Source organism: Ekhidna sp. (assembly GCF_965221965.1).
GTDB lineage: Bacteria > Bacteroidota > Bacteroidia > Cytophagales > Cyclobacteriaceae > Ekhidna.
This window is the reverse complement of record NZ_OZ244926.1, coordinates 2,479,720-2,537,390: the sequence shown is the minus strand read 5'-3', so window position 1 is coordinate 2,537,390 and position 57,671 is coordinate 2,479,720. Positions and strand designations below refer to the sequence as shown.

The following is a 57,671-nucleotide window of genomic DNA, read 5'->3' as shown; positions in this document are numbered from 1 at the left end:
CTTTGCTCAATGATTTTTATGTGATTAGGCTTTCCATATGCTAATAAGGAATAGACCTTTTCAATTCCATCAGTTTTTGCAAGAACTGAATAGACATCTGGTTGATTGCCCGTGAGTTCTCCTGAATTTCCAACATAGCAAACCAGCTTGTTTTTAATTTCTGATTTTTCATCCTCACTATCAATTGGATCCAAAAATGACCTGCAATAGAGAAATTCTTCGAATTTGGCTTTTAATTGAAATTTGGATTTCAGTTGTTGAAAAAAAGAAACGTCCCAAAAGAGAAATGAGTCTATGTGTTTCATTGCTCTCATTAATTGGAATTTTCTGAAAGGTTGGGCTAATTTTTTTAGGATTGACCTATCAGGAACCAAACGTTTGGTCTTCGGCTCATAGAGATTGGTTTCAAAATAATTGTAATACTCATATCCCCAAAACACCCAACTCAAATGTTTATCGGAAAGCCTCGGAATTATTCTTAAATAGTGTGGATAGAGAGAATGGAAGACAATTCTATCCATTTCTTTTAGGTCATCCTTTAACTGTGAAATTGAAGAAACCAGCCTGATATCAAAATCTTCAAATGATTTGAGTTTATCTGGCAGCTCTTTGAAATAAATAAAAATGATGTTTGATTTCTGATGGCCAAACTTCCTGAGTCCATGCATGAAATTAGCCGGAAAGGTTGTATTGTCAGGAAATAGGTGAGCAATTTTCATAATAGCAAATCTATTAACCTAACGAAGCAATAGTAGCTGGTTTAAGTACTATTTTTGGTGTTCAACAAAACCTTGAATGATTCCAGTTAACCAACCATTTCTTCCCCCTAAATCTGCTTATATCGAAATGATCGACGAGGTATGGGATCGGTCATGGCTTACCAATAATGGACCAAACCTTCGATTGTTAGAAGAAAACATTCAAAAATTTCTAGGCTTAAATAATAAGCCGGTGGTAGTTAATAATGGAACCATTGCTTTGCAAATCGCGATAAAATCACTTGAGCTTAAAGGAGAGATTATCACAACGCCGTTTTCTTACGTGGCAACAGCCAGCAGTATCGTTTGGGAGAATTGTAAACCTGTATTTGCTGATATTGATCCAGAGACATTCAATATTGCCCCATCGTCCATAGAAAAACTAATATCGAAAAACACTACTGCTATTTTGGGAACGCACGTTTTTGGGAATCCGTGTAACATTTCTGAAATAGATGGTCTCGCAAAGAAAAATCAATTAAAGGTGATTTATGATGCGGCGCATGCCTTTGCCGTTGACTACAATAATCAATCCGTCTTTGAGTACGGAGATATTTCAACGACCAGTTTACATGCAACGAAGTTGTATCACTCAGTAGAAGGGGGATTCATTGCTTCACCACACTCTGAACTGACAAGGACTTTTGAATTGATGCGAAATTTTGGCCATGACGGACCTTATAAATTTTCTTCATTAGGAATTAATGGTAAAAACTCTGAGCTGCATGCAGCAATGGGACTGATAAACCTCCAATTTCTCGATAAGATTTTAGCAAAGCGGAAAGAGCTTGTAGAAACCTATGAGAATGGACTTGCTGACCTGCCAATTAGTTTTCAACGTTGGAATGATAAAGCAACCCGTAATTATTCATATATGCCAATACTTTTTGAAAGTGAGGATCAGCTGGTTGCAACCGAGAAACACCTTGAATCAAAAGAAATATTTACACGTCGATATTTCTATCCAACGCTGGATCACTTACCATATCTAAAAGAGGATGATCAACTTGTCACAGCCAAAAGCGTAGCTTCTTGTATTATGTGTTTACCTCTCTATTATGATCTGGAAATTTCCAATGCTGAAAAAGTGATAGAGGTAATCAGGGATTCTTTTTAACGTACTCGGTGATTGACTTCCATATTTCTGGCTCAATGGTAATTTGATCACTTATTTGAAGTGAATGGTTCAATTCAGGTGTTTCGCTAGTTATATTGAGTTCCTTTAGTCTAATTAGAAGTTTGTGAGGGTTTTTGATGAAATCTTCATAGCTAATTTGAATGGTTTTATCACTTGGGATCTTAGCAAAACCTTCTTCAATTGCCAGGTTATTGCTTTTAACTTGTTCCACAACTTGCTCCCAGGATGGTGCATGCTTTAATTGATCATAATTGGGAGTTTTGAAAGAATACCATTTAGAATAATCTCCAAAAAAAGATTTTCTGGCTTTTAGTAGTGATTGAGCATTATAACTGGTGTCTCTTTTTAAATGGATAAAGTAAAAGTTATTCGAGGCACTTTGAAGTAAAGGAATATCCCAATTTAAATTCAAGGCTTTCATGACCAAAGGTTTATTGGTTGCGCTTTGAAATGCCCCAATTTCTTTGACAAAGGCCTTAAGATTTGAAGATGATTTAGATTCGTCAGTTAGGCTATTATCACTATTGAATTGAAAGAATCGATTCCAGAAGTACCAGAATTCGTGTGGTTGGGACGGCCCTTTTGTTTTACCGAGCTCGGACTCTAATTGGTTTTGGTCTTTCCAGGGAAAGATTTCTCCTTTACTATCACACTCATAAAGCATTTGATAAATACGGGTTCCTATGTAAGGAGCATAATAAAACCTGGAAATGGTATTGTTTGGATATCCGAAAAGGTTTGTTTGAGATAAATATTGCAATAATAGTGTCGTCCCGCTTCGAGCACATCCCATAATAAAAACTACGGGTTTATCTGGCCCTTTATTGGCAGATACAATCTTATCGTTGACCGGCTTTAATAATCCCTCTAGCTCAGCTAGGATTTTCTCCAATGATTCATTTTTTTGATGATCCTTAACCCGGTCTTTATTTTTCATTGTATCGAAATAAATTCTATCATCCGATTCATTTCTTCTTCGTCATACCTGTGATCAACAGGAAGCGGTATTAACTCAGCGGATAATACGCTTTCAAATTTATATTTCGCACCTCGTTTTAAACATTCCTTCCAAAAGACAGGTACGTATATTCCATGATTCCAAAACTTAGCGTGTGGAATAGGATTTTTTGGCCAGAACGGATAACAGAGAGGTACATCATGCTTAATGTTAATGGATAAATCTAGTTGATTCCATTTGCTCAACGCATTTACCAAGTAGTTAAAATTCTCAATTCGTCGTTGACGAATTGATTTTAAATTTAGGTGCTGCAATACCTCAGAAGAATAGTTTGACATTTTTTTGTCGCTAATAGCCTGTTCTTTTTCACTTTCCTTATAAAGCTTGTAGCCCAGGTCAATGGCTCCATTCTTTCTCAATTTAAGGTGCTCTATTTTAGGAAGATTATAGCTATGAGTGCGTTTTGGGGTAGACCCATCAGGTGTATAAAGGATACTTCCATCCGGCACACCAAAATACTTGCGAAGGCTATTAAATGCCCATGTATTCCAATTTGATGAATAAAAAGCCTGTGAGTTGTCAATGATAAGGTTTGTTCCGAGCTGTGTGCTAATTTCTTTTAGATATGTTCCCTTTAGACCAAAATAATTAATACCTAAAAGCACTTCGCTGGACTTTAAATCTGGAAGTGCAACAAATTCCATTTGGTTGTTTATTTCTACGAATGAATAGGGGATTTGCAATTTGAGAATTGGTTCAAGCACTGCATCGCACGTGTAAGCCGGAAGGAATATTTTAGTTGGTTGACAGATTTGAAGGATTTCATAAAGTGCAGACCTTCCATTACTATATGTTTGATCCTCTAAAAATGGGAAACCGTTTTTATTGTCATTCAAATTTTCCTCTTCAAAGAATCCTCCAATCACATTCATACAAGTTGATAGTTTGTCACAGCATTTGATAATTGCTCTTTCGTGCAATTAAAGAGCAAATCAAGAATGGATAAATTAGGATGAAATTCTTGAGTATTCTGCATGTATTTCATCTGCCCTGGTTGGATGAAATGCAGTCTGATACCCTTATTTTCAAAACGTTCTTTTGAATAGAGCTCTTTACCACCCGGAAGATTTACGTAATCCGTTGCACCGAAATTCTCACATACATGCATCACCCTGTCAACTCCGCGAAGGTTTACATTCTTCGCTACCGAAGTGCTGTCAATCAACTCCCTTTCAATGCTTAAATGGCGAAGGCTCATTTTAATGCTATCCATTGCTAACTCATCTATGAACTCATAGTTGTTATTTAACACAAGACCCAAGGATTCGTAAATTGATTCGAAGTTGGGAGATTTAGCGTAGGACTGTGAAATTGATTTCATAAATCCCTTTTTCCATTTCGGATAAAGGTCCTGATGAATTTTAGTCTCATTAATAGGCTTATTGGAACTGGCTTGAAGTAAAGGAACAGTGAAATAACTGGGTTTCCCATTGATTAAAACCTGATTCCTGTTAATCCATCCCTGTTTAATGAAATTAACATCGTTTAAAGAGATGAATGTATCGCAAGCATGAATGAGTTGAAAGTATCCCAAATACGGGAAAATATAAGGCTGCATGATAGCTAATTTCATACCTCAATAACTTTTGCTTTGATTTTATCTATCGTTTCTTCCGCGTATGCCTCTTTTAGCTTCTCCAATAATTCAACTTCACTGCTGGTCTTATCAGGCAGTGATGTTTTATTAAACCTATAGTAAATAGGTATGATGGTTTTTCTAAGCCAATGTGGAACAAAAGATTGTAACTTAAGACCAATTAAGTGCAGCTTTCTATTTCTTAATCCAAACGTGGCATTCTTAATTGTGAAGTCAAAGTCAGCATAAAATTGATGGTCAATTCCAAGTAGCGTACAAAGTTTGGTGATAAACTGCTTTGGATGGTGCAGATCTTTGAAGTTGAACACAATTAGGTTGTCCCCAAATACTCCATGCCATTTGTTCATCAGGCTTACAATTTTACCTCGCTTAAAATATTCGCTACTGAAAGTCTCCCCATTCCATCCTAAATAATCAGAAAAGGAACCCTTGAAGAACTTGGTTTTGTATCTGTGAAATTTGTATTCCGAGTAAATTCGTTCAGTTGGATTTCGATAAATAAAAAGAATCCTTGGTAAAGGATCGATTTTAGAAAGACCTTCTAGTGCATTGGTAGAATAAATGTAATCAGGCGTTGATTCAAATACGACTCGTTCACCATTGAATGGATCAAACAGGGTTTTATACTTAGATAAATTATGATTGATGTAATTGGCCTTACGATTTTTATCCCCTACTTTATCCAAAAAGTAGGCCGTTTCCTTCATTTTTGAGGGTAGTGCCTCCGGGTGTTTAGCCAACCACTCATAAATGGAAGTGGTACCGCACTTGGGTGGACCAGCTATAATTAGATTCGGAAGGATAACTTTATTTTTTATAGACTATAAGTGATGCAAAAATACATTTTCCTGTTCCTGATTATCTGCTCTATGGATCTTTTTCCACAAGAAGTGGGATCAGGAAATAATCTTGAATTTACTGGAAACTCGAGTCGGGTAGTCTATGGTAATATTTATGATGCTCTGGATTTACCATTGACTATTGCTACATGGGTATATCTACCAGAAAGTTCAACCTCGAATCGACAAGTGTTCTTTGCAAGTTGTTGGCCTGATAATAAGGTGTACTCTGGAATTTGGACTTCTATAGGTCATAATGCTTTTGGAGTTAGTTATGGAGATGGGAATGGTTCTCTTAGACCTGAATACAGAAGAACTAAAGTTGCAGATTTCAGTGACGACATAAGTGGTAAATGGGTTCATGTTGCTTTCGTGGTTTTGGGTCCCCTAGATATGAAGTTATACTTGAATGGAGTTGAGATGGGAGGTGGTTATTCAGGTAGTGGTGACGCTGAAATGTATAATGCTTTTGATGGGAAGGCTCAGATTGGATTTATTTCCAACAATAATGGAAATAATTTCTTCCATGGAGAACTAGATGAGTTACAATTTTGGAATTACGATTTAAGTGAGGAGGAAATCAGGACAAACATGTGTAAAAAATTGGATGGTGATGAACCTAGTCTCATCGGCTATTGGAATTTTGATGAGGGAAGTGGAGCTAACACGGAGGAGCTCGTATCAGGTAATATGGGAACTATTGAAGGGGCAGCTAATTGGCAAACTTCAGGTGCTCCAATAGGAGATGAATCTTATTTCAAATATTTCTTACCAGGTAAAAAGAAAGATTTATATGAAAACAATGCAGAGGATTCTTTTTGGATTTCTGTTGAATCTGATGTTTGGGAGGGGTATCAGGTCTATAAAGTCAATGAAGAGCCTAATTCAACACAGGGTAGCTCTGTTAATTTCGATAACGGTTATTATGGTATTTTTCCTGTATTTAAAAATGGAGTAGAAAATACATATAAAGTTGATGTATTGAAAGGTGGATGTGATAATGAAGTGGAATTCAGAAATGGCAATGATGATCAGGTCTGGGAGCAAACCATCCAAGATTCAGATTCGAGTACTTTTTACGAGTCCACGGGCATCACAGAACTTAATTTTGAAATTAGTAACAATTTGGAGCCGATTAATAATACTTATACAATTTGTTCTAATGAATCCATTGATATAGATGTTGAAAGTGGATGTGCTTTAAGTTATCTGTAGTCAAACGGAAGTAGTAATCCTATGGCTACTTTTAGTCAACCAGGTAGTTATTGGGTTGAGCGAGAAACAAATTCAGGTGTAACCAGAGAAAATTTTACAATTACTGAATTTGATTATGAGTTAAATTTATTCTCGTCAGAAGAACTGGTGTTATGTCAAACTGATTTTCCATATGAATTAACGACACAGTTAGAAGGAGATTTTCTTTGGAATACTGGTGAAAATGGTAACGCTATCCAAATAGTTCAAGAAGGGTATTACTGGGTTGAGAGTATTACAGATTGCGGTGTGATTAGAGATTCGCTTTATATTGAAACAGTTAAACTAAATGATGTTTTCATTCCTAATGTCATTACTCCTAATAATGATGGAAAAAATGATTGTTTCATTGTTGATAATCAGTTGATTGGCAGTGAGCTGGTAATTATTAACAGGGCTGGAGTGAGAGTCTTTTTTAGTGAAAACTATGCAAATAATTGGTGTCCAAATCTACCAATAGGTGCCTATTATTATCAGATAAAAGACTATTGTACAGCTAACTCTTATGTTGGCTGGTTATCTATTCTTAACTGAAAGTACACCCCTCCCAAAAACACCAGCAAAACCAAAATAGAACTCACCATCATCACTGTATTCCCCGTAAAATAGGTCTGAGGCTTAAACTCAAATACAATTTCATGGCTTCCGCTTGGAATCGATAAAGCACGAAGTACGTAATTAGCTCGTAAAATTTCTGTCTCGTTTCCATCGATGGTTGCTTTCCAGCCTTCAGGATAATATATCTCAGAGAAGACTCCCAATGCCGAACCACCTTCAATGTTTGCTGTATAGCTCACTTTATTTGGTGTTTTTTCTGTCAATGTGATGGTACCAGAGCCAGAAACCTGTGGCACATCAAATTTTGTCTGATCGATCAATGCCTGATTTTTTGTATTGATTGAACAGACTTTACTGATTTCTTCATCAGGTGAATTCACAGGAATCACGTCGGTAACTGTCCAGGCATTTCCATTTGCATACCTGTTAGGGAACACTGCATTTTGTTGTGTGCCGGCATACATGAATCTGGTGTTTAGCATGTTCAGAACCTGAAGGTTCGAGAAATTCATGGACTGACTTTGAAGTGTTTGATACGCAGTTTGTAGCTCAGACTGGATGCAATAGTCAATCAGATCCTGGTACCTGCGCATCTTGGCTCCATGGTACCCACCTATTGATTCATGGTAATAAGAGGTTCTGTTCTCATTGAATGGATTTTGGAGGTTCAACACACGATCTCCGTAGGAAGCCTGCGATGCAATTGCTTTATCCGCCTCTGTCATTGCAAAGAAATCTTTGGATGGATCTTTCACAAACTTCTCCTCACCCAGGAATCGCTTTGTCAAAGAAAATGAGTCGACAAAAACCAGGAAAGCCAGCCCTAGCATTACCTGATTGATTTTAACTCTTTTCTTAAAAATGGCCCACACCAGAATGGCAAATCCTACCACAAACATCAAGGCTCTCAAACTATCTTTAATCAACAGGGATTGGCGATCTTCACGTATAGCATCGATAAACCAGTCGGGCAGCTGAGCATCAATAGCACCGCGATAACCCAATGCTCCGGAAAACATTAATAGTGCCAAAAGAAAACCACCGGCAATTCCGAAAACGATATACACCTTTTTCTTTAGCGTCTCATTCCACTCACGGTTGACCAGATTTTCCAATGCAGTAAACCCAAGCAGATTCATTGCGAAAATAGAAATGATAATAGTAAAGGTGACTGACCGAAACTTGTTATAACCCGGTAGGTAGTCGAACAATAGGTTATTGAATGTCTCAAAGTTTTTTCCCCAGCTCATCACTATACCTAAAATCACAAGTGATATCAGCCAGACCTTATGCTTTTTGGATAACAAAACAATTCCCAGTATGAACAGAATTACCGTAAGTGTTCCGGCATAATAGGGAGCTGTAAGTGGTTGGTCTCCCCAATAAGTAGGAATAGCCTGAACCTGCTGTTGAATTTGTGCTCGTGTATATCCAGCATCTCTTAAAGCTTCTGCTACAGCTGATTTACTGGATAGTTCTTGTTGCGATGAACCTCCGAATATATTTGGGACAAAGAGAAAAAGTGGCTCGGCTATACCGTTACTATATCTAAACGCATACTCACGATCCAAACCAGAGCTGGCCTGTTGGTCACTTTTCAACTCCGATTTTCCACGAATGGTGTATTTACTGTATTCCAGTGTGGTGGCTAATCGTCCGTAGTTTGCTGCAACAGCAAGCATAGCTGCTAAAATCATCAGAGACGCCTTTATGCCGAAGGATTTGTAATCTCTGGTCTTGATTACACTTACTACCTCATTTATACCATATGCCAAAACGATGATGGCCAGGTAATAGGTGATCTGAGGGTGATTCGCCTTTATTTGAAGACCTAAAGCCAGTGATGTCAGACCAAATCCGAGCCATTTTTTACCGGAAAATGTCAGATGAATTCCTGCTAAAACAAGAGGCATAAGTGCGACAGCAGCAATTTTAGCATTATGTCCTGCCATTACTCCGATAACATTAAACCCATTTAGTCCGAAAGCGATTGCTCCGGCCGCCGCAATAATTGGTCTAACCTTAAATGTGAGTAAGAGGATGTAGAAACTTACCAGGGAAATAAAAAGGATAGCTGGTGGATGTGACATCCCCAAGCCAAATATTCTGTAAACATGACTTAATAAATCACCCGAATATTGCACTCCAGTAAGGTAGGCAGGCATTCCGCTAAACATGTATGGATTCCACAGCGCTTCTTCCCCCGTTCCTGACCGGTGCATTTTTAACTGATTGTTGCCACCTTGTGATTGCAGTATGTCGTGCTGATCTATTTGTTTATCACCGAGGAAAGAGGGATAGTGAACCAGGATAGTAACTAAAAGAAATCCAAGGATAACTAGTCCGTGAGTTAGAATATTTTTCTTTAGGTCAGCTTTCATTTCGGAAGGTTAATTTTTAAGAATCGTTCAAAGGTAGAATGAATGAGTTTATTGATATCGGTGGAGATTCTTAATCTGTAAATCAGGAATATGAAAATTATAGATGTTAAGATGGATCGGATGGCAATATTTATAACGGGATGCCATGAAGGCTGAAAACAATAAGCACCTAACGTTATTATTCCTCCAATTACAATTAGTGGAATATGAGATCTCATAAAAGGATGCAATCCAAACCTTATTTTGACAAATAGTACTTTCAGAAGTATATGAAATAGGATGGTGATTAGATAACTAATGGCAGCACCATTCAGCCCCCATTTTACAATCAAAAACGAGTTTAATGTTATTAAAACAACTGCAGCGGTTACCTGAAATATCAGATTATATTTATAGTTCGGTGAAAAGTTGATAATCTCACCCGCAAAACTTGAAACCATTAGGGTTAGCTTTGCAAAGCAGACTGCAATAACCACCCAAAAGCCAGTTTGAAAATCACCCCCTTTCGGAATAAAATCGAATAAGTCCTGAAGGTTGGTTACTATACCTATGAATAGCAACATGCCAATAACCGACATGGTGATGGAGCTTCTTTTGTATAGCTTGTCTACTTCCGCCATGTTACCCCTTTCAAATTCACTCGAAATGATCGGAGCAATGACTTTTGACATGCTTCTTCTCGGCATTTCTACGATGATTGCAATAAAAAAACATGTGGTAAATATGCCATTCATTTCAGCCCCCAACAGAGCAGTTACCTGATCATAGCTTACATTGTTAATTAACGCAAAACTGCCGGCAAGCATCATCGAATACAGCCCGAATTTTATTAACCTTTTTTTCCACTCCCTTCTGATAATCCCAAAGGAAAAATCGAACCTAAAACCATGAAAGGTGATTAGCTGAATAAAAAGGAATATGAAAGCGAAGAAAAAGAGGGTTCCCAGACCAATAACTGCAACTGAAAAATCCCACCATTCCATTGCATAACCAAAAACCAAAAGCAATGATCCAACTCTCAAATAAATATCTCTAAGAAAGGATGGAAATATCACTTTCATGATTGTTCTGCTGTAGCTAAAGAAAAGCTCGAATAAACTATTTGATATGACTATTAAAGCCGTTATTGATAAGTATTCAATATAAGTCGGTGCTGTTTCAATATACCTTGCAGCTATCAGGTCTCTCAAAAGGTACCCAGCTATTAAAACCAAAGCATTTCCAACAACTGTGACCAGAAATAGATAACTAAAAAACCTATTTCGATCATTTTGGTTGAAAGAAGGAAAAAATTTTAGAAATGAGCTACTCATTCCAAATGATGCGATAGGGGAAACAATCATTGCATTAGCAGTGATCAGTGTAAAAACACCGATCTGTGAGAGGTCAAAATATTCTGCCCTTAAATACAGTGTATTTACATATCCTACTACCACTCCAAGATAGGCGATTGCTGTGCCCCAAAAACTTTGCTTAACGACTACTCCCACTGGCTTGATTTAGAAAAACCACAATTTAATAGAAAGGGCAATCACCATCACTAGCAAAATCATTCGGATCAATTTGTCACTTTTACCCACTGACCAGCGGCTACCAATCCATGCCCCCACTGAATTGCCTGCAGCCAGAATTAACCCGTATTCCCAGCGAATTTTATCCTCCAAGTAAAAAACAATAACGGCAGCTACCGTGTAGCATAGGATAACAAAAACCTTAATACTGTTTGTCTTTGCCATATTAAAACCGTGGATGCTGGTAAGAGTTGCAATGATCAAGAAACCAATACCAGCCTGAATGAAACCACCATAAATACCCAGAAAGAAAAAAGCGATGACACTCATCCAGGTTTTCCTTTTGTTAATAATCTCTGAAGGATCAAGGTTTAAGCGAGGTTTAAAAATGGATATAGCCATCACCACCAGCATAACGATTGCAAGGATTCGGTTAAAAACCTTGTCGCCAATATCCACGGCTATATTGGACCCAATAATCGCGCCCAGAATGGCAGGAATAGCTACGTAAAGGGCAAAAGGGAAGACATATACGCCTTTACTTCGATAGCCAGCTACCGAAAAAATATTTTGAATGAAAATAGCCACCCTGTTGGTGCCATTTGCTTCGGCAGAAGGAAGCCCCATGAAAATCAGCAAGGGCATGATAAGTAATGAACCACCTCCAGCAATGCTATTGACAAAGCCTGCGAAAACTCCTGCGAAAACTAAAAGAATACCTTCTAAAGTTGACATCTAAAGTTTGTAATCTGTAAGTCTGCAATCTAGCTCATCACTGCATTCAGCCAATAGCTGCATGTGTGTTTTTGATAATATTGGGTGAGTTTCTAACGGACACATTTCCACCAAAGGCACCAGGGTAAACCTCCGGTCAGGGATTCCTTTATGTGGAATGATCAGATTTTCATGCTTTACCACATGATCGTGATAGTAAAGAATATCTATATCAATGCACCGCTCACCCCATTTTTCCTTTCTGATTCTACCCAATGATTTTTCGATTTTAAGGATCGTTTTCAGAAGTTCTGATGGGTTTTTTGAAGTTTCGATTTGTAGAATGACATTTAAGAACCAATCCTGGTTTTTCTTTCCCCATGGCTCTGTTTCATAAACGGATGACTCGTCTATGACCTGAATACCATTTGCGATTAGCTGCTGTTCAGCCTCTCTTAGGTACTCCAGACGGTTGCCCATATTGCTGCCCAATAGCAGGTAAATTCCGTTCATCTATTTTCTCGATCTAAAGTTTGCAAACCTCGTCTTACTTTTGCGAATTACCAATACAGATAAATTATGCTTTTGTCTGTTATTTCTGGGAACAAACTAAAAGTATCAAATACACATACATGGCTTTTTTAAGAAATCTTTTGGCGACCATCGTTGGTCTTATCATATTCTCATTCCTTGGCTTTTTCATGCTGATCGGTATTGTGGCTTCTGCTTCAGCGGATGAGGTGCCGACGGTGAAGACCAACTCGGTTCTCTATTTCCCCATGACTGGCATATTGCAGGAAAAAGAAGTAGATGATCCTTTTCTTACGGTTTTTGCAGATGCACCACCTGTTCAGAGCTTATTGGACATTATTACCGCGATTGATCGTGCTAAAACGGATGATCGGATCAAAGGAATCTACATAGAGCCCATGTACCTCGCAGGTAGTTATGCTGGTTTACAGGAAATCAGGGATGCGCTACTGGATTTCAAAGAATCCGGAAAGTTTGTCTATGCGTACGGCGAATATATCAGTGAGTCGGATTACTATGTAGCTTCTGTGGCTGACAGTTTGTTTATAAATCCAACGGGAGCCATTGAATTCAACGGACTGCACGTGAACATTACTTTCTTGAAAGGCATGTTTGATAAGCTGGACATCAGACCTGAAGTATTTAGAGTAGGGGAGTTTAAGAGCTATGTGGAGCCGTATATCAGGAAAGATCTAAGTGAAGAAAACAGACTTCAGTACAGCGAACTACTTTCCTCGATGTACAGCATATATCTGGACAATGTGGCCAATTCCGTAATGATTCCGGCTGAAAAGCTGTCAGAGATTTCCAGTCAGATGAAAGTAAACCTCCCTCAGGATGCAGCTGATGTTGGATTGATCCACAAAGTGGGCTATGAAGACGAGCTAAAAGGTGTCATGAAGCAGAAACTGGGACTGGCTGAAGGCAATGAGCTTCGCACGATGAAGATGAACAAATACATCCAGGCAACTGAAGCTATGGATAATTACTCGAGCAATAAAATAGCCGTTATCGTGGCTGAAGGTGATATAGTGATGGGCGGTGACGAAGGGATCATTGGTGAGACCTATGCCGAAGAAATAAGAAAAGCGAGAAATGATGATCGCATCAAAGCAATCGTGATGCGGGTAAACTCCGGTGGTGGAAGCATGACTGCTTCCGATATGATATGGAGAGAACTGATGCTCACTAAAGGTGAAAAACCGGTCATTGCCTCAATGGGTGGAGCAGCCGCGTCTGGTGGTTATTACATCGCCATGCCGGCAGATACAATTATCGCTCAGCCCAATACCATCACGGGCTCTATTGGCATTTTTGGAATGTGGTTCAACTTTGGTGAGTTTCTGGAAAACAAGATCGGCATTACTCACGATGTAGTGAAAACCGGTGAATACTCAGACATCTATACGGTCACCCGCCCACTTCGCGATGCTGAAAGAGCCATTATTCAGAGAGGGGTAAATGAAGGCTATGAAGTCTTTACACAGAAAGTGGCGGATGCCAGAGGTATGACACAGGAAGATGTAAAGAAAATCGCCAGTGGGCGAGTATGGAGTGGAGAGCAGGCGCTTGAAAATGGGCTTGTTGATCAACTGGGAAGCTTTAATGATGCCATTCGTCTGGCCGCATCGGCCGCCGGCATTGAAGATGATTACATGGTTGCCTACTACCCGAAAGAGAAGCCGTTCATCGAAGAGATTTTAAGTAAAATGAATGCCAAAGTGCAGTTCACTTTATTTGGAATGGATACTGATCCTGTGACTAAGGCAGTAAAAGAGCTAAATCAGCACAAAGGTCTGCAGGCGAGAGTGCCCGGGGGATTGGAGGTGAAATAAAAAACGCCTCCAGACTGGAGGCGCTTCACCCTAAAAACAACTAAACTCAAAAAAAATCTTATCGGTCGCAGTAGGCGTAATATCGGCGTTTCGAATATTTACGATAGGTTTTGATATGCCTTGCATTGAGAGAGTATGGCTGACTATGATTGACGGCCAACTCCACTGAAAACCCGTCCCGCACGTTGCGATGGTTGAGGTCCATCGGCAATCGGCTGCTGATTACCCACCTGCCAAAACTCACGTAGATGTACGCTTCTTTTCGTCTATCGTAGTAAATGTTATAATCCGGATTATACATGTATCTGGCTGTTTGGCTAACCGCCTTTTTTGCACGATATCCATGTGCTGGAGCCCAGGAAGGAGGACCACCTTTTTTGTGGTGATGCTTTCGCTGTGCTGAGATGTCTGCTGGCATAAAAGCCATGGCCATGATCAAAAGAATTCCAACCGTGTTTTGTACTAGTGCTTTCATAATTGATAAGCGTTTGATTCTGTGGAAGGATATTCAAGCACTGTGCCAACTTGAGAACAATAGCTACAAATAGCATATCACCCTGGGGTAGAAAAAGAACGTTTATGGGGTATTTTACAGATTTTGTCGGATGAAATTTGAGGATTTATCGAAATGCCCTGAAACTCGCCTTTGTAAAGTTTTAAACACATCAATAGCTAAAATGAGACTCAATGCTGCGAGAAAGAAATCAGTGTTTTTTTAGAATAATCAGCGCTGAGTGGCGCACGAAATATTTTTTTCGGACTTCTTCAGCCGTTTTAATGTGAAAAAACCTTTTTTTGGTGTTCTACGATCGTTTTGGAGAGAAAAAGATTTTTTTTAGAGTTCTACGACTATTCAGGAGTAAAAAAATGTTATTCTTGACTTCTACACGTGTTTTAGTCTAAAAAAGAATTTTTTCTGTATTCTACGGGTGTTTTGGAAAGCGTTTTTTAAGCATCCTCGTCACAGACGAGGTTTTTATGTCTAACCTTTAGCTTTCCATCATATAAATATTTCAAGAAGCGGATTTAATAACTTAAAGATAGGAGCGTCAGGTTAAGAATCATGCGCACAACGCTTTCAATGAAACACTGCGCTTACCTAGACATCCGCCAGAACTGCCACAGTTTTTCCATGCACTGAAAGTCACAGAAGGGAAGGGGAGCGGGCCGTCCTGCGATAGTGGCTAGAAGCAGTCTGACATATGCATCACTAGCGCGTGTTACCTGTCGCTATTTCTGATAAAAAATTCCAAAGTTGTTCGGGTTAAACTTTGTCTCGCAGTTGGGCAAAGCGAAAATTGTCCCTTTGTTCAGAGTTCTGTTATTTGGAACTACAAAGAATTTGCATTCATTGTTCGAAAGCCAGAACATTATATCTCCTTCGCCACTAAGACAGTTCCCTATGTCAATTGCTGGTGTTCTATATATGCCAGCTTCAACTTCTTTGATTACTAGTTTCTTATCAGGAGTTAAGAAATAATAACGGTCTCGATATGTCTTTAGGTCATTTGCGGGTCGACCTAATTTAGATTGAATTTCATCTCTGAAAACAGGTACACTTTCGTTTCCCGTTACAACAAAAACACTGTCCCATTCAAAATCTGTTATTGAATTCAAGTTGAAGACAGTGGGTTGGTTTGCTTCAATTGTCTTAGAGCCAGCTAGTTCAATTTGGGAGTAAAGTTCACGTTCGAATGAGTTACATCCTGTTGCTATGGTCAGAAAGGTTGAGAGAATGAATAATCCTTGAATTTTGCGCATTGGAAGTGACAGGTAACGTACATTGGTAAAAGTAGTAGCTTGGCCTTTTGTGGGCAAGCTTTTGCGGGGGCTATTACTTTTTACCTGATGTTACCAGCTTTTTTTAATTTCCAAATTCAGACAACCTCATTTTAATTTTCTCTACTTCCGTTGGAAGAAGCTCCAAAGAGATTTCTCCTTTAGAAGGTATTTTTATCTTTTTCTCACCATATACTGCAATGTTATCTTTCATCGATAAAGCCACCAAAATTGCGTCTTCATTGATAGGTAATTTTCTATATCCGTTTGCTTTTTTCGTGAAAGAGTACTCATTTATATTTGTTTTAAAAGCTGAAAGAACAATCGAATAATTAGGTATTATTAGCTGAACCGAGATATAGTCTAAACTATTTCTTGAGTTTGCTTGAACGATAAAATTAGATTCTTTAGCATTTGGATCGTCAAGGAATCGATCTACATTCACCCATCCTAATTCGGTAATAGAAAATGTATAAGACCTCAACTCTCTAACTTTTTGTTCCGCTGTTCTTGAAGCAATGGTGTTCTTTCTGATCTCAAATAAGCTCAACAAATAGTTCGCTTCGTTTTCCGAATATCCATTCTCAATAAGCTGATCGACAGACGTGTTATCGTTGATGCCAATAATTTCGAAATTTATAGGTTTAGTCAATTTCTGTTTATGAAACTCTAAAGCACTTTCATACAAATAGGTAAGCCACATAGCATCACTAAAGTCAAATTCGTCAGAACGTTTAGCAGTGTCAATTTTATCACCAAAATTGTTCAGTAAGTGTACTGCGACTAATGAATCAGAATAGAAGAGATTCCTTTCCAAATTTGAAGCGTAGATATCAATTATTTCATCATCCAAGTTGTTCATCTGTGGGCAGGTCGAATACATATTGAACACATTCATTCTGTATTCAAACTCCCTGGTACTCATGTACGTATTTTGAAATTTGTCACCTTTTAGATACTTAATTTGATCCTCATTGTACCAGCACTCCCATGCTCCATAATTAAATTCCAGTAATTCTATCGGAATTGAGAAAAACTCTGAACTCAAGTTGGACGGAGCTTCCCAATTTATTTTTTCTTGGTCGTCAAATGTGCCCATAAATATTTGAGCATCTCTGAAAGGGAAAGATTCTTGCAGGTCTACTAGTATTGAATTTCCTTTTTTGATCGCAAGAGGTTGTCCACTACTACTAGCGTTAATATAGATCATTCCTGAAGTTTGAAGGATTTGACCTCCAGAAGTTGTCTGTAATCCTGAACCAATCATATCCCCATATGTCAGTGCTTGGACAACTTCTAGTTTTATATCTCCTTTGACGAGCTCTCCTGAAGAGTTAACAAAAGTGTTTGCATTTATCGCAATTGCTAAACCTGAAGTATCAGCTAGTAAGGTGTCTTTTTGACTATCAATCAGAAAATATGAGGTTTGTGGCCTTAGACTATCCAGTAATTGGGAAATAGGCGATGGAGCTAATAATGGTTTTTCAATAATCTCAATGGCCTCTTGTTTCATTTTACTCTCATTATTGAGGCAACTTGAAAGAATTAGAATAAATATGGTGAGAAGATAGATTGGCTTTATGTGCATGCGATTTTTAATTTCTATAATCCAGACAGCTAATTAAGTCACATAATATATTGCTGGTAACATTTATGTAACGCGAACTAGTGCACGTTATTTACCTTTCAAATATAACAGAGTGCTCGTTTACATCTATATAGCATGTAAACGAGCACTCGTTCTTATTTAATTTAGAAAAAGTGGGTTTACTCATCCATCAACTTTCTCTTCAGGGAAAGTAAATTTTCCTTTCTTGGAATATGCATCTTTTTTCGTTCCCATCTAATCAGTAAGAATGCCAGTAAATACATCCCTGTAATAATTAGCCATTTGTCCAGTGAGGCCCCCCGATCTATCATTTTAGCGATGTAGAAAACCGACATGGGAATCATGTACCCGACAATCATCAGGTGGCTAAATTTGATGATGGAGTTGGTATTGGAAATCGCATGATCCAATTCGCCCAGCATACTGCGATCAAACGTACGCTCTGCCTTTCTTCGCTTCCATCTGAAATATTGAATGTAAGCTACCGTGCCTAGTAGCAACCCGGAAGCTACAAAGTCCCAATTATGGGGGTCATTGAGTGCATCAAAAAACAAGACAATAGCAACTACGCCATTGATCAGGCTCACCCCAATTTCTACTTTGTTGATTCTTCTGCTTGCAGCATCCTTTTTCCGCCCGATGCTGTTGTGCAAGGCGCTTTCATTAATCGCATACATAGTTTCTCCTTTTTGTTCGTCCCAGATTTTTTGCATTTCTTCAAACTCCATATTCGTATTGTTTAGAGTTTTGTACTAGTTGTTTCTTGATTCGGTGAATTTTCACCCCGATGTTGCTTTCAGAGATTCCCATCATCCGGGACATCTCTTTGTAGCTATATCCATCGAGGAGGAGGAGGCTTAGTGAGCGGTCAATTTCATTGAATTGCTTGATCTGATCATAGAGCCACTCAATGCGTTCATCTTTCGGTTCTTCGGTTGATTTCAGGATGTTGTTCATGATTTCTACTCCTTGGTGACCATCCGAATGCTTCTTTTCCTTCGTGCTCCATTTAATTGCTGTGTTTAGCGCAATCCGGTAGAGCCAGGTAGAGACCGCAGACTCAGCTTTGAAATTCGGAATGGACCGATAGACCTGCAGGCATACGTCCTGAAAGAGATCATTCTGATCTTCGGTATTGAAAGCATACGCCCTGATCACTTTGAATAAAAGTGCCCGGTAGCCATCAAGCCATTCCTGAAAAATCTGTCGCTGCTCGCTTTCCTTCATTTTCGAATCGTTACCCCACTAGTCCGTGGACAAGGAGATTTCTTACAAGTAAATGAATATTTTTTTACATCAGCAGTTTTAAGACCTGAATGGTTTAATTTGAGGCCCTATGAAAACGAAAATCACCGAACTCTTCAATATTGAACATCCGATTATCCAGGGCGGTATGCACTATGTCGGCTATGCTGAGCTGGCTTCTGCTGTTTCGAATGCCGGTGGTCTGGGAATAATCACTGGTCTGACACAAAGAAGTCCGGAAGATCTTGCCGCTGAAATTAAAAAATGCCATGGAATGACGGATAAGCCTTTCGGAGTGAATCTGACCATTTTACCGATGGTAAACTCCCCTGATTACCCAGGATATGTGAAGGCAATCATTGAGGGTGGGGTAAAAATCGTGGAGACCGCCGGCAGAAGTCCTGAGCAATTCATGCCTGCTTTAAAAGAGGCCGGCATTAAGGTGATACATAAATGCACGAGTGTAAGACATGCGCTGAAGGCAGAAAAAATAGGGTGTGATGCGGTGAGTGCAGATGGTTTTGAATGTGGCGGCCATCCGGGTGAGGATGATATTCCAAATTTCATTCTCTTACCAAGGGTTCTCGAAGAATTGAATATTCCTTTTGTAGCATCCGGAGGAATCGGAACCGGCTCTCAGCTTGTCGCCTCATTGGCACTGGGCGCAGAAGGTATCAATATGGGGACTCGGTTTCTGGCAACAAAAGAAGCTCCGGTCCACCAAAATGTGAAGCAGGCCATTTTGGATGCCTCCGAACTGGACACGCGTTTGATCATGCGTAATCTTACGAATACCGAACGGGTTTTAAGAAATAGCGCTGTGGATGAGCTGGTGGAGCTGGAGAAGGAGAAAGGGGAGGATATAACGTTCGAAGAAGTAGCACCGTTTGTGGTCAGTAAATACAGAGACATCATGAAAAATGGCAACATGGACGCAGGTGCCTGGAGCTGTGGCATGGTGGCCGGTTTGATTCATGATATTCCTACTTGCAAGGAGCTGATTGATCGCATGATGAAAGAAGCTCATGCAATCATTCATGATCGACTTACTAAATTGGCTGACTAAGCCTGATCATTTAAGCTGCTCTTCAATACTTCGTGTCACGTGTGACTCAACTTCGCCTGTATGAGCGGTTGATTTGTTTTCAATGAGCATGATATGGCATTCCTTCTCCGCTGAAACACGGTGATTAATGCCTTGCTTCACCACATAAAAATCTCCCTTGGTCATAGTGAATGAATCCTTTCCTTCCTCTTCGAAAAGGAGCTCACCTTCTAAAATAAAAAACGCTTCATCCTCATCTTTGTGATTGTGCCACGGAATATCCTCTCCTTTGATTTTGGCTACTTTCACATACACGTCATTGACTTCCCCAATGACTTTCGGAGAGAAATACTCGGTTACTTTGGAGAGATGATCTTTGATGTTCATTCAATAAATATAGTTCAAATGTCAGTCTGAGCCTGTCGAAGACTACTTTTGCACCATGCCTATTCACGACCTGATTGTCCCACCTGAAGTTGGATTTGATTCTAACAATCTTGAAGCTTACATGCATCAACAGGGTCACATGAAAGAAGGGCAATATGTAGATATTCTTCGTAGGTCCATTGATGCCAGGCAAAAGCAGATCAAAATCAATATGAGGGTTGAGGTGAGAGACACACCGCCAGAGGTGGAATATGTCGAGTACTTCAAAAAGGAATACAATGTGCGCAATGCGGAACCTGTGATCATCGTTGGAGCAGGGCCTGCAGGTTTGTTTGCAGCCATTAAAGCAATTGAAGGTGGACTGAAGCCTATTGTGCTGGAACGCGGCAAGGATGTCCAATCTCGCCGTAGGGATTTAGCCGCTATCAACAAAGAGCATACGGTGAATCCCGAAAGTAACTACTGTTTTGGAGAAGGGGGAGCGGGTACTTATTCGGATGGAAAACTCTACACCCGATCTAAGAAGCGAGGAAGCGTCAGAAGGATTTTTGAAGTTTTAGTGGCTCATGGAGCAACACCTGAAATACTGTTTGAGGCACATCCACATATAGGTACAAATAAATTACCTAAGCTCGTCACTGCCCTAAGAGAAACCATTGAAGTAGCGGGAGGCGAAGTACACTTCAATACCAAAGTGATTGATTTCAATATCGTAAACGGGGAGATGAAAGGGGTGAAAACGGAGCAAGGCGAGATCAAAGGAGTAGCTGTCGTATTAGCCACGGGTCATTCAGCCAGGGACATCTTCCGTTTGTGTCAGGATAGAAAGGTGAAAATTGAAGCCAAGCCTTTTGCACTTGGCGTACGCATAGAACACCCTCAGCAGTTGATCGATCAGATTCAGTATAAGTGTGATCATCGTGGTGAATATCTGCCTGCCTCTGCCTATTCGCTGGTCTCACAGACCACATTAAAAGGGAAGGAGCGAGGCGTATTTTCATTTTGTATGTGTCCGGGTGGATTCATTGTTCCGGCTGCTACCGCACCGGGTGAATTGGTCGTAAATGGCATGAGTCCATCCCGGAGAGATAGCAAGTATGCGAATTCAGGGATGGTGGTTGCGGTAGAAATGGAAGACATTCCGGCATATCATAAATTCGGTGATTTGGCCGCCATGGAGTTTCAGGCGAATGTGGAGAAGATAGCCTGGAAGCTTGGGGGTAAAACACAAACAGCGCCTGCGCAGAAAATGGTTGATTTTGTAGATGGGAAGATTTCTGAAGGTTTACTAGAAACCTCCTATCAGCCCGGACTTCAGTCAGCAGATATGATGGAAGTGTTGCCTGATTTTATTGGAAAGCGTTTGAGGCAGGGCTTTCAATACTTCGGACAGAAAATGAAGGGATACCTGACCAATGAGGCACAAATCATTGGGGTGGAGAGTCGAACCTCATCTCCAATAAGAATTCTTCGAGATCGCGAAACATGTGAACATGTTGAGGTCAAGCGTTTATTCCCATGTGCAGAAGGAGCAGGTTATGCCGGTGGTATTGTTTCTGCTGCAATGGATGGTGAGCGATGCATGGATGGTGTACTGAACCTTTATAAGCCATAAAATTTTTATCTGCCACAATAACATAATAAATCTCTACATTTGTCCTCTTTTTGTTTTGAAATAAATGAAAGCACATTTCACCCTCCCCATTCTTTTGATTGCATTGTTTTTTCAATGTAAACCCACTCAAGGTACAACTTCATCAGGAAGAGAAGATAAAGCTGTTTTCGTGATGGTTTTGCTTGAAGACAAGGTGACCCCAAGGGAAATCAACGCTCTTCAATCGATCGAACCGGAGAATATGAAGCGCACCAGCCGGACACAAAACCTATGGATGATAGAGGTAGAGGAGAGCAAAGTACTTGCGCTTATTGAAGAATTAAAAAAAGATAGTAAGGTACTGGATACGTACGAATCAAAAGACTCGGCATCTACATCCACCTCTACGAGCACTAAATCAGGTAAAACAGATACCATTAAAAATTAAAACTAATCACCATGAGAAGAGGATTGATGTTGACCCTTTGTGTTTTGTTAACACTTTACGGTTTTAGTCAGGAAGTAAAAAAGCTTGACAATGTAAATGTCAGCAATACCAAAGCAATCAAGCTTGGCAAAACCAAACCGGTCAAAGAGTTATTAAGGGTTTCCTCTACCAACCGGGATAAGAAAGCAGCCAGAAAAAGTAGGGTAACTGCTGCCCCGGAAAACTTTTTTGGAAGGAACGGCAGCAATGCAATTCGACCAGAACTAGAGCATCAGGGGCCGGATCCAATTAGGCAGACAAGTATTCCTAAACTGAGAGCTGCCAGTATTAGCCCTATTATTAATATGGATGGGCTTGCCAGTTCTTTTGGTTCTCCCAATGATCCTACCGGAGATGTAGGAGTAGATTATTACGTTCAGGCAATCAATGCAACGGACATTGCAGTATATGATAAATCAGATGGTACATTAATCGATGAATTCGCTGCAAATACCCTGTGGACTTCCATAGGAGAAAGTTCTGCCGGAGACCCTATTGTATTGTTTGATCACGAGGTTGAGCGTTGGGTTATCACCGAGTTCACAGCACCCGCATCTCAGGGAGGAACTGAAAATCTTTTATTTGCAATTTCTGCCACTAGCGACCCTTTAGGAAGTTATGATGTTTATGCTTTTTCTCCACCCAGCTTTCCGGACTATCCTAAATGGGCGATCTGGAAAGATTACTACATGGTTACGACTAATGAGGGCGGACCCGGGAGTTTGCATCAATACTTTTTTGACCGTGCAGCTTTTTTAGCAGGGGATGAAGAAGTAACCATGCAACGGGTGGAAATAACAGGCAACTCTAATACCGAGGCAGGTTTTTACGTGACTACACCAGTAAGCTGGACCGGAAGCACTGCCCCAGAAGATGCCAATCCTATCGCTGTAAAAATCAATGATTCATCCTGGGGACAGGTGACTAATGATGCAGTTGAGGTGTTCACCTTTGATGTGGATTTAGAAGGCACAACTACAGTTACCACGACCACCATTGAAACGACTGCTTTTGACAGCTATCCGTGTGATGCAGAAACAGGAGGGTTTGCCTGCTTGTCTCAGGGCGGTTCTTCAACAGGAATTGATGGTATTCCGGAGGTGGTGATGAACTTGCCGCACTACAGGAACTTTGCCACACATGAGTCCATCGTTCTGAGTTTTATTACAGATGTGGCTGATGGCGACAATCTATCAGGTATCCGATGGATGGAGCTGAGAAGAACAACCGGGGATTGGGATATTTATCAGGAGGGTACATTTGCACCGGATGACGGCCTGCATCGATTCATGTCGTCTATATCAATGGATCAGGATGGAAACATTGCATTGGCATATAATACATCAGGACCAGACGATTTCGTGAGTATCAAATTCACAGGAAGATATGCAGAGGATCCACTGGGACAAATGACATTGGCGGAGTATGATGTTGTAAATGGAACAGGTCCTATTCAGGGTTTTCGCTTTGGAGATTATGCACAAATGGCAATCGATCCTGAGGATTGGCGAACATTTTGGTATACTACCGAATATGCTTCATCTGAAGGGACAAAAACACGAATAGTGGCATTTAAGTTAGAAAACCCGAATGATATTGCAGTTGAATCCATTGATGAACCCAACTCTGCTCTTGGGTTGACAGCAACCGAATCAGTTGTTGCAACAGTTAAAAACCTTGGAGAAAATGCCGCTTCCGGTTTTGATATAATCCTGAAATTGGGTAATTCTGAAGTTGAGACGTTTAATTACTCCGGTACTTTAAACTCTAAAGACACATACCAACACACTTTTGCTAATACAATAGATTTATCAACTCCGGGAGATTATGAATTATCCGCAGAAGTGGATTATAGTTCAGACGAAGATCAGGGGAATAATCTTTTCACGAAATCAGTTTCGCATCTTGTGGAAGACAATGTGGCTATCGCAGCGGAAACTGAATCATTAACCTGTTCTGATGAAGTAGAGGTGGTTATTGAGTTGACAAATAAAGGAGCCTCAATACTTGAATCAACTGACATAGAAGTATACCTGAATGAATCACTCAACGAAACCATCAATTGGACCGGGTCACTGGAAACGGGAGAATTAGTGACGGAAAGCATCACAATTACAGGGTTAGTAGACGGGAGCAACGCGATTGAAATAATTGCCAGTAATCCAAACGGTGCAACAGATTTGCAGCCGGAGAATAATGAAGTCAACCTATCATCTAGTTATGATTCTGATCTTGAGCAAGTGAAATTAACTATCATCGCGGATGATTACCCGGAGGAGATATCCTGGGAAGTTCGTGATGAAGAGGGGGCTGTGCTTTTCAGCGGAGGCACATACCCGGGAATGAACTTTGAGACCATAGAGGAATATTTCTGTGTAGATGTTGAGGCTTGTTATGATTTTGTGATTTTCGATTCATTTGGAGACGGTATTTGTTGTGGGGAAGGAGAGGGGTCATATACTTTGACGGACGGATCAGATAATGTGTTAGTTGAAGGCAATGGAGAATATGCTTCATCAGAAACTACAGAGTTTTGCATTGGTTGCACGCTGGAGGTATCAATCTCAACCACAAATCAAGGGAGCACCACTTTTGGATCAATTTCCATTCTGGCTTCCCGTGGATATGATTATCAGTATAGTATTGATGGAGGTGATACATTCTCCAGTAGTACGTTTTTTAGTGAACTGGAGGCTGGTGAATATGAAGTTGTTGTATCCTCCAATGGTGGGGAATGTGTTGTTACCGAGACGGTTGAGATTTCCTATGTGCTGGACGTAAACGAAGAAATTGAAGGGCTTAAAATCTATCCGAATCCGACAGAAGGTGTGTTTAAGCTTTCTTACAGAAACAATTCGTTGAGTGGATTTCTTAACGTAGAGGTTATCGATATGAATGGGAAAAAAATCCAACATCACCGCTTTAGCAAATATGATGATGCTTTTGAGGGCACGATCTCATTGTACGCATATCCGGACGGGTTGTATTTCTTGAAATTCGGAGAGGGTCAGGCAAGTAAGCTTGTCAAAGTGATGAAACATTAAACAAAAAAGAGGTGCTTCCATCAGAAGCACCTCTAACGTTATGAGAGTAACCAGCTAAAATTTTATTGCTCATCTGCGATCACGGAAAACTTCCCGGTCACATCTGCTGTAATATCATTATTTCCCTCTCCCGTAAAATCAAAGGTTCCGTTAATTGTAGTTCCGGATTCGGAGATTTCAATGCTTCCTGATGTGGCAGTCACACCCGTAGGTTGAAAGGTTTCCGTATCGATTTGGGTGAAAGTCGCGGTATTGGCGGTGGTAATTGCTAAGCTATACGTACCCTTGCCAGTGAAATCAGGTATAGCAATGTTCATCGAACTACCATTTACATCTGTACCTACGATGGAAAGAACAGTGCCATTACTTGTATTGGATAGGGTTGCAACTACAAGTTTTTGTCCTTGCACTTCCCCTGATGCGCTAAAGCTCGCGGAAATATCTCCGGTTACTGTGGCAGAGATACTGTTACCAGCAGGGCCTGAATCATCATCCCCTCCACAGGAAGCAAGAATGAATACGGAAATCAATAAGGCGAATAAATTAGAAGTTTTCATGTCTGTTTTTTTTAAGAGCTAAGGTCTTCTTCATTTAATCGTCTTTCAATACCATTCAGCTGTGATTTTATATCAGGGTTAGAGGGTATTTTAACTAATGATCAAGTTTTTGACCTGTATTTACCTAAGCCAACTATTATATATTTGAGACACCTAACTCAATTACTTCAATAATGAAACAAATCCTAATCACCCTTATGAGTCTGATAATGGTTAATCAGCTCAATGCCCAATGTGTAACAAGTAGCCATATATCAAATGCATATACTGACGCTTCAATCGGTAATACAATTAAAGTAGACTTATCATGGAGTGGTCCGCCGATTGGCGAAGAGTATCAGGCCCAGGTCTATGCGAATGGGATCGGCACGAAAGGCACAATCACTACAGGCACCACAAGCACGATAGAAAATCTGTTGTCCAATACCGAATACCAGTGGCGCGTACGTGTAAAATGTAATGGAGCATGGACGAGCTGGCCAGGTTGGCAGGGTAGCTTCACGACCCCAGATGGAGCGTCATGTGAAGCGAGTGGACATACATCGAATGCGTATGTAGATGCAGCAAATGGTAACACAGTCAGTGTGGACCTGTCATGGACAGGCACATCGATTGGCGAAGAATACCAGGCGCAGGTTTATGCGAATGGCATAGGCACGAAGGGAGCGATTACTACCGGCACGACAAGTACAATTGAGAACTTGCTGGCAAACACGGACTATCAGTGGAGGGTACGGGTAAAATGCAATGGAGCGTGGACGAGCTGGCCGGGCTGGCAAGGCAGCTTCACGACCCCAGATGGCGCATCGTGTGAGGCGACCGGTCACACCTCGAATGCCTATGTGGATGCTGCGAATGGCAACACGATCAATGTAGATCTGTCGTGGACCGGCACGACGATAGGCGAAGAATACCAGGCCCAGGTTTATGCGAATGGGATAGGCACGAAAGGTGCGATTACTACCGGCACGACGAGTACAATCGAGAACTTGCTGGCAAACACGGACTACCAGTGGCGGGTACGGGTAAAGTGCAACGGGCAATGGGCTACATGGCCCGGTTGGCAGGGTAGCTTCACGACCCCAGATGGAGCATCATGTGAAACGAGTGGACATACCTCGAATGCGTATGTAGATGCTGCGAATGGCAACACGATCAATGTAGATCTGTCGTGGACCGGCACCACGATAGGCGAAGAATACCAGGCCCAGGTTTACGCGAATGGGATCGGCACGAAGGGAGCGATTACTATCGGCACGACAAGTACAATCGAGAACTTGCTGGCAAACACGGACTACCAGTGGAGGGTACGGGTAAAATGCAATGGAGCGTGGACGAGCTGGCCGGGTTGGCAAGGCAGCTTCACGACCCCAGATGGATCATCATGTGAAGCGAGTGGACATACCTCGAATGCGTATGTAGATGCTGCGAATGGCAACACGATCAATGTAGATCTGTCGTGGACCGGCACGACGATAGGCGAAGAATACCAGGCCCAGGTTTACGCGAATGGGATCGGCACGAAGGGAGCGATTACTACCGGCACGACGAGTACGATAGAGAACTTGCTGGCAAACACGGACTATCAGTGGCGGGTACGGGTAAAGTGCAATGGGCAATGGGCTACATGGCCCGGTTGGCAGGGCAGCTTCACGACCCCAGATGGAGCATCATGTGAAACATCAGGCCATTTGGCTTCCGTGAATACGCTATCAAATAGCACGCTGGAAGTTGATTTATCCTGGGGCGATTTGGGAGTAGGCGAAGAATATCAGGCACAAATTTATAGTGAGGGCGTTTACACCAAGAGTGCTATTACTACCAGTACTAGTACAACCATATCAAATGTAAATGCGAATGCAGAATATATCTGGCGGGTACGGGTAAAGTGCAATGGGCAATGGGCTACATGGCCCGGTTGGCAGGGTATCTTTTCCACACCAGATGGAACATCATGTATGGCGAGTGGCCTTTCAGCTAACCCAAAACAGCTAGTAGATCAAACAGTGGGTGTTGATTTAACATGGGATGATTTAGGGGTAGGAGAAGAATATCAGGTTCAAATCTACCATGATGGTGTTTATTCCAAGAGTCCGGTTTTAACGGGCACTTCAACTAGTTTTCAAAACCTCAATGCCAATGCAATTTATCAGTGGAGGGTACGGGTAAAATGTAATGGAGCGTGGACGAGCTGGCCAGCGTGGCAGGATAGTTTCACAACACCTGATGGAATCTCATGTGAAGCAGACGGCCATACAGCCAATGTGAGTGCTACTGGAACTGGTACCTATCGGGTTGATCTTGATTGGGATGATTTAAGCGTTGGAGATGAATATCAGGCACAGATTTATGGAGGTGGAATGAACGAGAAAAGTGCGATACTAACCTCTTCAGAGGTTTCTTTTGAAAATCTGACTCCAGATACGAGATATCAATGGCGCGTTCGGGTGAAATGCAATGGACAGTGGGCTAGTTGGCCAGCATGGCAAGATAGCTTCACCACTCCAGACGACCAGCCTCGTCCGTTTATCACTACCTGGAAAACCGATAATCCGGGAAGTTCTTCAGATACTCAAATTCTAATTACAACAACTGGATCAGGATATAACTATACAGTAACATGGGAGGAAGTGGGTAACCCCGCAAACAATGGAATAGCAGGTCCATTCACGGGTGATGCAACGATCGATTTTCCTTTAGCTGGTACCTATCAAGTTTCAATTACTGGGCTTTATCCTCAAATATATTTTCCTATCAAACAAGGTGGGTGGGGGACGCCTGTTTATGATTGGCAAAAACTGCTATCTGTAGATCAATGGGGAGATAATCAATGGAAGTCCATGCATCAGGCATTTGCATCATGCTCTAATTTGGTGATTTTAGCAAATGATCAACCCAACCTGCATGGTGTAACTGATATGTCAGAGATGTTTTATGGAGCCAGTTCTATGAATGAGGATATAAGTGGATGGGATCTAAGTAACATTAGCAGCATGAATGCGATGTTTAGAAATGCAATATCATTCAATCAAAACATTGGGAATTGGAATGTTAGTAACGTAACTGCGATGAGTCAAATGTTTTATAATGCGACTTCCTTCAATCAGGATATAGGAGAATGGGATATAAGTTCTGTAGAGGTAATGAATAGCATGTTTTATGGAGCTACCTCATTCGATCAGGACATTGGCTCTTGGAATGTAAATAACGTAACCCAAATGGAGGGATTGTTTTATAATGCATCTTCTTTCAATCAGGATATAAGTTCTTGGGATGTTGGCAATATTTCAAGTATGAATAGTTTATTTCTAAATGCTTCATCCTTTAACCAAAATATTGGAAGTTGGGATGTGAGTAATGTGATAAATATGAGCGGTATGTTTAATGGGGCTACTTCCTTTAATCAAGACATAAGTGGGTGGGACGTGAGTAATGTCAAGAATATGAGTGCCATATTTGCAAATTCATCTTTCAATCAGGATATCAGCTCATGGAATGTGGGTAGTGTTGAGTATATGGCATCTATGTTTATGGGGGCAACTTCCTTTAATCAAGATATTAGTTCATGGGATGTCCGTGCAGTGATTGATATGCATAATATGTTTAATGGAGCTACTTCTTTTAATCAAGACATAAGTCAATGGGATGTTAGCAATGTTGTAACTATGAGAGAAATGTTTAAAGATGCTATTGTATTTAATCAATCTCTAGGTTCTTGGGATATTTCAAGTGTGACTCTTTCTCAAGGATGGACTTTTAATAATATGACTGACATGCTCTCCAATTCAGGCCTCTCCCCAGCAAAATATGAATCAACTCTAGAGGGCTGGTCCACCCTGGATGCAGGGGAAACGCAAATTCCGATGAATTTAACATTGGGAGCAGATGGTTTGACATATTGCGACGATACAGGTAGAAACACCTTGATCAATACATATGGGTGGACCATTACAGATGCGGGGCAGGATTGTGGAGTTCCTCCAGCTGCGGCTCGTACAGGAGAGACTGAAGAAGATATTGTGATGTCTGCGGACGGTATGGAAATCAGCATAACGATGTATCCGAATCCGGCGAATGAGTGGTTCACGTTAAGAGGTGATCAGCTGATCAATGGAACGATCCAAATACTGGATCTGAATGGAAAAGTGCTAAGGGCAGTAGAAGACGTTCGGTCAACAACAGTGACCATTGATATTTACGACATAAAGGATGGTGTTTATCTACTTAAAGTGGATAAAAACGGTCATGTGTATGAACGAAAATTGGTGATCAAACATTAGTCTAAGCCCTGTTAGGATTCCAAATCCTAACAGGGTTAGGTTGAAAAGAGTCGTCCTACCACTCAAAGTGGTGGGACGACTTGTTTTATCCAATAGCAGGATTTAAGGCACCTATCCCAAAAATTCTTGTCTACATCGAATTGATTTTCATGAATAGACTTTAGCCCTTCTAATCCTTTATTTTTGGAGGTAATCCACTAGTTAAAGCCCTTAGTCATGACACCAATCAAAAACCCTCGCTTAGTCTTTCAGGTACTGGCATTCATTTTAACCGTTTTTATTGCACGAGCTCAGGAGTTTACCGCAGGTATAAACACCGAGACACCAAATCCCAATGCCGTGCTACACCTCGTGTCACCGAATGGAGATCAGGGGTTAATGATCCCGGCGTTGACAAATGCCCAGCGAGGAGCGATGGGACTAGCCACGACTGATAAGGGGCTGATGGTTTTTGATTCTGATGATAGTGCTTTTTACTTCTGGGATGGATCAGCATGGGTGAATTTAAATATACCCGCGAATATTGCCGACGGAATCGATTGGACGGAATTGACGGGAATACCGGCCAACATAGATACTGATGCCACAGATGATGTGACATTAGCAACGTTTCCAAACCTGGATACTGATGCTACGGATGATGTTGCTCTTAGCACCATTCCAGCAGCCGGAGATATTTCAGGAGATTATACTAATGGCTTTCAAATAAATCCGAATATCGTTTCTTCCCTGGAGATCACGGACGGAACGATTTCAAATGCAGATTTAGGAGCAGATGCCGTTCAAAGTGGGAATATTCTGGATGGTACGATCGGGGATGCAGATGTCAACGCCGCGGCAAACATCGGTTGGACGAAGATCGATAAGACGGGCGCGAATGTAAGTGAGTTCACCAACGATGCGGGTTACATAGGTGCTGGATCAAACATATCAACGCTAACGAACGATGCAGGCTTCCTGACTGCAGTAACGAGTGCAGACATCACCGATGGTGAGATCGTGGATGCAGATATCAACGCCGCAGCGAACATCGGTTGGACGAAGATTGACAAGACGGGCGCGAATGTAAGTGAGTTCACCAACGATGCGGGTTACATAGGCGCTGGATCAAACATATCAACGCTAACGAATGATGCAGGCTTCCTGACTGCAGTAACGAGTGCAGACATCACCGATGGTGAGATCGTGGATGCAGATATCAGTGGAACCGCAGCGATTGCTGGTACTAAGGTTGCTCCGAATTTCGGTGCACAGGCTGTGACAACTACTGGTAATATATCTGGGGCGAATATTACAGCTTCAGGTACGATCTCAGGAAATGGCTCTGGTCTTACAAATGTTCCAGCTCCCACGTTAACTGACGGAAGTATTTTCATTGGAGATGGGACCAATGCGGCAATAGCCCAAACACTTTCTGGAGATGTAACGATTACGAATACAGGAGTTGCAACGATTGCTAATGATGCGGTAGGGACAGCAGAGATCACGGATGGAACGATTGCAACCATAGACATAGCCGATGATAATGTGACACTTGCGAAATTGGAAAATGGAACGGCCGATCAGGTATTAGTTACAGATGCAGCAGGTAATCCGACATACATAGACCAAACGACTTTGGTGACAGGAACAGCAAGTGATTTAGTAGCAGGTGGTTCTGTAGTAGCAGATGCTGAGGTCGATGATGATCTAACGATCAATACAGCGGATGATCGCTTTACCTTATTTGATGAGACGAATACAGGCAATACGGTCACATTGGAAATGGCTGGTTTAACAGCCCCTCAGACGTATAATTTACCTGATGCAAGCGGTACACTTGCTTTAGAAGGTGCTCCTGTCACTGATGCAGATGTTCCAGATGACATCACGATCAACACGGCAGATGATCGCTTTACCTTATTTGATGAGACGAATACTGGCAATACGGCTACATTGGAGTTAGCTGGTTTAACAGCACCTCAGACATATAATTTACCAGATGCTAGTGGTACGCTTGCTCTGGAGGGAGCTGGTGGTCTATGGACAGACAATTCAGGAGATATCCATTACAATACAGGTAGAGTTGGAATTGGGACCACAACACCATCTGCAGAATTATCTCTATATGGAACCGCTGATCAGGCTACTGCTCTAACAATTGACGGTCAAGGTGCTACCTCTAATCAATTATCTGCTTTGATTTTACACACTTTGGGAGATGGTGCTACTGCAATAGATCAAACAGGCACCAATGGTTGGATGATGTTGGGCTTTGGAGATGCATTTTCTGATCCACTTCGACAAAATGAATTGACCTTTTCATACTATCAGGGAGCTACGGAAATTTCTTCCATTTTTCACTTAGAGCCTTCGGGTAGAATAGGAATAGGAACAGGAGATCCAGCTGTTACCTTAGATGTTGTTGGAACAGATGCTATACGTATCCCGAAAGGAGATGACTTGGACAGGCCTACTGCATCAATAGGAGATGAAGGCCTACTCAGGTATAGTGTAGAACCAGGTGCTGAAGGCTTTGAGGGCTTTGACGGATCTTCCTGGATACCACTTGGAGGTGGCTCATCATTGATCGACAACCCTCTCAATCAAAACCTAATTGCGGGATTTGGAGCTGGTAGTGCTTTGACAACTGGAGGTGATAGAAATGTGTTGGTAGGAGAGAATTCAGGTAGTGGTATTACGACTGGAGCAGATAACGTAACTGTTGGGAGAAATGCCGGACTCAATTTGACCACTGGATTTAGAAATGTACTTGTCGGGTCAGGAGCAAATACGGGTTCTACTTCCCAGGATGTAGTTGGAATAGGTGCGAATGTAATTGTGACTGGAAGTGGAAGTATTGCTATAGGTCAAAATTCTCAAGCAAATAATATAGATGGAATAGCAATTGGTAGGGGGGCTCAGTCCAATGCTGATGATGCAATCTCCATTGGTACGTTAACCAACGCGATCAATCCAAACACCATCATATTAGGTGATGGAACGAACTCCAATTATAGTGTGGGTATTGGAACTCAAAACCCAAGAGTACCATTGCAAATAGGTGCTGATTTTGGAATTGGTCATTTTGAGAATGTAAATGATGTATTACCCGACCCTCCGATATTTGGAGATGCGCTTGTGTCAAATTTGTACGTAGATTATTCGAATGCACAAGATAATAAGCTGAGAAGAACCAATGGGAATTCAGGTAGTTTCATCTTCTTTGAAAATGGAGGAATTAGCTTTCATTCTGTAGCCGCTGGAGCTGTAGATTCAGAAGTGACATTGAATTCAGATGTTCAGTCTTTTATGGAAATGCGAAGTGACGGGAATGTTTATATAGAAGAAGGCCTTGTATTAAACTCTACTGACCCTGGAGAAGAACAACCAGGAATGATCCAATGGACTGGAAGTGATTTTGAAGGAAACACAGATGGAACACCGGGTGGATGGGTGAGTTTAACAGGAGGAGGCGGATTCATGCTTCCGTATAATCCAGGACCTCAATCGTTTGCTTCTACTTTGTTCCACCTTACACAGACCGATGCAGGTAATGGTGCTGGTTTTTTTGAAGTAAATGCGGGCACAAGTGGTGTGGCTGCTTTGCAAGCTCGTTCGAATGGAGGCCCAACTTCAGCAGCATTTTATGCAGAACATGTAGGTGCGGGTAGCGCAGGTCGTTTTCAGGTTACAAATGTATCAAACACAGCTGAGGCTCTGAGTGCTTCTTCGGATGGAGCTGCAGGTGCTATTGCTTTTAGGGCAATAGGAAACGTATCTGCTGATGCAGGAGAGTTTATAGCAGATGGAACAGGAACTGCACTGCAGGTAAACAATACTGCAACCTCAACAGGTGTTGTGGCTGCCTTCCAAAATAGTAATGTTGGTAATGGAAATAATGTCGTGAGTATCACTACGAACGGTTCAGGCCCTGCCTTACAAATAAATAATACCGGAACTTCAGGAAATGCAATAAGAATAGACATGAATGGTGCTAATACAGTTCCTGGAGTAGAAATTGTGAACAGTAATGGTCCATCATTAACAACGGATGGGTTTGTTGGTGTTGGGACTGTTGCACCTGGTTCGGAGCTGGATGTTGTTGGTGAGACAAGAACTTCAACATTGAATGTCGCAAGTAGTAGATTCGTTGTGGCCAATAATGGTAATACAACTATAAATCCATCAGTTGCAATTGATGCCTTAAATATTAGTCAAAACAATTTTGCACGAGGGATTTATGTAAACATGAATGGTCAGGTTTCCAATGGAATTGAAATTGCAAACAGTGGGGGACCTTCACTCGTCACGGATGGTAATGTTGGAATTGGGACTGTCAGTCCAGCTGCAATGTTGGATGTAAATGGTACGGCCAATATTGCCAGTGATGCGACTGTTGGAAACCTCATTTCAACTCCCAATACGGATGCAATCATAGATGGAAATGTTTCTGCGGATACGCGAGTAGTGGTTTTAACTGCAGATGATAATATTACGAATATTAGTACTCCAGCTGACGGAAAAGAGATTTTTATAATTGCTGGTTCTGGTGTTAACCCTCAGGTGAGTTCAGGTGGAAATATACGTTTAGATCAAGCACAGGGTGATTTTACCATGCAATCTGGTAGCTCCATTCATTTGATATACATCGAGAATCTTTCTTTATGGGTTGAAGTTAGCAGATCACTGTAATATGAAACAGGCTAAACTATTTACGTATCTCACACTTATAAGTGTGCTTGCTTCGGCCCAATCCATCACCTTCGGCGATCAAACCTCTTTGTACCTGGGGGATGGAACAATCTTTTTCTTTGGTGGAAACACGAGTTTGAATGGTACGCTCACAAACACAGGTACTATCGTTAGCTATAGTGATTTTGATTTTGTCTTGAATACGGATGTAGGCAATATCAAGTTCACTGGGAGAGCTGATCAGAATCTAAAAGGGGACACCCTTCAGGTTGGAGATTTTATAGTTGATAAGCAAGGTAAACTCACCCTTTTAACAGATCGGGTGATAGTTTCGGGAGCCTTGGAAACAACCAATGGTGTCATTGATGCAGAGGATGAGGACGATATACTGGTGAGTGGGAGTTCTCAAGGGAGTGGACAGGGTTATGTTGAGGGGAAACTCGTAGGTATTTCTCAGGGAACGCCCGTGACATTCCCAATGGGGGTAAATGGCTCTCCGAATTATGTAACCATTTCTAACCTACCCAATAATGCAGTGGTGAGTGTGGAATGCAAAATTCCAGATCAAACCACGCTTTACCCAGATGAAGATATGGTGGGGATCAGCGATGAGGTGGAGTGGATTTTAAAGGTGAGTGGTGATTCAGTTGAAGCTCAAATTTCAGTGAACTTCTCAGGTGTAGATCTGGAGAATTTTTCTAATGGGGAGGAAATCCGTGCATTTGAATATGAACCCGCAATCGTTTTATTTTCTAAAACAGATACGCTCTTTCATGCACTCAGTGGGACGGTAAGAGACGCGCCTTCACCCTTTACAGAAGGGGTGATCACATCGGAAGAATCCATTTGGATCACGCAGGAAGGCAGAAGAATGGCCATTGCATTGATACCTATTATTGTAGAGCCAACCTTTTATGTTCCTAATGCCTTTGCCCCCACTGGAACCATCGATGATAATAGAAAATTCAGACCTTATTTTGCCGGAGCAGACATAAGTTCATTCACTTTTGCGGTCTATGATTCTTTTAATAAGGAGGTATATAGTGTTAATCAATCAGGGAGTGAGATAGACATTTCACAGTATGGATGGAATGGAATTTTAAACTCAGGGCAGGAAGCACCGGGGGGTGTTTATTATTACAATGTTCGGATTGTGGCTGAATCAGAAGAGTATACTCAAACAGGGTCCGTCCTATTGGTGAAATGAAAAAGATTTTTCCATATCTGATAAGCCTTTTCATCTGTTCAATACTTCAGGCACAAGAAGGCCAGTTTTCCCAGTATTTTGCCAGCGGTACGGTGTTGAATCCAGCTTTTACCGGAACGGTTCCTAGCCTTTCATTCAATACCAATTATAAGAGAGGAGGGTCACCCAGCTCTGATTCATTCCTTGAATTGATGCAGGTTACGTTTACTTACCCTTTCAAGAAAACCACAAGCAAGGACTTCCAAATTGGTGGTGCAGGACTCACTTTTTTTCAGGAGAAGCGTGGATTTGAAGGTATCTATACCTCTAGAAAAATCCTCTTGACAGGGGCATATGCCATACGTCTAAGTCGCCTAAGTAACAGGAATATCATTTTTGGTTTGCAGGGAGGGATAGCAGAGCACCGAATCGATGGCAGCAAACTTACTTGGGGGTCTCAGTTCAATAAATACATTGGTTTTGATAATACGCTGGCGGGTGAAGCCGTGGGTGCTAATCCTATCTACTATCCGACATTCAACTTCGGTGTAGTTTATACCGCATTCGATAATGAGAATCGGTTTATTCGGGATAAAAGTTTATTACTTGGTTTAAGTGTTGATAATCTTAACAGACCCATAGTTGGAATCGATGGATTAGAGGGAGCAAGAAAAAGTCTTTTATTTAAGGCTTTTGGTTCAAGTAGGTTTCCGTTAGCACCAAGATGGTACATTCATCCGTCTGCTTATGTATTGTATTCACAGGGAAATGAGCAAATCAATACCGGCCTTTACCTGTCAACGCTGATTAGCTCACCGGCGGCACAGAATTCGGTCCAACTTCAGATAGGTTCATGGTATCGCATTGAGGACTCCATTATCGTTTTGACAGGATTCGAAATTGAAAACCTTCGGGTTGGGTTTAGTCTGGATTTGAATACCCAGTCTTTTGATATCAGCGAGGCTCAGGGAGGCCAGCTACCTACTTACGAGGTTTCATTAACTTACAACCTGGATTTTTCTAAGTCATTCAGCAATGTTTCAAGCCCGATCTTCTGATATGCGAAAAGTCATTGTATCGGTACTCTCACTGTTATTAGCATTTTCTGTTTTCTCTCAATCGATACCCAGACTGCTCAAGATAGCTGACGATCTGTATCAGAGTGACAGGTATTTGGAAGCGATTGAATTCTATGATAAAGTAGTTGGAGTAGACAAAGACAACCAGTTTGCCCGATTCAGATTAGCGTCCTGTTATCATCGAACACTCCAGTATGAAAAGGCCAAAAATGCTTTTTTAACCTTAAGTAATACGCTGAATCATGAATTTAGAGCTCGATCACTTTACAATTATGCAAACCTGCTGAAGCAGGAGAGCCGCTTCAAAGAAGCTGATTCCATTTATTATTTTCTTATTTCCATTCCGGATGCAGAACCATCTCTGATTGAGCTTTCAAGAAAGCAGAGGGAAGGCTGCCAGCTTGCATTGCGGCAGGAAAAAGCAGATCGAGGTTTTTCGATACAAACGATGAGTGATATCAATTCCGACTTTCATGATTTCGGAGCAATCGTTAATCCGTCTAATAAACAACTGGTGCTGGCGTCTACCAGAAAACTGACGGGTAGTCAGTACGAAGGGAGTCAATTTGAAGGTTTACTTCCTGATCTGGTTTCTTTTGAAAGGAGGAGTAATAATCGATGGCGGGAATCATCTTCTGATCAAAAATTCTCAGACTTAAATACCCAGTGGGCAGAAGGGTCGGGCTCATTTACGAAAGATGGTAAAACATTTTACTTTTCATCCTGCAGGGGTGGAGGAGGTGCTGACTGTGGTATTATGGTTAGTTATCTGGAAGATGGTGAATGGACAGATCCTGAGTTTTTAAATAAATACATCAATGAGCCTGAGTCTGAGAATAAACACCCGTCTATTTCGGTTACAGGCGATACCTTGTTTTTTGTTTCGGACAGAGCTGGTGGAACAGGTGGTAGTGATATCTGGATGAGTTTGAAGGGACTGGAAAAGGAGTCCTGGACCCCTGCCATTAATATGGGTGCAGCAATCAATACTCCTGAAAATGAGATTACGCCCTATTACTCATCTGCTTTTGAGTGTCTACTTTTTGCAAGCGATGGGCATGTTGGATACGGTGGATATGACCTTTTTGCAGCCAAAGGAGAGTCTTTTTTTGAACCACAGATTTACAATCTTGGTGATCCATTTAACTCCACTTGGGATGATACTTATTTCAATATTTCAGATACAGTCGGATTTTTGTCGACGAATCGTGCAGATCACGAAATACTGAACATCAGTTATTTTGGTGTGAGTAATGAACGTCTGTTTTTGTCACTTCTTATTTCCGGTGAGTCTTTGATCGATTCCCGGTTGGCATCTAAATTCAAAGACATTCAGTCACTCGATCTGGTCACCTTTCGGGTAGAGGATTATGCGGGCTATGACCTTTATGAGCCCATTAGGCCAAGCAAGCCGAAACCGAAAATCCTTCAGGAAGGAGACACGCTCTCCGGCGAGGTGAGGGAATACGTATTCGAGCGATTATTCTTTGATTATGGAGTTTCTCAGCTTAGGACTGAATCAGAACGAGCGCTTGAAAGTCTGGTTGATCAGGTTGGAGATAAGTTCATTGAGTCAATCAATATTTTAGCATTTACGGATAGCATAGGGCCGACGGAGGCTAATATTCTCTTGAGTGAGAAAAGAGGTGCATCCGTCAAAGACTATTTGTTTTCGTTGGGCATAGATTCGACTTTAATAAACGTTTTTCCAAGAGGAGAATTAAATTCAGAGGGAGCACAGGATCATTGGTTTAAACGCATAATGAAGCGGCGTGTAGAGATCATAGTGAAAGCTAGAGAGCCTCTCAATTTTGAGATGGCGACACCTTTTATCGTTCGAAAAACAATCACTATCAAGCGGCTAGCCAACTCTTTGGGAATTACAGTTGATCAGTTAAAGCAATGGAACGGTGAGCTAAAGCCGATACTCACTGCCGGAGAGACCATTCGAATCAAAGAAGCTGAGGTTAAAGAAACACCGGTTCAGGTGGTTGTGGGAGAAGAAGATTTTTCTCTCTTTATTTCAAAGGGCATTTGATCATCCCTTAGATACCAAAATATAAGCCCCCCAGTTGTAGGGGTTGTTATCCATTTTTCTAAATTCTGCTCGAGCATTGAAGAAGGCTTGCTGTGGATCCTTCACTATAAGAAGTTGCTTATAAAACAAGTTCATAAAGTTCCTGGCTGCTTCGTCATTGATCTTTACCAGAGAAAGCAAAACATTTCGTGAACCAGCTACGAGAAAAGATCGCTGAAGGCCAAAAACGCCTTCACCATTTTGAACCTTACCGAGTCCTGTTTCACAAGCGGCCAGCACAACCAGATTTGTTTCATCAAGTACCAGGTTCATCGCTTCGTAAGCTGAAAGCAGCCCGTCATTTTCACTATTTTCTGACTTGCTTAAGAACAAGCCGGAACTGTGAAGTGGGTCGGTGAAATTTGGATCTTCAATAAAGTATCCATGAGTAGCTATGTGAATAATTCCCGGATTCGAAAAGCTTTTTATCTTATCCTCAGTTGCTTCTGCAAAGTAGAAGGTTTCTGTTTCCCAGCGCCTCACATCTAATATTTCTGAAATATCACTTGCTTCTCTTTCTGCACCCGGCAACTGTTTTAACGAATATCCCTCAATTCTGGAAAAATCCGGATTCCCGAAAATCTTGGCTTTTGTTAAAAGCTTCTGATCTTCCCGGTATAGCAGATCTTTACCACTTGTAATATTGATCATGTCGTACTCATCAGCCATATATTTATCTGATCGCTCATCATAAAAGACCACAGGATTTAGTTTATGAAAGATGCCATCAGGAGAAATATATATCTTGTTGATATCCGCTAATTGCTCATCAATTGGTTGCCAGAAAACCCCGTAGCTCAGTTTGTCTTTCACTCCGAATTTCAAGGAGTTGCGATAGGTAGCAAATCCTTTATCAAACTGTGATACATCCAGCCTTACAGGTATAAAAGTGCTATCATCCTTAATGATAAAAGCTACGTAATGGGACTCATCTTCAAATGCCTGATCTATTTTTTCGTCCACTACTTCAACCTTATAGTTTCTATACTGGATAATATCCACCATAGCAGAGCTGTCTCCCAGTGAATTGCTGATTTCTGCCCAGTGATGGTATGTAGCACGCTCCTGATCAGCGAAAACTTTAAATTTTCTTGCCAGATCTTTTTCAAGTTGTGCGCATTCTTCTTCTAAATGCGTGATGGAAATACCCTGTTTCAGACGGTCTTCTTCGGTAAGCAAGTAGGCTTGAGCCAGGCTATATTTTTTCTCTCGCCAGGTATTGTAATCTTGCTTGATTTTATTGTCGCCACTATTTTGAATCAAGCGACGCATTTTCTCCGATGCGTAAAACAAAATCCCTCGTGTATTGAGGAAGTGATTGAGTGCATTTTCAGCATACTCTGAGTAGATATTTTCACCTTTAAAAGCCAGAGAGCAGAATCGTTCAATGTTATATCTGGTCTCATCAAAATATAGCTTCCGTTGCTTGTCCGTCAGCACAGGAAAGATGTCCTGCATGTGTTTGATTTCAGCAGCTAGTGCATGGTCAAAAGATTCCATTGCTGACTGGTAGTCTTCTATAATCATGTAATAAAGACCTAAGTCATTGACTGCCTTGATGTATAAAGGATGATAATTGCCTAATGTCTTGGCCCGAATGCGTTTCGCTTCTAGCAGCAACTTACCGGCCAGAGAAAAATTTCCAAACTGTAAGTAGAGGAGAGCTACATTATTAAGCGAAGTGGCATAGTTAGCGTGCTCCGTACCGTAGATTACTTTATCCATATCGAGCACTTTCATGTACAGATCCAGTGATTTGCCCAATTCACCCTTCTCCTTGAAAATACTGGCCAGGTTACTCAAGCTACTGGCATAGTCTGGATTCATAGAGCCGAATAAATCTAGAAACCCTTGCGAACTTTCTCGAAAACACTCTTCTGCCTTTTCAATCTCGCCTTGTCTCTTGTAGATTGTTCCCAGATTATTGATCATGTAAGGACGAATGGTTCGAATGTCGCCCGCCACATTCAGAGCCTGGTCCATGTAATCATTTGCTGATTTAAGATCATTGAGTCGATAATATAAACCGCTCAAGCCATTCAGCGTTTCGAGCATTACAATTGGATCATTGTTATATCTCTCTTGTTTTTTTTCAAGGTTGTGGAGTAGGTAGTTTTCTGAGTCAGAATATTCACCCTGTTCGATTTTAAGCGCCGAGAGGCGATCAATTGCACGCAGATACTGAACCTCATTGTTGCCTTTAGCCATCTCGATGGCCTTAAGCAATTCTGCCTCACTTTTCCCCAGATCGCCATAATCCCGGTAGGTTGTTCCAATTTCAATTTGTAAGGCAATCTGAATCGAATCATTGTCTGTCCCCTTAATGATTGCCTGATTCAGTGCTTTGAGGCTTTCCTCAAAGTTTCCAACCTCTCTGTGATAAATACCTTGTGAATAGAGATACCGAATTTGTGCCTTGGTATCTCCCTTGTAATGTCTTTCGGTTACCCTTCCTGCCAAGTCAAGGTATCTTCCGGCTTCTGCGAATCTTCCAAGTTCCTGATAGACTGCCGTTAGGTTATAGTAGATACCCAGCAAGTCTTTTTGAATGGAATCTTTATTTGTGACTCGGTAACTAATACCATGATGAAATGCATTCAGACTTCTCTGCTTGTCGTTTACCTCCCACAGGATCAAACCAACATTGTTATATAACTCAGCAATTCCAATTTCAGAAACACAGGCACCAGAATCCAGATCGGTCAGTAGTGAGTTTGCGTAAAACTTTGCTTTGAGGGGATTATCGTATTTGAAAAGATTTGCACTATCTAATTTTTGGAGGCAGGTCTGTGCACCAGCGAAAGAAGATAGAAAAATCAGCAAACAAATGATTCCGAATCTAGGCATTAACGCTTTTGGATTATAATCAACCTTTGAATTTAGCAAGGATACCTAAATCTTTGGATGCCTGAGACTATTTTCCTATCAATACCCATCCCTTTACGATGAATGCACTAAAAGTAGGTTTTTGAATGAGCTACCCGGAAAAAGTAACCTTTACTTTGGTACCGGAAGTATCAGAGGAAATGGAAAGTTTGCCACCTTGAAGATTTTTCGTAAAACTTTCCATTAGAGAGCTACCTAAACTACCAGCCCTTTTCTCTTTTTTTGGATCAAATCCCTCACCATTATCAGAAACTTCAAGTTCAATAATGCCATTTAGACGTTTTGCCTTGATTTTTATAAGCCCACTTTCATTATCCCCAAATGCGTATTTTAGTGAATTTGTGATTGCCTCTGATGTAATCAATCCCAGGTTGATGGCCACCTCAGTATTAACAATAAGTGGCCTTTCAATCTGTGTTTCTATTTTGATATTCGGATTATTCATCACCTTCATAGATGTTTCAACGAGTTCACCTAAATAGGCATGAAGGACTACATTTTCTACGGATTTCCCCTTGAGTAATAGTTCATGCACCAGGCTCATATTTTTGATGCGTGTTTCAACTCTGTCTGCAATTTCCGAGGGAGGCATGCCCTTTACCATTGCATTCACACGTACCATACCAGCTACCATCTGTAGGTTGTTCTTTACCCGGTGATTCAACTCTTTAAATAGCAGCTCATTCTGATGAATTGTATCTCTCAGTTGTTCTTCATATTCATTTCTGTGATTAATTTCTATTTTAAGCTGTTCGTTAACAGCTCGAAGCTCTGTTGTTTGATGGTCAATTATCTCTTGCATTTGTTTTGGACTCTTAAGATTGACTAGTTCTTTGGATTCATAGGTAAGGACGATGAGTGTTACAAAAGATACACTGGCAGTCATGACCTTGATTAACCCCAAAAGCCTGTACATGGGATACCAGAAGGTAATGGCATCAAAAAGATGGGTGAGTCCACAAAAGAAAATGAAAAAGGAGAAAAGCCAGAGTAGGTTTCTGTAAGGCAATTTTTCTTTTTTATGCCTTTTAAGAAACAATCCTAAAAAAATGGGGATTCCAAAATAAGATATAAAAGTAATGAGATCTGCAAGAATATAGGACCAACCATGAAAGCCTGCCCATGATCCACAAAACCACCTTTTAGGCCATTCACTTACACTGAAAAGCTCTGAAAAAAATGTTTTTGCTTGATTGATTGGAGTGAGAGCAACCTCTGTATTAGTAGAGCAAATTCCGCCTACACATGTGGTATTATTTGGGTAAAACGTTGTGAGCGTTAATCCGGAAAGCATAATGATTATGCAAAAAACCATCATAATAATGATGGTGGTCTTCAGTGGAGTACCTTTTAACATGTCATAGCTGTTGAAGCTATCTAATCTAATAAACAAATCTCATTAAAACCCTATTTTATCCTGTTATTTTACAATAAACTAATGTAAAATAGAAATAGGAGTTTGAACTAGATCATTAAAAGTCGATGATAGCCTGTGCCTGATCTCTGAGTCGCTTCATATATGAATCATCTGCAATCTTCCCTTTCTCCATTTTTCCATTGATACGTATCAGCTTTGGCTTTAAAGCGAGTACATGCATGCCCAGGTAATTAAAGATATCAGTTAGGTGGCTCATGGCCATTACACCGCCTTGAATGCCGGATGAAAGTCCTACTATTGCACATTTCTTTCCTTTCAAAGTTCCCGGGAATTCCAGCGCATCAAGAAAGGTCTTGAGAACACCTGGGAAGGATCCATTGTATTCAGGAACAATAAAGACAAATTTTTGCGCCGTTTTCATGTGTTCACGTACAGGATTGAAATCTACATTTGTGCCCTGGTTTTCATACAATGCAGAAGCAATAAAATCAGCGGGTAGTTTTTCCAAATCGATAATAGTAGATTCAACCCCCTGCTCATTCAGGATTTCCTGATATTGGATCGCCACCTGTTTGGAGATGGAGTTTTTTCGATTGGTGCCGCTAATGATAGTAATCATACAGGATTTTTAAATCAAAATTGTAGATGTGAACACATATAGAAATATTTGCCCGATAATTGCGTTTCTCACGAGATTGCAAAGAAAACACAAACCTGTAAACCAGAAGAACGGCTTTTAGTTCAAATGTCTATCACTGTTAATCATCTAACCAAAGTTTACGGTACACAAAAGGCCTTGGATAATATTTCATTTGAGGCTGAAAAAGGTAAAATAACGGGATTTCTCGGGCCGAATGGTGCTGGAAAGTCTACCACCATGAAAATTGCTACCGGCTACATTGGTTTGACTGATGGGTCTGTTCAGGTAGATGGCGTTGATGTTTCAAAAGAGCCCTTGCAGGTGAAGAAGCTGACAGGTTATTTACCGGAAAACAATCCGTTGTATCTGGAAATGTACGTGAAGGAGTACCTTGGTTTTATTGCCGCATCCTATGGGTTGAAAAATAAAAAATCGCGGATAGAAGAAATGATTGAAATGTGCGGGCTTGGGCGAGAGCAGCACAAGAAAATCGGGGCTCTATCAAAAGGCTATCGTCAGCGTGTCGGGCTTGCACAGGCATTGATTCATGATCCACAGGTTTTGATTCTGGATGAGCCCACTAGTGGTTTAGATCCAAACCAATTAGTGGAGATTAGAAAAGTGATTAAAGAGGCAAGTAGAGATAAAACCGTCATACTTTCCACCCACATCATGCAGGAGGTAGAAGCTTTATGTGATAAGGTGGTGATCATCAATAAAGGACAAATTGTGGCTGATGATGAAGTGAAAAACCTTAAGTCCGTGACGGCAGATGTGATCACCTATAAGGTGGAGTTTGAAGAGGAGGTAGCTAGCACGCTTTTCGAGAAAGAGGGACTTAAAGTTTCTAATCTTGAACGGCATATTTATAGTATTTCCGCTCAGGAAGATCCACGGAAGATGATCATGAAGGTGGCGGGTGAGCATGCCATGCCACTCATCAATATCTCAAAGGAAGAGCAATCATTGGAAGGAATTTTTCAGGAGTTGACACGAGGAAAGTGAGAAATGAAATTATACCATATCGAAAAGATTTGAAAGCAAAAGCAAGGGAGCTGAGAAAGAACAGCACACTGTCAGAGGTATTGCTGTGGCAAGAACTTAGGAAAAGACAATTCAACGTTCAATTTCATCGGCAAGTACCGTTTCTTAACTACATTGTTGATTTTTACTGCCATGAGTTGAAATTAGCAATTGAAATAAATGGTAATTCACATGAATGGAAAGTGTCGTATGATCATCAGAGAATTGGAAAATTACGAGCTGAAGGAGTTGAGGTTTTAGTCTTCGATGATCTTGATGTTAAGAACAATATCAAATGGGTGTTAAATGAGATATATAGAAAGATTCATGGAGAGAAACTTTGACACCCTCCTAACCTCCCTCAAGGGAGGAATTCGTTCGATCGAAAAGTGGATTTTAGATCGAAGAGATTATCCCCTTGAGGGGATTATAGGGGTGTCATTAACAAGTAAATGTTCATGATCACGATCCTAAAAAAAGAAATAAACGAATTCCTTGATTCACTCATCGCCTATGTGGTGATAGGGATTTTCTTAATAGGAATTGGATTGCTCATGTGGGTCTTTCCGGATACCAATGTATTGGACTATGGATATGCCAGCATGGAGACCTTATTTTCGCTTGCTCCTTATGTATTTATGTTTTTGATCCCTGCTATTACAATGAAAGCATTTGCAGAGGAGAAAAGAAGTGGAACCATCGAACTATTATACACTTTGCCATTTCGGGATATTGAAATAGTGGTCGGAAAGTTCTTTGCAGGCTTCCTTCTGGTTGTTTTCTCCATTCTCCCCACGCTGATCTATTACTTTTCTCTTTCCTATTTAGGTAATCCGGTCGGAAACCTTGATACAGCAGGTATTACAGGATCATATATCGGATTGATTCTACTTGGAGGCATCTTCACTTCTATCGGTATTCTTTCATCCGCATTAACGGGTAATCAAATCGTTTCCTTTATTCTGGCAGCTTTTTTATGCTTTGCCTTTTATGCAGGGTTTGATTCCATTGCCTCCATTAATATTTGGTCTGAAACATCTTTCATAATTGCTCAGGTTGGAATCTTATCTCATTATGAGACCTTGAGTAAAGGATTAATTGACTTAAGTGATGTGGTATACTTTCTATCAATGATCGTGCTTTTTCTATATATCACACGAATTGTATTAAACGTACAAAAAGGATGAGGGAGGAAAGTAAAATAGTCATACTTCAGACCCTTGTGGTAATTCTGTCCGTTTGGCTGGTAAACCAGCTGGCAGAACGGTACCGGGTACAGTTTGATCTGACCGAGGAGAAACGCTACACCATTTCAGATGCAACCAAATCCCTCTTACAATCTCTTGATGAGGACGTCTATTTTGAAGTCTACTTGGCGGGGGATTTGCCATCCAATTTTGAGCGCTTTCAAAATGCTATTGCAGAAATGCTGGATCAATTTGCCCTGGAGAGTGATAACCGCATTCAATATAAATTCACCGACCCTGCTCAGGCGACCAATTTGCAAGCCCGAAATCAGTTCTATCAATCGTTGATAGATAAAGGTGTTCAAGCAACTAATCTTAACTATAAAAATGCGGATGGTGATAAGATGGAAAAGCTCATTTTCCCGGGCGCGCTCGTTTCAAAAGGGATCAATGAAGTTCCTGTCAACCTACTGAAGGGGAATAGCGCTGCAGGGCCCATCCTCAATCAAAGCATTGAAGGGTTGGAATATGAATTAGCATCTGCCGTAAATCAGCTGGTCGATGGAGGCACGAAAAGAATTGGATATATCATCGGGCATGGCTCTCCAGACTCCTTGGATCTGGCTGGCTTCAGGAGTACAGTCTTATCCAAGTTTGATCTTTTTAATGTCTCATTGGAAGGACGTCAGGAACTGAGTGGCTATGATGCAGTGGTTATAGGAAAACCCACCAGGCCCTTTACTGAGCAAGAGAAATACCTGGTAGATCAATACCTGATGCGAGGAGGTAATTTGATTTACTTTATTGACGCTTTAAGTGTGAACATGGATAGTGCTTCCGGTGAAGGAACTGTAGCCATCCCATACGAGACGAACCTCACTGATCAGCTGTTCAGGTATGGGGTCCGTGTCAATCAGAATTTTGTATTGGATGTAAATAGTGGTCAGTTTCCGGTGGTTGCAGGCAATATGGGCAATCAACCTCAGATTCAAATGATCCCATGGCCTTTCTTTCCGGTTTTAACCAATTTCAGCAAGCATCCATCGGTCCGCAATTTGGATGCGATTCTGGGCCGATTTGTATCAGAAATTGATACCGTAAAAGCTGTGGGTATTACGAAAACACCATTGATTAATACCACCCAATACACCAAACTACTTGGACCACCTGTCCGAGTTGCTTTTAATGATTTGAGAGATGAACTTAGGCCTGAGAAGTTTACGGATGGGCCAAAAACGGTAGGATATTTATTGGAAGGAAAATTCACCTCGCTGTATGCTAATCGCCTGATTCCAAGAGGTTTTGATAAGCAGTCATTTATTGAGAAGGGTGAACCCGGAAAAGTGATAGTCATTGGAGACGGAGACATCATTCGTAATGATCTGGATCCGGAAACAGGCGAACCACTGGGGCTGGGGGTGGAGCCTTTCACCAAAACCACCTACGCGAACAAGGAATTTATCCTGAACATTTTAGATTACATGGTGGATGACTCTGGTTTGATAGCAACCAGGTCCCGCGAGGTAAAGATCCGACCATTGGATCGAGTGAAAGTGCAACAGGAGCGTTCAAAATGGCAGCTTATTAATCTGGTTGCACCTGTTGTTTTGATTTTGATCATTGGTGGAGTGAAATGGTATTTAAGGAAGAAGAAATTTGCTAGTACGTGAATAAATCAATAAAATACCTCATTGCAATAATGTTGCTGTTAGCAGCAAACCTTTGGTTGTTTTTTTCAGGCAGTGGGAATAATACACCAGCGGCCGAAACATATTTTGCTTCCGAAGACTTGGAAGAAGTAAGCCGGTTTTTGTTTGTACTGGACGGAGACACTACAAAAATTGAGCGAGCAGATCAGGAGTGGATACTCAATGATCAATTCAAAGCAGATGAAGGATTTGTCAACACGTTGATCTCAATCCTGGAGCGTGTAGAAGTAGGTAGAACCATCAATGACTGGGATAAGGAAATACTGGGAAGTGCAGAAGTAGAATTTGACTTTAACTCTCGATATCGCTTTCAGCTTGCTACCAACCCAAACAGAACCAAGACTTACTTCATATCGGATGATATAGCCAAAGAAGTGGCCGTGCCTGGATATCGGGATAACGTGGCAGATATATTTACCCTTCACCCGGATCAGTGGAGAGACCGGTTGGTTGTGGATGGTAGTTGGAGGTCCATCCAACGTGTGGAGGTAAGCAATAAAACCGGAGAAGATTTTAATATTGTCTTCGATGATTCTTTTTTTCTGGTAAATGGAGAAACACCAACAGATAGTTCAGGTGTTATAAACTACATTAATCAGTTCCAGCAGTTCCAGGCAAATGAGATGATTTCAAGTGGAAGGTTCCCTGAATTGGACAGTCTTGCCAGTACTGAACCAATGGCCATCCTGCTCATAGATGACATCAAATATGAAGATCCAAAAACACTCAATATTTATCCAGGGCTGAAGAATCAGCCATATCATTTGGCGGTTGATGAGAATGGCAATAGGATGGTTATTGATGCAAGAAGAGTGCAACAAATCTTATCCAATCCGGATCGAGCTAACTGATCATAATTCAACTGTATATCTCATATTTTGTGCTTAAATTAGCGTCCCGAAAAAAATAGGCGGGTAGCCTGAATCACTAAGCTTTACATTATGAAATTTATTGTATCATCATCCTATCTTTTAAAGCAGCTTTCAGCCATCAATGGTGTGATTACAACAAATCCTGTTGTACCCATTTTGGAGAACTTCCTATTTGAAATTAGTGATGGAAATTTAACAGTTACAGCTTCGGATTTGCAAACAAGTATGATCACTGAATTGCAAGTGGAGGCAAAAGAGGATGGCAGCATTGCGATTCCCGCAAAAATCTTATTGGAGACCTTAAGAAACTTGCCAGAGCAACCGGTAACCTTCTCGATTGACAGCAACACTTACAGCATCGAAATCAACTCTGATAACGGTAGATATAAGCTAGCAGGTGAAAATGCTACGGACTTCCCTAAGATTCCAACTGTATCTGATGGTTACTCTGTGAACATGTCTTCAGAAGTGTTGGGTAGAGCAATCAATAATACCATTTTTGCCACTTCCAATGATGAGCTTAGACCAGCAATGACCGGGGTATTTGTAAAGCTCGATGAAACCAATACCACCTTTGTAGCGACTGATAGTCATAGATTGATTCGGTATAGAAGAGTGGATGTAGCTGCTGATATGGGGCATAGTATGATCATCCCTCGGAAGGCACTTACACTACTGAAAGCGACACTTCCTCAGGAGTTGACCAATGTGAATGTTGAGTTTAATGCTTCAAACGCATTTTTCAACTTCAATCGGGTGAAGATGATTTGTCGCCTGATCGATGAACGGTTTCCCGATTATGAGAATGTGATTCCATTGGATAATAATAACACCGTAGTGGTGAAGAAAGACGAGTTGCTTAGCTCACTTAAACGTATTGCGATTTACGCAAACAAAACCACGCATCAGGTACGACTTAAGATCACTGGAAGTGAGCTGATGATTTCTGCAGAGGATTTGGACTTTTCGAATGAAGCCAACGAAAGACTTTCATGTGAACATGATGGCGAAGATTTGGAAATTGGATTCAACGCCAAATTCCTGGTTGAAATGTTGGCAAATATTGATTCTGATGATATTACATTAAGGCTTAGCGCTCCCAATAAAGCAGGTATCATTACTCCAAATGAGAAAGATGAGGAGGAAGATATCCTTATGCTGGTGATGCCTGTGATGTTGAATAACCAGGTATAAGGTAGTTCAATTAAGAGTTTGATATAGAAGCGATGCGTATAGTATCGCTTTTTTTATTGCTCTGATTCAAGCTCTTTTACCATTTTTCGTAAGCGGCTTACTTTCTTTCCATAGATCAGAAAAAGTATCAAGTGAAATAAGCTACCTACAAGTGCTACCAGTATAATCCAAACAATAATTGTAATGGCCAATTGTCTTACGGTTTCTATTTTAGCCAGTCCTTCCGCATTGGCTGGGTCCATTAATCCATAGATAAACCCCGTAATTAAGGAAATCCAGAAAATAACTTTGTAGTGTAGAAGAAAAAACCGGAGGTATCCGTACACTTTCTTCAGGCTTTCTAAAACATTTTTATCGTAGTTAAAACGCTTAATCTGCCTTATTAGAAACTGATAATAAACAAGATAAATAAGGGTCAACAGCACATATGCTCCGATAAGCCAATACGAATCCCCTTGCTTAAATGAGAATAGAACCATTGGAGGAAGTACAATAATACTGAGCCAAAACTCGATCCATAGTATGGTTTTGATCCAGTAGAGAGTGGTTTTCGTTCCTTTTTTCTCTAGCGTGGTGATGTGAAGAGAAGATGGGTCTTCTTTTTCCTTGCCTTTTTTCCAGACTGATCGTATGTCAAACTCTTCAGCCATTGATTATCATCTTTAATTTTTCTTTAAGTCTATTCACCTTCACGCCTACGTTACTCACCGTGATACCAAGAATTTCGCTCATCTCCTTATAGCTTTTATCTTCCAGATAGAGGAGAATAATGGCTCTCTCAGACTCCTTCAGCTTTCTTATCCCCTGATACAGTTTTTCTATTTGTTCTTTTTCAGGATCAGTTTCTTCAGGGGCATCAACTTTCCATTCTATCGGAACGGTCTCTACTTTACGCTTCAACCGTTTAGAATGAGATAAACATACATTTAATGTCACACGATACACCCAGGTTGAAAGCTGAGATTTTCCTTCAAATGATTTGTGAGATCGCCACAGTTGTAATGTCACCTCTTGCACAAGGTCTTTCAGTGATTCTTCATCACGTGCATAAGCCCTGCACAAGTGCATGATGATGGACATGTGCTCTTCTACGTACGATTTGAAGAAATCTTCCGACACGCTTAGAGGTGTTAGTAGCTAAAGTTGCCGATTTATTTCAATCAGCAATTATTTTTTCTTGGCAGTCCTTTTTCCTCGCCCTTTCTTTTCAGGTGCTTTTTCAGCCAATTCTTTACATTCCTCGTAGGTAAGCTCTTCAGGCTTTTTATCCTTTGGAATCTTGACGTTCTTTTTCCCAAACTTGATGTAGGGTCCATATCTGCCATTCAATACAAATACCTGATCATCTTCATCAAAGGTTTTGATGTACTTGTTGGCATCAGCTTCACGCTTCTCATGGATGAGTTCGATGGCCTCTTCTGCGGTAATGGACAATGGATCCTGATCCTTTTTCAAGGAAACAAACTTTCCATCGTGACGAATATATGGACCATATCGTCCTACAGCAGCAACCATTGGTTTATCCTCGAAGGTTCCAACTTCGCGGGGTAGTTTAAACAGTTCAAGTGCCTCTTCTAACGTAATGGTATCCATGAATTGACCATGCTTCAGGCTTGCATACTGTGGTTTTTCCTCTCCTTCGACCAATTCACCTTTTTGGACATATGCACCATATTTTCCATGACGTGCATAGATTTTTTCACCCGTTTCCGGATGCTCACCAAGCTCCCTTACCTGGTTAACCTCAGATCGATCCAGATTCTTGGATTTTTCTACTGTGGAGTGGAATCCGCCGTAGAAATTGTCGATCATTTTATTCCAAATGGTTTTACCCTGCGCAATATCATCAAACTGTTGCTCTACATCTGCAGTAAAGCTGTAATCGATCACATTCGGAAAGTGATCCACAAGGAAGTCATTGACCACCATCGCAGTGTTGGTAGGAAATAGTTTGTTCTTTTCTGCTCCTGTGATCTCTGTCGCTTCTTCACGCTTGATCTCTCCGTCTTTTAGCCTGCATTCAACTGAAATCCTTTCATGACCTTCACGAGAATCTTTCTCAACATAATTTCTTTTCTGGACAGTTGAAATGGTTGGCGCATAGGTAGAAGGACGACCAATTCCCATTTCTTCTAATTTCTTTACCAGACTCGCTTCTGTGTATCGAGGTGGGTGACGGGTGAATCCTTGTTTGGCGAGAATTTCTTTCAGATCCAATGCTTGCCCAACTGATAAAGGAGGAAGTATTTTGGTGTTTTCCTCTTCACCGTTTTCATCATCTGTCGACTCAATATAAACTTTTAGAAAGCCATCAAATTTTACTACTTCGCCTTTGGCAACCAGTTTTTCATCTGTTGTAGAAATACCGATCGTTGCAGTGGTCTTTTCCAATTTAGCCTCTGACATTTGAGATGCTATAGCTCGCTTCCAGATGAGTTCATAAAGTCTTTTTTCTGCGTCATCCTTGCCGGTAACCTGAACCCCAAAATTTGTTGGCCTGATAGCCTCATGAGCCTCCTGAGCTCCCGCTTTCTTCGTTTTAAAGACTCGACGATGGGCATAACTCTCGCCATAGTTAGCATTGATGGCAGAAGCAGCACCATTGAGAGCTTCATCTGATAAGTTTAATGAGTCTGTTCTCATGTAGGATATTTTTCCCGCCTCATATAGTTTTTGGGCAACAGACATGGTTCGTGCTACCGAATAGCCCAATTTCCTGCTGGCCTCCTGCTGCAATGTGGAAGTGGTGAAAGGGGGGGCAGGTGATTTTTTAGCTGGCTTGGTTTCCAGGTTTTCTATTGAGAAATTAGCACCGTTACATTTTTGTAAGAAGCTCATGGCTTCTTGTTCAGAATCAAACTTTTTTGGTAGCTCTGCTTTTAAAACTTTTCCACCCTCAAGATTAAATTCAGCAGTAATCCTAAAAGAAGATTCTGGTTTGAAATTGGCGATCTCACGCTCTCTTTCTACCACTAAACGTACGGCAACAGACTGTACTCTTCCTGCAGAAAGACCGCCTTTAATCTTCTTCCAAAGAATAGGAGACAACTCAAATCCAACCAGTCGATCAAGGATTCTTCTGGCTTGCTGAGCATTTACCAAGTCAATGTCTATACCGCGTGGATTTTTGATGGCGTTTTGAATGGCGTTTTTGGTGATTTCTCTAAAAACAATTCTTCGTGTTTTGGCATTATCTAAATCCAGGGCCTCAGATAGGTGCCAGGAAATGGCTTCTCCCTCACGGTCATCATCCGATGCGAGGTAAATGGTTTCTGCTTCTTTTGCCAGTTTCTTGAGTTCCTTTACTACATCTTTTTTGTCTTTAGATATTTCGTAGGTGGGCTTAAAATCGTTCGCTATATCAATAGCAGAATCATCTTTGGGTAAATCACGTACATGACCATACGATGATTTCACCTCAAAATCTTTTCCTAAATACCCCTCAATTGTTTTGGCTTTTGCCGGCGACTCTACGATTACAAGATTTTTTCCCATGAATGATTTTTTTGGATCAAAAGTGTTGAGCGGAACTCAATTTGCGCGTAAACATAACACGACTATTTAAATCCTGTTCAAAGGAAAAATGAAAAAACTTAATTTCTTTGGTTTATGGAGACCGGGTTCAATCAATTATATTTAGGGTAAACCAACCTAACAGATGAGTAAAAAAATCTACCTGATTCGGCATTCCTATGCGGAGGACCCTAATGGTAAGCAGGATTTTGAAAGACATTTAACACTTAATGGTCAAAGCACAGTTCGTGCATTGGGCCGCCATCTGATCAATCAAAACTTTAATCCAGATATTATTCTTTGTAGCTCTTCAGTACGAACCACAGAAACGGCAATTAACCTTGTTGAGGAGTTGGAAATCAGTGAGCAGGTGGTATCCTATGAAGAGGTAATCTACAATGCCTCTGTTCGTGAAATGCTGGAGGTGTTGAATACAGTTTCGGAAGACCATAAGGAAGTGGCAATAATTGGTCACAACCCAACCATTACATTTTTCGGGGAATACCTTTCCGGATCGGTCATTGGAAATATGGAACCAGCAGGAGTGGTTACGATAAAAATTCCTAAGCTAAAATGGTCAGAAGTTTCGCAGGGCACAGGTACTTTTGAGGGTTATTACCATCCGAATCATTAAATGTATAATCCAAGCGCTGTAGGTAAAAAAGGGAGTATTTTCGGATTACCATACAATCTCGAAGAATCTGACCTGATTTTAATACCGGTTCATCTGGACGTCACTGTATCGTATGGCCAGGGTACAGCCAAAGCTCCAGATCTCATTCTGGATGAATCTTCACAGTTGGACCTTTCTCTGGTTTCTATCCGGGATCCCTGGCAGCTTAAGGTGGCTATATATGACCGGCTCGTGGTAGCTAGTCAAAATGAAATTCAGCGTGGAAGAGCCATTAACATTATCAAAGCATTGGAGGCGGGTAAGGATCCCGAAGAGGACCAGCTAGCCTACGTCAATGAATATTGTGAAAGCACACTTTTAAAAGTAGAAGAAACGGCATCTTCATTTCATAGCTTAGGAAAGCTAGTTGCAGTTGTGGGAGGAGATCATTCATCACCACTTGGATTGATTCGTGCCTTATCCAAAAAGAAAAATTTTGGAATTCTTCAAATTGATGCGCACATGGATTTAAGAGAGGCTTATGAAGGCTTTACTTATTCTCATGCAAGTATCATGTATAATGCATTGAAAGAAGATGGTGTAAATTCACTAACCCAGGTGGGTATTAGAGATTTTTGCGAGGAGGAGGAATCGTACCTTTCAGAGTCAAAAAAACCTGTGCATGTCTTCTATGATGAAGTAATTCATAACAGACAGGTAGCTGGAGTTTCATGGAAGGAGCAAGTTGAAGAAATCATTAAAACCTTACCTCAAAACGTCTACATCAGTTTTGATATGGATGGTTTGGACCCATCCCTCTGTCCGAATACCGGAACGCCCGTTCCCGGAGGGCTACAGTTTAATCAATCTGTTTATTTGATGGAACAGGTGGTTAGGTCGGGTAGAAAAATTGTGGGTTTTGACGTGTGTGAAGCCGGGAATGATTCGTGGGATGCAAACGTTGCGGCACGGATAATTTATCGGATCGCTACACTTACCGGTGTTTCAAATGGCTTACTTGCTTTTAGATAGTTCGTTCAGTAGCTGTTTGAAATTTTCAGTGTTGTATTTAGCCATCCCATGATTTTCAACTTTTATTATACCGTCCTTATCCAGTACATAGGTAGTTGGTATCGCATGTGTATTATAACTTCTTGGTAAGGGGGATCTGAGGAAATAGACCGGGAACTGAAAATCCTTTTTAGCCAGGTAGTCTTTCGCCTTAGTTTCATCCTGATCTAAAGAGATCATCGCAAACCTAACTTTGTCCTTTTTGTCATTGTAGAGCTTGTTAATGTCAGGCATTTCAGCGATACATGGAGGGCACCAGGTAGCCCAAAAGTTGATAAAAACGACTTCTCCCTTGAAAACATCAAAGGGTATTTTTTCTCCATTCAGATCTTCAAGCAAGAAGTCGTAAGAAGCAGACTTCTCATCATTCACAACATTTGGCTGAATAATCCCTGTAGATAGCACTACTTTCTGAATTCGACCGATTATCGCTGTATGCCACCCAGCCAGGTAAATCACACCGCAGACAACAATTAAAACGATCCATTCTATAAGTTCTCGCTTGATTTTTCGCTTCATAATTAGGGTTTAAAGCTATTAAGACACCCCAACCTTGCAAATGATTCATTCTTAGCTGGTAAGTGTGTCTTCTTATTTTTATAAAACCACTTAGTATTTTTATAAATTAGCAATTGCAAAAAATCTCACCATGCGTATGAAACTCAAGTCAACAGCTATTATCCTTCTATTTCTCATCGCCTATGGCGCTCAAGCCCAGAAAATCAAATACAAGAATCTGTATCCTTTGCTTGAGGCAAAAAATTATGAAGAAGGAATCCCTCAATTAAAAATTTTCTTGTCTGATGAAAAGAACAATGATGAGGCGAATGCTCACCTTCAAATGGGGTTGTGGCTGGAAAAGAGGTTTCTGGAGTACGATGTTGTCGATGATTCAGCAAAGCTTTATGCATCTGGCGATTCTGCAGTAGCTTCTCTGGAAAAAGCTAAAACGCTTATTGATGATAAAGAACTTAGAAAAAATGATGAGTACTATCAGTCTTTTTTCCGACGAGATCTGAGAACCGGTGAGTTTGGGATTAAAGTATCCGATGTTCATCTGGATATCGAGAAAAAAGTGGAAGCTATTAACACGCGGATTGCGGATGTAAAAGAAATGCATCGCCGGGTAGTGAAGGTGGAAAACAACCAAAAAGCAGCGATGGATGATTATCAAGCGTTGGTTTCACAATATAAATTGTATAGTAGCCTGTTGATTGGTGCTGATGATGAGGTACAGTCTAAGCTTGCAAGTATTGAAGAAAATGGAAGAGTAGGAGTGGAGAATGCGAAGAGCGTCCAGGAATTAGCTGCGAAACTGGGATCAGATAAATATAGTGAAGAGCCGACTTTGAAAAGTATCGATCAATATGGTGTGGATGGTATGAATGCTTCCAATATTCGCTCTGGAGTTATCGAAATTTGGAATTTTGAAGAATGGGCTCGTGAGTCACAGTCTGAAATCATGGGTGGGGTTGCGCTTTTTAAAACGATGGTAAAAAACTATGCGGATGAAATTCGTGATAAGAAAGCCAAAGCTAAAAATAGTCAGGACGTAGAAATTGGTGATTTCCCTGAGAACCTAGCCAATCAGTTTGATAAGTACGATCCGGAATCAACTGTTGAGAAACTGTTGAAGATTGAGATGTATGAAGCTAGAATTATTAAAAATGTGGATTTACAATTGAATCCTGCTTTGATGGATTCATCATTGATTGGGAAGCAATTGCAAATTTATGATCTGGCATATGCCAACGCTAAGGCGATGAAGCTATTAGTTGAGTCGATCAATACCGATGATCTTGAAGTGGCGAAGAAAAAATACAAGGATTACATTGAAAGCTTTTTTCAGAAGTATGTAACGGCTTCCAAATATGTAACTGACATGCAAATATGGGCCGGGAGACAAGTGGATTGGTTAGGAGAGGCTGTGGAGTTCTGGGGTGAAAAAAACCGATGGGGTCTGAGTGCTGAAAATGATGAAGTCAAATACCCATTGTTTATTCAGGACGCTCCTGAGGGTGGATTCATGACGATGGGCATTCCTGTAAAAACACCGGATGAGATAATAGCCTATGGCGCAGATTTGAATAGCAAAAAGGGATATGTGGCCTCTTTTGGACCTGACAGAGTGGTGAAATGGAAGCTTGACTTTGATCTACCGGGAAGTGAGGCTGTGCAGTATGTTAGTGATTCTATCCCAACCATAGAAGGCTCTGAGAGCTTCTACATTTACAATACTTCTGCCACTGAAAACAATTTTGTAGTGGTTAGCTATACGCCTGCAGGACAGCTCAACTGGGGGACTTTAGTGACTATTTCGAAGAAGCCGGTCGATTTTAAATTTGATGACCTTACTCAGGAATTGACCATTCTTCTTTACCCTGAAGAACAGCTGCCTTTAGATTCTG

Annotated in this window: 45 protein-coding genes (2 of these 45 only partly in view); 22 read left to right on the top strand and 23 right to left on the bottom strand. The window is 41.0% G+C overall.

All coding sequences use genetic code 11. The features are described from left to right. Positions 1-719, bottom strand: partial view of a TDP-N-acetylfucosamine:lipid II N-acetylfucosaminyltransferase gene (locus tag ACOQON_RS11950; protein ID WP_420575648.1) — the 5' portion only. Its footprint begins 349 nt before the window's first position; only the first 719 of its 1,068 coding nucleotides appear in the window; the start codon lies at positions 717-719; its stop codon lies beyond the left edge, outside the window. 76 nt (positions 720-795) lie between these two features. Here ACOQON_RS11950 and ACOQON_RS11945 point away from each other — a divergent pair, with 76 nt between their 5' ends. Next, positions 796-1,875 carry a DegT/DnrJ/EryC1/StrS family aminotransferase gene (locus ACOQON_RS11945; RefSeq protein ID WP_420575647.1) on the top strand — a complete coding sequence of 360 codons (1,080 nt, stop codon included), beginning with the start codon at positions 796-798 and terminating at the stop codon, positions 1,873-1,875. Here the strand turns inward: ACOQON_RS11945 and ACOQON_RS11940 are convergent. From ACOQON_RS11940 to ACOQON_RS11925, 4 genes are read right to left on the bottom strand one after another with little or no spacing between them, the layout of a single operon-like run. Beyond that, positions 1,859-2,833: a sulfotransferase gene (locus ACOQON_RS11940; protein WP_420575646.1), complete on the bottom strand. Its 975-nt coding sequence runs from the start codon at positions 2,831-2,833 to the stop codon at positions 1,859-1,861. The two genes, ACOQON_RS11945 and ACOQON_RS11940, sit on opposite strands and share 17 nt — an antisense overlap. Next, on the bottom strand, positions 2,830-3,786 hold the full coding sequence (locus tag ACOQON_RS11935) for a hypothetical protein (RefSeq protein WP_420575645.1): 957 nt from the start codon (positions 3,784-3,786) through the stop codon (positions 2,830-2,832). Before ACOQON_RS11935 ends, ACOQON_RS11940 begins: the two co-directional genes overlap by 4 nt. Then, positions 3,783-4,487, bottom strand: a complete 705-nt coding sequence (locus ACOQON_RS11930; RefSeq protein WP_420575644.1) for a WbqC family protein — start codon at positions 4,485-4,487, stop codon at positions 3,783-3,785. Before ACOQON_RS11930 ends, ACOQON_RS11935 begins: the two co-directional genes overlap by 4 nt. Next, the gene (locus tag ACOQON_RS11925; RefSeq protein WP_420575643.1) at positions 4,484-5,251 is read right to left on the bottom strand and encodes a hypothetical protein; all 768 of its coding nucleotides are present in this window, start codon (positions 5,249-5,251) and stop codon (positions 4,484-4,486) included. Before ACOQON_RS11925 ends, ACOQON_RS11930 begins: the two co-directional genes overlap by 4 nt. Before the next feature lie 90 nt (positions 5,252-5,341). On the opposite strand from ACOQON_RS11925, the gene ACOQON_RS11920 reads away from it, so the two are divergent. Next, complete coding sequence (locus ACOQON_RS11920; RefSeq protein WP_420575642.1) at positions 5,342-6,565, top strand: LamG-like jellyroll fold domain-containing protein; 1,224 nt, start codon at positions 5,342-5,344, stop codon at positions 6,563-6,565. A 21-nt stretch (positions 6,566-6,586) separates the two neighbouring features. Then, complete coding sequence (locus ACOQON_RS11915; RefSeq protein ID WP_420575641.1) at positions 6,587-7,138, top strand: gliding motility-associated C-terminal domain-containing protein; 552 nt, start codon at positions 6,587-6,589, stop codon at positions 7,136-7,138. Here the strand turns inward: ACOQON_RS11915 and ACOQON_RS11910 are convergent. From ACOQON_RS11910 to folK, 4 genes are read right to left on the bottom strand one after another with little or no spacing between them, the layout of a single operon-like run. Beyond that, positions 7,108-9,543 (bottom strand): YfhO family protein, encoded by a 2,436-nt coding sequence (locus tag ACOQON_RS11910; protein ID WP_420575640.1) that lies wholly within the window; start codon positions 9,541-9,543, stop codon positions 7,108-7,110. The genes ACOQON_RS11915 and ACOQON_RS11910 overlap by 31 nt on opposite strands. Then, positions 9,540-11,033: a lipopolysaccharide biosynthesis protein gene (locus ACOQON_RS11905; RefSeq protein ID WP_420575639.1), complete on the bottom strand. Its 1,494-nt coding sequence runs from the start codon at positions 11,031-11,033 to the stop codon at positions 9,540-9,542. Before ACOQON_RS11905 ends, ACOQON_RS11910 begins: the two co-directional genes overlap by 4 nt. Positions 11,034-11,042: 9 nt before the next feature. Beyond that, positions 11,043-11,789, bottom strand: coding sequence for a sulfite exporter TauE/SafE family protein (locus tag ACOQON_RS11900; protein ID WP_420575638.1), 747 nt, complete (start codon positions 11,787-11,789; stop codon positions 11,043-11,045). Continuing rightward, positions 11,790-12,281, bottom strand: coding sequence for a 2-amino-4-hydroxy-6-hydroxymethyldihydropteridine diphosphokinase (folK, locus tag ACOQON_RS11895; RefSeq protein WP_420575637.1), 492 nt, complete (start codon positions 12,279-12,281; stop codon positions 11,790-11,792). 119 nt (positions 12,282-12,400) lie between these two features. Here folK and sppA point away from each other — a divergent pair, with 119 nt between their 5' ends. Continuing rightward, the gene (gene sppA, locus ACOQON_RS11890) at positions 12,401-14,134 is read left to right on the top strand and encodes a signal peptide peptidase SppA (protein WP_420575636.1); all 1,734 of its coding nucleotides are present in this window, start codon (positions 12,401-12,403) and stop codon (positions 14,132-14,134) included. Positions 14,135-14,192: 58 nt separating this feature from the next. On the opposite strand, the gene ACOQON_RS11885 is transcribed toward sppA, so the two are convergent. From ACOQON_RS11885 to ACOQON_RS11865, 5 genes are all read right to left on the bottom strand, one after another. Next, positions 14,193-14,609, bottom strand: a complete 417-nt coding sequence (locus ACOQON_RS11885; RefSeq protein WP_420575635.1) for a hypothetical protein — start codon at positions 14,607-14,609, stop codon at positions 14,193-14,195. Positions 14,610-15,364: 755 nt separating this feature from the next. Then, a complete protein-coding gene (locus ACOQON_RS11880; RefSeq protein ID WP_420575634.1) occupies positions 15,365-15,895 on the bottom strand; it encodes a hypothetical protein in 531 nt (176 codons plus the stop codon). A gap of 103 nt (positions 15,896-15,998) precedes the next feature. Beyond that, entirely contained in the window at positions 15,999-17,426 is a 1,428-nt protein-coding gene (locus ACOQON_RS11875; RefSeq protein WP_420575633.1) for a hypothetical protein, read from the bottom strand. Between the two features lie 254 nt (positions 17,427-17,680). Continuing rightward, on the bottom strand, positions 17,681-18,250 hold the full coding sequence (locus ACOQON_RS11870) for a hypothetical protein (protein ID WP_420575632.1): 570 nt from the start codon (positions 18,248-18,250) through the stop codon (positions 17,681-17,683). Beyond that, entirely contained in the window at positions 18,240-18,749 is a 510-nt protein-coding gene (locus ACOQON_RS11865; RefSeq protein WP_420575631.1) for an RNA polymerase sigma factor, read from the bottom strand. The genes ACOQON_RS11870 and ACOQON_RS11865 overlap by 11 nt, the downstream gene beginning before the upstream one ends. A gap of 109 nt (positions 18,750-18,858) precedes the next feature. Here ACOQON_RS11865 and ACOQON_RS11860 point away from each other — a divergent pair, with 109 nt between their 5' ends. Next, positions 18,859-19,833, top strand: a complete 975-nt coding sequence (locus ACOQON_RS11860) for an NAD(P)H-dependent flavin oxidoreductase (RefSeq protein WP_420575630.1) — start codon at positions 18,859-18,861, stop codon at positions 19,831-19,833. A gap of 6 nt (positions 19,834-19,839) precedes the next feature. On the opposite strand, the gene ACOQON_RS11855 is transcribed toward ACOQON_RS11860, so the two are convergent. Beyond that, entirely contained in the window at positions 19,840-20,199 is a 360-nt protein-coding gene (locus tag ACOQON_RS11855) for a cupin domain-containing protein (RefSeq protein ID WP_420575629.1), read from the bottom strand. 55 nt (positions 20,200-20,254) lie between these two features. On the opposite strand from ACOQON_RS11855, the gene ACOQON_RS11850 reads away from it, so the two are divergent. From ACOQON_RS11850 to ACOQON_RS11840, 3 genes are all read left to right on the top strand, one after another. Beyond that, entirely contained in the window at positions 20,255-21,814 is a 1,560-nt protein-coding gene (locus ACOQON_RS11850; protein WP_420575628.1) for an NAD(P)/FAD-dependent oxidoreductase, read from the top strand. A 64-nt stretch (positions 21,815-21,878) separates the two neighbouring features. Further along, positions 21,879-22,241 (top strand): hypothetical protein, encoded by a 363-nt coding sequence (locus ACOQON_RS11845; protein WP_420575627.1) that lies wholly within the window; start codon positions 21,879-21,881, stop codon positions 22,239-22,241. A gap of 11 nt (positions 22,242-22,252) precedes the next feature. Further along, positions 22,253-25,324 (top strand): T9SS type A sorting domain-containing protein, encoded by a 3,072-nt coding sequence (locus ACOQON_RS11840; protein WP_420575626.1) that lies wholly within the window; start codon positions 22,253-22,255, stop codon positions 25,322-25,324. A 62-nt stretch (positions 25,325-25,386) separates the two neighbouring features. On the opposite strand, the gene ACOQON_RS11835 is transcribed toward ACOQON_RS11840, so the two are convergent. Further along, complete coding sequence (locus ACOQON_RS11835) at positions 25,387-25,881, bottom strand: DUF6252 family protein (protein ID WP_420575625.1); 495 nt, start codon at positions 25,879-25,881, stop codon at positions 25,387-25,389. Between the two features lie 173 nt (positions 25,882-26,054). On the opposite strand from ACOQON_RS11835, the gene ACOQON_RS11830 reads away from it, so the two are divergent. The 5 genes from ACOQON_RS11830 (at position 26,055) to ACOQON_RS11810 (ending at position 39,138) form a co-directional block, all read left to right on the top strand. Next, positions 26,055-30,161, top strand: a complete 4,107-nt coding sequence (locus tag ACOQON_RS11830) for a BspA family leucine-rich repeat surface protein (protein ID WP_420575624.1) — start codon at positions 26,055-26,057, stop codon at positions 30,159-30,161. Between the two features lie 216 nt (positions 30,162-30,377). Further along, a complete protein-coding gene (locus ACOQON_RS11825; protein WP_420575623.1) occupies positions 30,378-34,835 on the top strand; it encodes a beta strand repeat-containing protein in 4,458 nt (1,485 codons plus the stop codon). Between the two features lies 1 nt (position 34,836). Next, complete coding sequence (locus ACOQON_RS11820; protein WP_420575622.1) at positions 34,837-36,042, top strand: hypothetical protein; 1,206 nt, start codon at positions 34,837-34,839, stop codon at positions 36,040-36,042. Then, complete coding sequence (locus tag ACOQON_RS11815; protein ID WP_420575621.1) at positions 36,039-37,079, top strand: PorP/SprF family type IX secretion system membrane protein; 1,041 nt, start codon at positions 36,039-36,041, stop codon at positions 37,077-37,079. The genes ACOQON_RS11820 and ACOQON_RS11815 overlap by 4 nt, the downstream gene beginning before the upstream one ends. A 1-nt stretch (position 37,080) precedes the next feature. Continuing rightward, complete coding sequence (locus ACOQON_RS11810; RefSeq protein WP_420575620.1) at positions 37,081-39,138, top strand: OmpA family protein; 2,058 nt, start codon at positions 37,081-37,083, stop codon at positions 39,136-39,138. Here ACOQON_RS11810 and ACOQON_RS11805 read toward each other — a convergent pair whose 3' ends face one another. The 3 genes from ACOQON_RS11805 to ACOQON_RS11795 all read right to left on the bottom strand — a co-directional run bounded on the left by ACOQON_RS11805 (position 39,139) and on the right by ACOQON_RS11795 (position 44,060). Continuing rightward, on the bottom strand, positions 39,139-42,024 hold the full coding sequence (locus tag ACOQON_RS11805; RefSeq protein WP_420575619.1) for a CHAT domain-containing protein: 2,886 nt from the start codon (positions 42,022-42,024) through the stop codon (positions 39,139-39,141). It lies immediately after the preceding gene. Between the two features lie 130 nt (positions 42,025-42,154). Further along, complete coding sequence (locus ACOQON_RS11800) at positions 42,155-43,420, bottom strand: sensor histidine kinase (protein ID WP_420575618.1); 1,266 nt, start codon at positions 43,418-43,420, stop codon at positions 42,155-42,157. 115 nt (positions 43,421-43,535) lie between these two features. Next, positions 43,536-44,060 (bottom strand): NADPH-dependent FMN reductase, encoded by a 525-nt coding sequence (locus ACOQON_RS11795; protein WP_420575617.1) that lies wholly within the window; start codon positions 44,058-44,060, stop codon positions 43,536-43,538. A gap of 126 nt (positions 44,061-44,186) precedes the next feature. On the opposite strand from ACOQON_RS11795, the gene gldA reads away from it, so the two are divergent. From gldA to dnaN, 6 genes are all read left to right on the top strand, one after another. Then, complete coding sequence (gene gldA, locus ACOQON_RS11790) at positions 44,187-45,086, top strand: gliding motility-associated ABC transporter ATP-binding subunit GldA (RefSeq protein WP_420575616.1); 900 nt, start codon at positions 44,187-44,189, stop codon at positions 45,084-45,086. Continuing rightward, entirely contained in the window at positions 45,083-45,448 is a 366-nt protein-coding gene (locus ACOQON_RS11785; protein WP_420575615.1) for an endonuclease domain-containing protein, read from the top strand. The genes gldA and ACOQON_RS11785 overlap by 4 nt, the downstream gene beginning before the upstream one ends. A 114-nt stretch (positions 45,449-45,562) precedes the next feature. After that, entirely contained in the window at positions 45,563-46,291 is a 729-nt protein-coding gene (gldF, locus tag ACOQON_RS11780) for a gliding motility-associated ABC transporter permease subunit GldF (RefSeq protein ID WP_420575614.1), read from the top strand. Continuing rightward, positions 46,288-47,961, top strand: coding sequence for a gliding motility-associated ABC transporter substrate-binding protein GldG (gldG, locus tag ACOQON_RS11775; protein WP_420575613.1), 1,674 nt, complete (start codon positions 46,288-46,290; stop codon positions 47,959-47,961). The genes gldF and gldG overlap by 4 nt, the downstream gene beginning before the upstream one ends. Further along, positions 47,958-48,851 (top strand): hypothetical protein, encoded by an 894-nt coding sequence (locus tag ACOQON_RS11770; protein ID WP_420575612.1) that lies wholly within the window; start codon positions 47,958-47,960, stop codon positions 48,849-48,851. The genes gldG and ACOQON_RS11770 overlap by 4 nt, the downstream gene beginning before the upstream one ends. A 90-nt stretch (positions 48,852-48,941) precedes the next feature. Next, positions 48,942-50,066: a DNA polymerase III subunit beta gene (gene dnaN / locus ACOQON_RS11765; RefSeq protein ID WP_420575611.1), complete on the top strand. Its 1,125-nt coding sequence runs from the start codon at positions 48,942-48,944 to the stop codon at positions 50,064-50,066. 53 nt (positions 50,067-50,119) lie between these two features. Here dnaN and ACOQON_RS11760 read toward each other — a convergent pair whose 3' ends face one another. Genes ACOQON_RS11760 through topA form a run of 3 tightly spaced genes read right to left on the bottom strand, consistent with a single transcriptional unit; the run spans position 50,120 to position 53,561 of the window. After that, positions 50,120-50,716: a hypothetical protein gene (locus ACOQON_RS11760; RefSeq protein ID WP_420575610.1), complete on the bottom strand. Its 597-nt coding sequence runs from the start codon at positions 50,714-50,716 to the stop codon at positions 50,120-50,122. Next, complete coding sequence (locus tag ACOQON_RS11755) at positions 50,709-51,185, bottom strand: RNA polymerase sigma factor (protein ID WP_420575609.1); 477 nt, start codon at positions 51,183-51,185, stop codon at positions 50,709-50,711. The genes ACOQON_RS11760 and ACOQON_RS11755 overlap by 8 nt, the downstream gene beginning before the upstream one ends. Positions 51,186-51,233: 48 nt before the next feature. Further along, positions 51,234-53,561: a type I DNA topoisomerase gene (topA, locus tag ACOQON_RS11750; RefSeq protein WP_420575608.1), complete on the bottom strand. Its 2,328-nt coding sequence runs from the start codon at positions 53,559-53,561 to the stop codon at positions 51,234-51,236. 163 nt (positions 53,562-53,724) lie between these two features. Between topA and ACOQON_RS11745 the strand changes: the two genes are divergently transcribed. After that, on the top strand, positions 53,725-54,213 hold the full coding sequence (locus ACOQON_RS11745; protein ID WP_420575607.1) for a SixA phosphatase family protein: 489 nt from the start codon (positions 53,725-53,727) through the stop codon (positions 54,211-54,213). Further along, positions 54,214-55,224: an agmatinase family protein gene (locus ACOQON_RS11740; protein WP_420575606.1), complete on the top strand. Its 1,011-nt coding sequence runs from the start codon at positions 54,214-54,216 to the stop codon at positions 55,222-55,224. It abuts the gene before it with no gap. Here the strand turns inward: ACOQON_RS11740 and ACOQON_RS11735 are convergent. Beyond that, the gene (locus ACOQON_RS11735; protein WP_420575605.1) at positions 55,207-55,782 is read right to left on the bottom strand and encodes a TlpA family protein disulfide reductase; all 576 of its coding nucleotides are present in this window, start codon (positions 55,780-55,782) and stop codon (positions 55,207-55,209) included. The genes ACOQON_RS11740 and ACOQON_RS11735 overlap by 18 nt on opposite strands. A 136-nt stretch (positions 55,783-55,918) precedes the next feature. Between ACOQON_RS11735 and ACOQON_RS11730 the strand changes: the two genes are divergently transcribed. Continuing rightward, on the top strand, positions 55,919-57,671 hold the 5' portion of the coding sequence (locus ACOQON_RS11730) for a hypothetical protein (RefSeq protein ID WP_420575604.1). Its footprint extends 47 nt past the window's final position; only the first 1,753 of its 1,800 coding nucleotides appear in the window; its start codon is at positions 55,919-55,921; the stop codon falls past the right edge of the window.

Excerpts from the sequence above, each read along its gene's own strand:
- ACOQON_RS11945 (WP_420575647.1), top strand. The coding sequence starts at position 796 with ATGATTCCAGTTAACCAACCATTTCTTCCCCCTAAATCTGCTTATATC.
- ACOQON_RS11940 (WP_420575646.1), bottom strand. The coding sequence starts at position 2,833 with ATGAAAAATAAAGACCGGGTTAAGGATCATCAAAAAAATGAATCATTG.
- ACOQON_RS11935 (WP_420575645.1), bottom strand. The coding sequence starts at position 3,786 with ATGAATGTGATTGGAGGATTCTTTGAAGAGGAAAATTTGAATGACAAT.
- ACOQON_RS11930 (WP_420575644.1), bottom strand. The coding sequence starts at position 4,487 with ATGAAATTAGCTATCATGCAGCCTTATATTTTCCCGTATTTGGGATAC.
- ACOQON_RS11920 (WP_420575642.1), top strand. The coding sequence starts at position 5,342 with ATGCAAAAATACATTTTCCTGTTCCTGATTATCTGCTCTATGGATCTT.
- ACOQON_RS11915 (WP_420575641.1), top strand. The coding sequence starts at position 6,587 with ATGGCTACTTTTAGTCAACCAGGTAGTTATTGGGTTGAGCGAGAAACA.
- ACOQON_RS11910 (WP_420575640.1), bottom strand. The coding sequence starts at position 9,543 with ATGAAAGCTGACCTAAAGAAAAATATTCTAACTCACGGACTAGTTATC.
- ACOQON_RS11900 (WP_420575638.1), bottom strand. The coding sequence starts at position 11,789 with ATGTCAACTTTAGAAGGTATTCTTTTAGTTTTCGCAGGAGTTTTCGCA.
- folK (WP_420575637.1), bottom strand. The coding sequence starts at position 12,281 with ATGAACGGAATTTACCTGCTATTGGGCAGCAATATGGGCAACCGTCTG.
- sppA (WP_420575636.1), top strand. The coding sequence starts at position 12,401 with ATGGCTTTTTTAAGAAATCTTTTGGCGACCATCGTTGGTCTTATCATA.
- ACOQON_RS11885 (WP_420575635.1), bottom strand. The coding sequence starts at position 14,609 with ATGAAAGCACTAGTACAAAACACGGTTGGAATTCTTTTGATCATGGCC.
- ACOQON_RS11880 (WP_420575634.1), bottom strand. The coding sequence starts at position 15,895 with ATGCGCAAAATTCAAGGATTATTCATTCTCTCAACCTTTCTGACCATA.
- ACOQON_RS11875 (WP_420575633.1), bottom strand. The coding sequence starts at position 17,426 with ATGAAACAAGAGGCCATTGAGATTATTGAAAAACCATTATTAGCTCCA.
- ACOQON_RS11870 (WP_420575632.1), bottom strand. The coding sequence starts at position 18,250 with ATGGAGTTTGAAGAAATGCAAAAAATCTGGGACGAACAAAAAGGAGAA.
- ACOQON_RS11865 (WP_420575631.1), bottom strand. The coding sequence starts at position 18,749 with ATGAAGGAAAGCGAGCAGCGACAGATTTTTCAGGAATGGCTTGATGGC.
- ACOQON_RS11860 (WP_420575630.1), top strand. The coding sequence starts at position 18,859 with ATGAAAACGAAAATCACCGAACTCTTCAATATTGAACATCCGATTATC.
- ACOQON_RS11855 (WP_420575629.1), bottom strand. The coding sequence starts at position 20,199 with ATGAACATCAAAGATCATCTCTCCAAAGTAACCGAGTATTTCTCTCCG.
- ACOQON_RS11850 (WP_420575628.1), top strand. The coding sequence starts at position 20,255 with ATGCCTATTCACGACCTGATTGTCCCACCTGAAGTTGGATTTGATTCT.
- ACOQON_RS11845 (WP_420575627.1), top strand. The coding sequence starts at position 21,879 with ATGAAAGCACATTTCACCCTCCCCATTCTTTTGATTGCATTGTTTTTT.
- ACOQON_RS11840 (WP_420575626.1), top strand. The coding sequence starts at position 22,253 with ATGAGAAGAGGATTGATGTTGACCCTTTGTGTTTTGTTAACACTTTAC.
- ACOQON_RS11835 (WP_420575625.1), bottom strand. The coding sequence starts at position 25,881 with ATGAAAACTTCTAATTTATTCGCCTTATTGATTTCCGTATTCATTCTT.
- ACOQON_RS11830 (WP_420575624.1), top strand. The coding sequence starts at position 26,055 with ATGAAACAAATCCTAATCACCCTTATGAGTCTGATAATGGTTAATCAG.
- ACOQON_RS11825 (WP_420575623.1), top strand. The coding sequence starts at position 30,378 with ATGACACCAATCAAAAACCCTCGCTTAGTCTTTCAGGTACTGGCATTC.
- ACOQON_RS11820 (WP_420575622.1), top strand. The coding sequence starts at position 34,837 with ATGAAACAGGCTAAACTATTTACGTATCTCACACTTATAAGTGTGCTT.
- ACOQON_RS11815 (WP_420575621.1), top strand. The coding sequence starts at position 36,039 with ATGAAAAAGATTTTTCCATATCTGATAAGCCTTTTCATCTGTTCAATA.
- ACOQON_RS11810 (WP_420575620.1), top strand. The coding sequence starts at position 37,081 with ATGCGAAAAGTCATTGTATCGGTACTCTCACTGTTATTAGCATTTTCT.
- ACOQON_RS11805 (WP_420575619.1), bottom strand. The coding sequence starts at position 42,024 with ATGCCTAGATTCGGAATCATTTGTTTGCTGATTTTTCTATCTTCTTTC.
- ACOQON_RS11800 (WP_420575618.1), bottom strand. The coding sequence starts at position 43,420 with ATGTTAAAAGGTACTCCACTGAAGACCACCATCATTATTATGATGGTT.
- ACOQON_RS11795 (WP_420575617.1), bottom strand. The coding sequence starts at position 44,060 with ATGATTACTATCATTAGCGGCACCAATCGAAAAAACTCCATCTCCAAA.
- gldA (WP_420575616.1), top strand. The coding sequence starts at position 44,187 with ATGTCTATCACTGTTAATCATCTAACCAAAGTTTACGGTACACAAAAG.
- gldF (WP_420575614.1), top strand. The coding sequence starts at position 45,563 with ATGATCACGATCCTAAAAAAAGAAATAAACGAATTCCTTGATTCACTC.
- gldG (WP_420575613.1), top strand. The coding sequence starts at position 46,288 with ATGAGGGAGGAAAGTAAAATAGTCATACTTCAGACCCTTGTGGTAATT.
- dnaN (WP_420575611.1), top strand. The coding sequence starts at position 48,942 with ATGAAATTTATTGTATCATCATCCTATCTTTTAAAGCAGCTTTCAGCC.
- ACOQON_RS11760 (WP_420575610.1), bottom strand. The coding sequence starts at position 50,716 with ATGGCTGAAGAGTTTGACATACGATCAGTCTGGAAAAAAGGCAAGGAA.
- topA (WP_420575608.1), bottom strand. The coding sequence starts at position 53,561 with ATGGGAAAAAATCTTGTAATCGTAGAGTCGCCGGCAAAAGCCAAAACA.
- ACOQON_RS11745 (WP_420575607.1), top strand. The coding sequence starts at position 53,725 with ATGAGTAAAAAAATCTACCTGATTCGGCATTCCTATGCGGAGGACCCT.
- ACOQON_RS11740 (WP_420575606.1), top strand. The coding sequence starts at position 54,214 with ATGTATAATCCAAGCGCTGTAGGTAAAAAAGGGAGTATTTTCGGATTA.
- ACOQON_RS11735 (WP_420575605.1), bottom strand. The coding sequence starts at position 55,782 with ATGAAGCGAAAAATCAAGCGAGAACTTATAGAATGGATCGTTTTAATT.